A 56710-nucleotide genomic window follows, 5' to 3' on the forward strand; every position below is an offset into this window, starting at 1 on the left:
GAGTCGGCCGCGGCGGCGAGGGCGGTCGGTGACAGGAACGGCGGCGGCTCGGCCGCGGCGGAGGAGGCGGCGCCCTTTGCGCCCTCCGCGCGTTCCAGCATGCCCAGCAGCGCGTCCTCGTCCAAGTACGGCGTGCGGTGCATCTCGTCCGTACGGGGTATGGGGCCCCGCTCCCCCAGGCCCAGAAAGATCAGGTCCGTCTGCTCGGTCACCGTGTCCGCCACCCGGGCGCCGAGCGCCTCCAGCCGGCGTTCCGCCTCACCTTCACCGAGCGCATAGAAGGTTCCGTACAGCACCACAGTGCTTCCCCGTAGTTCCATGGTCCGGAACTCTACTGGGGCGGACTGACACCGCCCCGCGCGCGGTGGGGGCCCAACTGGCCGTACCTGTAGGGCAGTTCGTCGTCGGCTCCGCTTGCGCGGGAACACCCGCGACACCGCCGCCGGCGCCGCAGCGGTACGGATCCGCCACGACCGAACGGACGGCCGCGGGCGACGCGCCCCGGCTATGTCACGGGGTGCGGCTGCTGCTGGTCCCGGCGGTGCTGACGCTGCTCGGCCGGGCCGCCTCGCGGACGCCCCGGTGGCTGGACCGGATCCTGCCGCAGGTGGATCCGGAGGGGGTGCGGCCGAGCCGGTGTGTGCCGCGCGAAGAGAGGTCCCGGGGGGCCTGGCCAGGAGAGGTAGGGCTGCCGGGCGCCCGGGTAACCGCTCCCCCCGGGTCCGGCGTCCCGCCTGGCCTCCCGTCCGGTATCCCCCGATCATCGAGATATGGCCCCGACCGATGAGCGTGGCTTTCCGCCGTATCCCGAGATCCGGCCGATGCTGGCCACCGTCGGCCCGCTGCCCGCCCCGTACGAGGAGGCGATGTGGGCGTTCGAGGCCAAATGGGACGGTGCGCGCTGCGTCGTCAGCACCCCCGGGGACGGTACGGTCCGGCTGACCACCCGGGCGGGCAACGACGCGACGAGCACGTATCCGGAGCTGGCGCCGCTGGGCGAGCAGCTGCGCGGCCGGCCCGCGGTGCTCGACGGCGAGGTCGTGGTGCTGGATGCGCGGGGCCGGCCCGATTTCGGGCTGTTGCAGCGGCGCATGGGCGTGGTCAATCCGCGCCGCACGGCCCGGCTGGCCATGGAGTACCCCGTTCACCTCGTTCTCTTCGACGTCATGTATCTGGGGCAGTCGCTGCTGGGCGCGCCGTATTACGAGCGGCGCGGCATCCTCTCCCAGCTGCGCCTGCGGGGGCCGAACTGGTCGGTGCCCACGTATGTGGAGGGCCAGGGGCAGCAGGCGTGGGAGGCATCGCTGCGGGGCGGCATCGAGGGTGTGGTGGCGAAGAAGCTGACCTCGCCGTATACGCCGGGCGTACGGTCACCCGAGTGGCGCAAGACCAAGCATCTGGTGACGCTCGACGTGATCATCGGCGGCTGGACGGAGGGGCACGGCGGGCTCACCGGGCTCCCCGGCGCCGTCCTGGCGGGCGTCGCGGAGGCGAGCGGGCTGCGGTACGTGGGCTCCGTGGGCTCGGGACTGTCCGACCGGGAGCGGCGGGACCTCGCGCAGTATCTGGGAGTGATCCCGCTCGGCCACTCCCCCTTCACCAACCCGGTGGACGTCACGGGTGCCCACTGGGCAGAGCCCCGGCTCATCGCCGAGATCGCGTTCACCGGCTGGACCTCGGCGGGACGGCTACGGCACCCGATCTGGCACCGACTGCGACCGGATCTGACGCGGCTGGGCTGACGGTACGTCAATAGGGCACGGGGCGGACCGCCGCGAGGCAGGGACGGCTGCCCCTCGGCCACTCTCACCTCACCAGTGTTTCACCGTATTCCGCCGGTATTTCACCATCTTCCGCAGGTACTTCACCGTCTTCCGCAGGTACTTCGCCGTACTGCGCCGGTATTTCACCGACCTCTCACGGACGGCAGAAATCCGCGGCGGCGACCGATCCCCCGTCGTTCTCGTCGTCCGTGCCCACGATCCCTTCGTGCGATCCCGGCAGGCAGGCGAGCGCCTCGACCTTGTGCCCGGAGAATGCGGCGAGCCGGTGCGGCTTGTCGGACACGGACAGCTGCGCGTGGCCGTCATCGCCGACGGAAAGGCGTCCGGCGTCGTAGAGCGCGGAGTCGTAGGGCCCGTCGTCGCCCGGGTCCGAGGCGGACGACACCGTCAGATCGCCGGCGGCCGATACCTTCACATCCGAGACGTGCCGGACGTCCTCGTCCGGATAAGGCGCGCTGAAATGCGCGGAATCGTGCGGGCCGAAGGCGTTGGTGGCCGGATCCCAGGTCGCGGCGCTGAGTTTCGCGGGCCGGTCATCCTGTCCACGGTCCGCCCAGACGGCGACGATTCCCTCCTTCGTGGCGGTCAGCGCGAATCCCTCGTAATTACCGTCCGAGGAAATTCCGGGCAGCGGGAATGCGGCGAGGACGCGCGCGGCGCCCTTTTCCACATGAATGCGGTACGCCGTACCGCTGCTGGCGAGGGCCACATACTCGTGGTCGCGGCCGGGGACGGCGTCGAGCGCCTCCAGGTCGACGGGCAGCTCCCCGCTCCACTGCACCGGCCGCACCCGCGGCGCGGCGTCCGGGCCGTAGCGCACTGCAACCAGACGGTTCTCTCCGGGGTTCTTATTGTCACGGACGGCGAGAGTGTCCACCGCATCACCGTCCCGACCGTCGACCACAATTCCGCTGATCCCGGAGGTGATGCCGTCCCCCACTCGCTGCCAGTCGGCCGCCGGCGCGGCATGAGCGGTGACCGAGGGCGCGATGAACGCGGCGCCGGCTATCGCGACGCCGAATAGTTTCCTGATCATCGGCCGATTCTAGGTGCGGACATCGGGTTACCGGCGAGTGGTCGTTATGCCCTTCGTAAAACCTGGAATCACCGACGGCATCCGAATATCACTCACCATCAAATCCACGCACTGGTAACGCTTTTCCCGGACATGTCTCTTGTGCGGGTTTGCGTCACGGCCCGGCGAACGGGGAAGGCTCGCACAGTACGCACAAAGAACGCACCGGGAGCACACGGGGAGCGCACGGGAATTGCACAGCACCCTACGGATTGCGCACGGACAGCACACGGAGAGGAGCCGGTGATGGCCCGCCCCATCAACGCCGACGGCGACAGCGACAACCACGGCGACAGCGACAACCACGGCAACAGCGACAGCGACCGCAACAAGAGCGACGGCAACGGCAACGCAACCGACAACAACAGCGCCGGCACGGACGGCAACGCCGTATACGGCAAAAAGCCGTTCAAGCGCTCACGAAGCCACTTCGCGGACCGCATCACCGCGGACGGCCGGCACGGCTGGCCCGTGGAGCCCGGCCGCTACCGCCTCGTCGCCAGCCGCGCCTGCCCCTGGGCGAGCCGGGCCCTGATCTCACGACGGCTGCTCGGCCTGGAGGACGCCCTGTCGCTCGCCGTCACCGATCCCCTCCAGGACGACCGCAGCTGGCGCTTCACGCTTGATCCCGACGGCCGCGACCCGGTGCTGGGCATCCGCTACCTCAGCGAGGCCTACGACGCCCGCGAGAAGGACTACCCCGGTGGGGTCAGCGTCCCCGCCATCGTGGACGTCCCCAGCGGGCAGCTGGTCACCAATGACTACCAGCGGATCACTCTGGACCTGGCCACCGAATGGACGGCCCTGCACCGGCCCGGCGCGCCCGACCTCTACCCGGAGCCGTTGCGCGCGGAGATCGACGAGGTGATGCAGAGCGTCTACCGCGACCTCAACAACGGGGTGTACCGCGCCGGCTTCGCCACCGGCCAGAGCGAGTACGACGAGGCGAGCCGCGATGTCTTCCGGCGCCTGGACCTGCTCTCCGAGCGCCTGACAGACCGGCGCTACCTGGTGGGCGACACCATCACCGAGGCCGACATCCGCCTCTTCACCACACTGGTCCGCTTCGACGCCGTCTACCACGGCCACTTCAAATGCAACCGCTTCAAGCTGACCGAGGACCCGGTGCTGTGGTCGTACGCCAAGGACCTGTACCAAACGCCCGGCTTCGGCGACACCGTGGACTTCCACCACATCAAGCAGCACTACTACCGGGTGCACACGGGCATCAACCCGACCGCGATCGTCCCGCTCGGCCCCGACCTGAGCGGCTGGCTGACGCCGCATTACCGGGAGGAGCTGGGCGGCCGGCCGTTCGGGGACGGGACGCCACCGGGGCCGGTGCCGGCGGGCGAGGAGGTGCCGCCGACGGGACGCCCCGGCCGCTGAGGCCGTTGCGACCGGAGCCTGCCGGGTCCGGCTACACGGTGCGGTGGACCGGGAACACCGGCCCCGGCGGTCAGCGGGCCGGTCGTCGCCGCAGCGCGAAGCCGGTGGCGCGCCGCCGCGTCCTCCGGGACCTCCGGGACCTCCGCACCGTCCGTCCGCTCCTTGAACTTCTCGACGACCGAGGCCGGTTGCCCCACCAGGGAGCCAGTGAGCGCATACGCCAGGCCCGCTCCAGCTGATCGAGGCGGGCGAGATCGTCCGGCGTCGGCGTGGCCCGTTCGGCCAGGTCGGCGGGCGGGAGCGTGAGCGGCGTATCGAGGTGGACGCCGATGACATGTCCGGCGTCGGCCATGCCCAGCTGCCGGGTGACCGCATGCCCTCGGTCGCCGCCCTGCCCTCCGTAGCGGCCGCACCCCGGACGCCGTATCGGCTCGGCCCAGGCGGCGGCTCATCCCTCCGCGTTCCCCGGCCGCCCGGCGCGCTCTCGCGCGGCCGGGGCGCCGCCCTCGTCCGGCTCCGGGTCACCGCTGCGGCGCTGCTGTTCGGCCCGCTCTTCGAGCCAGCGGCCGTGCGCCTCCCAGGCGGCCTGCTTGCTCATGCCCAGCGCCGCACCGATCGCCGACCAAGAGGCCCCGGCGGCCCGGGCGGACCGCACCGAAAGCTGCCGCCCGTACGCCGCCTTGCGCGCGATCACCTCGCCGAGCGCCAGCATCTCCAACACCTCATCCCTGGAGAGCGGCTGGACATCCGCATCCGGCGCCAGGGAGTCGCGCAGCCGGAGCGCGTCATAGCGGGCGGTGGCGGAGAGCAGGGTGAAATGCCCCTCAAGGCTTTCGGGCGTCAGCATGCCTTCAGTGTTTCGTCAAGGCCCCTTGACGTCAAGTAGCCATGACAGCTCGGCCGGGCGCTCACCCCTCGCGGCCGACGGTCGGGGTGACTCACCTCGACGCCTTCCGGACGGGCAACCTCCGCAACTCCGCCTCATTCTCCTGACGTTACCCACCCGTAACCTACCGACGGGTTACCACGGGTAAGCCCGGCGCCTTACCCTCCAGTCAAATCGAGCCCCGTACGCCCCACCTGTCCCTGGGTAGCGAGCTTGTCCGCGGACAGCGTGCGCGTGGCTCGCATCGAGATCTGGAGCAGAGAAGATGACGCCCTCCCGCACGACCTCCCGTATCGCCTCGCGCGCCACGATCGCCACCGTCTCCGCGGCGGTGCTCGCCACCACGGTCCTCACCGCCGCGCCGGCCACCGCCCAGGCCGCGCCCGCGGAATCGGCACCGTCGTCCGGCGTGCCCTCGGTGAAGTTCGTCGACATCAAGGGCGACGGCGGCATCACCCTCAAGGCGAATGTCTTCACCCCGGCCGGTGCGGACGGAAGCCGGCGCTACCCCGTCATCGTGCTGCCGACCAGCTGGGCGATGCCGCAGGTCGAATACCTGGTGCAGGCCAAGAAGCTGGCCGATGCGGGCTATGTGGTCGTCGGCTACAACTCCCGTGGCTTCTGGCAGTCGGGCGGGGAGATCGAGACGGCCGGTCCGCAGGACATCGCCGACGCCTCGAAGGTCATCGACTGGGCGCTGGCCCACACGCCCGCCGACCCGCACCGGATCGGCATGGGCGGGGTCTCGTACGGGGCCGGGATCAGCCTGCTGGCCTCGGCATTCGACAAGCGGATCAAGGCAGTTGCGGCGCTCAGCGGCTGGGGCGACCTGATCGGCTCGATCTACAGCGGCCGTACCCAGCACCTCCAGGCGGCGGCGATGCTCGGCGGTGCGGGCGCGCTGACGGGACGCCCCAGCCCCGAACTGAAGAGCGTCCTCAAGGACTTCCTCACGTCCAACCTCGCCAAGGAAAAGGACATGATCGCGTGGGGGAAGAAGCGCTCCCCCGCCACCTACCTCGACAAGATCAATGCCAACGGCGCGGCGATCATGCTCGGCAACGCTTGGGGCGATTCCCTCTTCCCGCCCAACCAATATGCCGACTTCTACGAGAAGTTGAAGGGCCCGAAGCGGCTGGAGTTCCGGCCCGGCGACCATGCCACGGCCGAGGCGACCGGGCTGTTCGGGCTGCCCAATGACACCTGGACGAACACCAAGCGGTGGTTCGACCACTACCTCAAGGGCGCGGACAACGGCATCAACCGCGAGTCGCCGGTGCTGCTCAAGTCCCGTTCCACCGGTGCGTACGAGGGCTACAAGAGCTGGAAGGACGTCCCGTCCGCGCACCGGAAGATCGAGCTGGACGGCAGTCGGCGGATCAACACCAACTGGGACTCCGGCGCCGACGGCGGGCTGATCTTCCTCTCCAGCATGCTGGACCAGTTCTTCCGGCTGCCGCCGATGGCCTCGATGCCGCTGCTGCCGCGTTCGCTGGCCGCCGTATGGCAGTCCGAGCGCTACGAGAGCGGCCAGCGGGTGCGCGGGACGACCCGTCTGCACACCACCCTGACCAGCACCGCCGAGAGCGGCACCGCCATCGCCTACCTCTACGACGTGGGCCCGCTGGGTCTCGGCAAGCTCGTCACGCACGCCCCGTACACCTTCCACGGCAAGACTCCCGGCAAGCCGTTCGGCGTGGACCTCGACCTCTTCGCCACCGCATACGACGTGCCGGCCGGACACCACCTGGCGGTGGTCGTGGACACCGTGGATCCGCTGTACATCGAGCACAATCCGAGCGGCGCCAAGCTGACGTTCTCCTCGCCTGCCGGGGACCCGTCGTATGTGTCGGTGCCGGTGCGCGACTGAGGCACCGTACGCCCGGCGGTCGGGGCGCCGCCCGGCGCTCCGGCCCCGCCGGGGCCGACGGCGGGGCCCGGGCTCACTCCTTCGGCGGCTGATGCGCCCCCGGCAGCAACGTCCCCGGCTCGGGCGCGGCCACCTCGGCCGCCTCCACCTTGGGGTTGCGGCGCTGGCGCTTGGAGACCCAGTTGGCGAGCCAGGACAGCAGCATGCACATGCCGATGTAGATCGGCGAGATGATCATGACTACGGGGATGAACGGCAGGCCGTAGTCGAGGTTGGAGGCGATGAGCTTGCCGGCGTGCAGGAACTCCTCGTAGGTGATGAGGTAGCCGAGCGAGGTGTCCTTCAGGGCGACGACCAGCTGGCTGATGATCGCCGGGAGCATGGCGCGGACCGCCTGCGGTACCAGCACATGGGTCATGACCTGCGTCTTGCGCATGCCGAGCGCATAGGCGGCCTCCCGCTGGCCGCGGTCGACGGAGTGGACGCCGGTGCGGAAGACCTCGGCGAGCACCGAGCCGTTGTAGAGGGTCAGGCCGGCGACGAGGGCGGGCAGGGGGTCCACCTTCAGCGCCACATAGATGAAGAAGATCATCACCAGGACGGGCATCGCACGGAAGAACTCGACCAGCACCGTACTCAGCCAGCGAACGAGCCGGTGCTCGGAGAGCCGGCCGGTCGCCAGCACCGCGCCGAGCGCCAGGGAGAGCACCGCGGCGATGCCGAAGGCCCGCAGGGTGTTGCCGAGGCCGGTGAGCAGCAGCTCCTGAATTCCCTTGTAGGTGAAGGGTGTCCACTTGGCCGCCGTGAACTGGCCGGTGGAGAAGAGCAGGTAGATGATCCAGCCGAGCAGGGCGAGGATCGCCACCGTCGAGGCGAGGCCGTAGAGGCGGTGGCGCTGTCTGGTCCTGGGGCCCGGGATGTCATAGAGGGCGGTGGTGGTCATCGGGGCGGTCATCGGGCGGCTCCGAAGCGCTTCTCCAGCAGGTTGAAGAGCGCGCTGATGGTCAGGGTCACGATCAGATAGCCGACGGCGATCCAGACGAACGTCCAGATGATGTTGTAGCCCAGCTCGTTGAGCGGTTTGTAGACGCCGAGGAGTTCGACGACGCTGAACGCACCGGCGATCGCGGAGTTCTTGGCGAGCGCGATGAGCGTGGAGCCGATGGGCGAGATGACCGAGCGGAAGGCCTGCGGCAGGACGATGTCGCCGAGGGTCTGCGGGAAGGTCATGCCCAGGCTGCGGGCCGCCTCGCCCTGGCCCACCGGCACGGTGTTGATGCCGGAGCGCACCGCCTCGCAGATGAAGGCGGAGGTGTAGCAGCCGAGCGCCAGGATGGCGAACAGCTTGAAGGGCAGGACCAGCCCGAAGCGCGGCAGGCCCAGGACGACGGCGAAGAAGAGCAGCGTCAGCGGGGTGTTGCGCAGCACTGTCACCCAGGCCGTGCCGAACGCCCGCAGCGAGCCCACCGGCGCGACGCGGAAGGCCGCCATGAGGAAGCCGAGGACGAGGGCGAGCAGCGAGGCGTAGACGGTGAGTTCGACGGTGCCCAGCAGGCCGTCCCCGTAGAGGGAGAGGTTGTCGAGGAGAACGTTCACGGGTCGGTCCTAGGGTCCTAGCTCGCCGGATAGCGGTCGATCGGGGGCGGCTTCGGTGCGGGCACGCCGGACAGTCCGAGCGTCGCGTCGTACGCCTTCTTCCAGGTGCCGTTCTTCTCGGCGGCGGCGAGCACATCGTCGATGGCGTACCGCAGCGCGTTGTCGCCCCGCGGGACGCCGATCCCGTACGGCTCGTGGGAGAACGGTTTGCCGACCACCTTGAGTTCGTCGGACACCTTGGCCGCGTAGCCCAGCAGAATCGCGTCATCCGTGGTCACGGCGTCGACCTGATAGGTCAGCAGATTGTCCACACACACCGAGTAGGTGTCGTAGGTGACCAGATCGGCCCTGGGGTACTCGGCCTGGATGCGCTGCGCGGGTGTCGAGCCGGCCGCGGAGCAGACGCGTTTGCCGGCCAGGTCCTGCGGCCCGTGGATGTCGTCCTCGTCGGAACGGACCAGCAGCGACTGGCCGGCCATGTAGTACGGCCCGGCGAAGCCCACCAGTTTCTTGCGCTTGTCGTTGATGGTGTAGGTGCCGACGTAGTAGTCGATCTGGCCGTTCTGCAGGGCCGTCTCGCGGTTGGCCGAGGCGATCGTCTTGAACTGGAGGGTGCCGGGCGGAAAGCCGAGGCCCGCGGACACCATCCTGGCGATCTCGATGTCGAAGCCGCTGTAGCGCCCGGAGGCCGGGTCCTTCTCGCCGAGGTAGGGCTGGTCCTCCTTGACTCCGACGATGAGGTGCCCGCGGCGCTTGGCCCTGACCCAGGTCGGGGAGGCGGGCAGGGTGAAGTTCTTGGCGACGGGGTACGTGGGCAGTTCGCTGCCCTTGGGGCCCTTGACCGGGGGGCTGCCCTCGCGGCCGCAGCCGGCGGCGGCCAGGGCGAGCGCGGCGAGAAGGAGTGCCACCAGGGCGCGGCGCAGGTGCGGGAGGGGAAAGTACGGCATCGCGGCGCCCCCGTTCAGTGCTTGAGGATCTTGGAGAGGAAGTCCTTCGCGCGTTCGCTCCGCGGTGCGGTGAAGAATTCCTCGGGGGTGCGGTCCTCGATGATGCGGCCGTCGGCCATGAAGACGACGCGGTTGGCGGCGGACCGTGCGAAGCCCATCTCGTGCGTGACCACGACCATCGTCATGCCCTCCCGGGCGAGCTGCCGCATCACCTCCAGCACCTCGTTGATCATCTCCGGGTCGAGGGCCGAGGTCGGCTCGTCGAAGAGCAGCGCCTTGGGCTCCATGGCGAGGGCGCGGGCGATGGCGACGCGCTGCTGCTGGCCGCCGGAGAGCTGGGCCGGGTATTTGTCGGCCTGGGAGGCGAGGCCTACCCGGTCGAGGAGTTCGCGGGCCCGCTGCGCCGCCTCCTCCCTCCTCTTCTTACGTACCTTCATCGGCGCCAGCATGATGTTGGCCAGCACGGTCTTATGGGCGAAGAGGTTGAAGGACTGGAAGACCATGCCGACTTCGGCACGCAGCTGGGCCAGCGCCCGGCCCTCTTGCGGCAGCGGTCTGCCGTCCAGCTCGATGCTGCCGGACTCGATGGCTTCCAGGCGGTTGATGGCACGGCACAGGGTGGACTTCCCGCCACCGGAAGGCCCGATGACCACGACCACCTCGCCGCGGCCGACGGTGAGGTCGATGTCCCGGAGGACGTGCAGTTTTCCGTAGTGCTTGTTGACCCCGCGCATTTCAATCAGCGCATCACCGGCCATATGCAGACCTGCCCACTCTCATCCGTACAGCGGAGAGCCCGCAAACTATCGGGACAAAAGGGGTGTTTCCGCGCTGACACGCACGTGGGCCGGGATATGGGCGGCTAAACCACGGTGACGGGGGAACTCGGTGTGGCGGCCGCTTTTCCCCGCGCTGTCGGGCCGGTCAGCTCTCCGCCGCCTCCGCATAAACCTGGGACAGCTCGGGCGCACCGACATCCGCCCATTCATGCCCCGCCTCCACCACATCGACCTCCCGTCCCGAGGCCAGCCTGACCACCGGCTGCCCGTCCGGCCATACATGCCAGACGGCATCGCACACCGTACGCACCAGGACCGTCCCCAGATAGAGGCCCGCGTCATTGCCCAGCCAGGACACCACTTCCGGGTCGTCCCGCCAGACCGGCTGAAGCTGGTCCAGCGCCTCCAACGACGCTACGGAGTCGTCCAGTTCGACCCCTTCGGCGGCCGCCTGCGCCCGGAGCAGCTCGCACTCGGACAGCAGCTCGACGACGCTTTCGGGGTCGGCGCTCACCGACTCCGCCAGCGGCACCGACCGGACGGGGTGCGAGCGCTTGCGCCACTTGTCCAGGAAAGACATGTTCATGGTGTGAGGGTCCCACCCGTACCAGGGCCCCGGCCACAGGCGCGCGGCGCAACGGATCGCGGTTCGTCACCTTGACGCCCCCTGCCGGCCTTCCTACTTTCATGGCGCTCGGATCGGATCCGCCGGCTCCGCCGGAGCCTGCCGCCCCTCGCGGGAACGGCCGGATCGCAGCTCAGCACCTGCCCACTGACCTCGGTCGATGCCGCCGAGGTCGCCGCACGTCGCCCGGAGCCCACCAGAGGGAAGGCACTCATGCGCGTACGACGACGGGCCACCGCCCTGGCACTCCTGCTCACCGCAACCGCACTGCCCGCCGCGACCGCCGCGGCGTCGGCCCGCGCGGGGCAACGCCCCGACCACCCGTTGCCCTTGGCGAGACTCTTCGACAACAAGGCCATCAGTGACAACGCCCGGCCGGATGCCGCCGACTTCGACGGAGCGGGCCATTCGCTCTCCGCGCAGGACCTGGCGGCGGCCGGCTGGCGGCCCGGAAGCACCCTCGGCATCGACGGCACCCGGCTCGGCTGGCCCCGTACGGCGCCCGGCTCGCCCGACAACGTGGTGGCCGACGGGCAGGCGGTGGCGCTGCACGGGCGGGGCGGCGCCCTCACGTTCCTGGTCGCCGGGACGGGTGCCGACGGCGTACCGGCCGCCGGTACCGGCACGGTGCACTACCGCGACGGCTCCCGGTCCGCCTATGAACTGACCGCACCCGACTGGCGTTCGGGGCCGCTGAGCACCAAAGCGGTGGGGCTGCCCCACATCAACGGCGCGGACGGGCACAGCGAGCCGGCGGTGGCGCGGCTGTACGCGGTGTCGGTACCCCTGCGGGCCGGGCGCGAGGTGGCGTCGGTGGCACTGCCGCACGACCCCGGACCGGCGGCCGATCTCCATGTCTTCGCGGCCTCGGTGCGCTCCAACTCACCGACGAGGACGGGTAGTTGGTCGGCCAGCACGGCCGGATACCGGGCGGTCGGCCCCTGGACGGACCGCACGCTGCGACTGGTCGTGCACGCCGGGGCGGGCGGGGCGCGGGCGCGGATACGGCTGGCGAACACCTTCGCGGCGGCGCCGGTGGACATAGGGGCGGCGAGCGTGGCGGTGCAGGACGCGGGCGCCGCGGCGCACTCCGCACCCGTACCGCTGACCTTCGGGCGCGGCCGCACCGGCACCCGTATACCGGCGGGCGCCGAGGCCGTCAGCGACCCGGTCGGCTTCCGGGTCCCGGCCGACACCAACCTGCTGGTCAGCATCCATCTCCCCGGGACGGTGACGGCTGCGCCGGTGCATCAGGAGGCCGCCCAGGTCTCCTATCTGAGCGCGCCGGGCGGCGGCGACCGTACGGGGGACGTGGGCGGCGCGGCCTTTCCGGAGACCATGACCATCTGGCCGTTCCTGACCGGCGTCGATGTGGACGGCGGCCCCGGCTCGGTGGTGGCGCTGGGCGACTCCATCACCGACGGCGTGAAGTCGACGAGCGGCGCCAACCGCCGCTGGCCCGACGTCCTCGCCCGCCGCTTCCAGTCCCAGACCGCCCTCCCCCGCTATGGCGTCCTCAACCACGGCATCTCCGCGAACCGCATCGTCACCGACCGCTACCAGGGCGACGGGGTCAGCACCGACACCGGCGGGGTGAGCGCTCAGCACCGCCTGGAGCGGGATGTGCTGGCGCAGCCCGCCGCCCGTACCGTCGTCGTCTTCGAGGGCATCAACGACGTGCGCTGGGGCACCTCGGCGGACGAGGTCATCGCCGGCCTGCGGGCCATCGCGCGGCGCGCACACGAACGCGGCCTGCGGGCCGTGGCGGCCACCATCGCCCCCTGCGAGGGGTACAAGGACTGCACGCCGGCCGTCGAGGACCGCCGCCAGTCCGTCAACGCCTTCCTCCGGGCCGCCGACGGCACCTTCGACGCGACCCTGGACTTCGACGCCGTGGTCCGCGATCCCCAGCACCCCCGGCGGATGCTGCCCGCCTACGACAGCGGCGACCACCTCCATCCCGGCGACGCGGGGCTGAAGGCACTCGGCGAAGCCGTGGACCTGCGGGCGCTGGTCCCGGGCCGGGGCTGACGGGGCGCCGGCCGGCGATCGCCCGCCTCTGCGATGGCCACGACGCGGGTCAGCGCACCGGGAGGTCGCCGCTGAGCCCGAAGTCGGAGGCGGTGAACCTCCGGCTCACACCTCGAGATCCACGACCACCGGCGCATGGTCCGAGGCGCCCTTGCCCTTGCGCTCCTCCCGGTCGACGTAGGAGTCCGAGACGGCCTTGGCGAACGGCTCGTTGCCGTAGACCAGGTCGATGCGCATGCCCTTGTTCTTGGGGAAGGCGAGCTGGCGGTAGTCCCAGTACGTGTACGGGTGGTCGTACTTGAGGGGGCGGGGCACGACGTCCGTCAGGCCCGCCTCGCGCAGCGCCGTCAGGGCGGCGCGCTCGGCGGGGGTGACATGGGTGGCGCCGACGAAGACGGACGGGTCCCAGACGTCGTCGTCGGTGGGTGCGACGTTGTAGTCGCCGAGGACGGCGAACGGGCGGGAGCCGGCCGCGTCCTCGGCGACCGCCGCCTTCAGGGCCTCGAACCAGCGCAGCTTGTAGGCGTAGTGGGCGTGATCGACCTCGCGGCCGTTGGGGACGTACACCGACCAGACGCGGGCCGGGCCGCAGGTCGCCGAGACGGCGCGGGGCTCCTGCACGCCCTCGTAGTCCGGGCCGCCGGGCAGGCCCTTGACGACGTCGTCCAGGCCCACCTTGGACAGCAGCGCCACGCCGTTCCACCTGCCGTCGGCGTTGACCGCCGCTTCGTAGCCGAGCTGGCGCAGCTCTTCGTACGGGAACTGCTCGGCGGAGCACTTGGTCTCCTGGATGCACAGCACGTCCGTGCCGGTGCTCTCCAGCCAGGCCATCAGCCTCGGGAGACGGGCGGTGATCGAGTTGACGTTCCAGGTCGCGATGCGCATGTACGTAAACCTACAGCGAGGGTCTGACAGCCGGCCGGGGCCGTCAGCCGAGTGTGGTGCTGGTGCCGGGGTTCAGGCGGCCGTGGTCGGCGCCGCCGAGCTTGTCGATCATGGAGTCGTAGACCGGGCGGGCGTGGTCCTGGAGCAGGCTGTCGTGGATGTCGATGGCCCGGCGGGGCGCGACCGCACGGACGTAGTCGATGATCTCGGCGACCTTGTTCCAGGGGGCGTGGACCGGCAGCAGGAGGGTGTCGACCGTACGGCCCTCGGGGACGGTGAGCGCGTCGCCGGGGTGGAAGACCGTGCCGCCGTCGATCAGATAGCCGACGTTGGTGATGCGGGGGATGTCGGGGTGGATGACGGCGTGCAGCTGGCCGTGCACCTCGACGTCGAACCCGGCGGCGGTGAAGGTGTCGCCCTCGCCCACGGTGTGCACCCGCCCGGGGAAGGCGGCCGAGAGCTGGTCGGCGACGCTCGCCAGGGTCCAGATCTCGGCTCCCGGGTTCGCCTCCATGCCCGCGCGCAGCCGCTCCTCGTTGAAGTGGTCCATGTGTTCATGGGTCACCAGGATCGCGTCCGCGCCGATGGCCGCGTCCTGCTCGCTGAAGACTCCGGGATCGATGACGAGCGTCCGCCCGTCCTTCTCGAGCCGGACGCAGGCATGGGTCTTCTTCGTGAGTTCCATGGGGCCATCTTGCCGCGGGGGGCGGCCGCCCACCCCCGGAAGGGGCGAGCGCGCCCGGTATCAGCCCTCAGGCGTCGTCTCTTCCTTTATCACCCGCTGGGCCACCGCGAACGCGGAGTTCGCCGCCGGGACGCCGCAGTAGATCGCCGTGTGCATCAGGACCTCCTTGATCTCGGTGGGGGTGAGACCGTTGCGGAGGGCGGCGCGGGTGTGCAGCGCCAGTTCCTCGTGGTGGCCGCGGGCCACCAGGGCGGTGAGGGTGATGATGCTGCGGGTGCGGCGGTCGAGACCGGGGCGGGTCCAGGTCTCGCCCCAGGCGTAGCGGGTGATGAAGTCCTGGAAGTCGCCGGTGAAGTCGTCGGCGGCGGCCTCTGCGCGGTCGACATGGGCATCGCCCAGGACCTCGCGGCGGACCTTGATCCCCGCCTCGTATGTGCCGCCGCGGGCCGGCTCCTGCTTGGTGAGGCCGGACTCTATGGCGGCGGGGGGCGCCGCCGGGGGCGGCGGGGGCGCGATCTGTGCCTTGGGGGCGGCGGCGCCGAGGGCGGGCTGGCCGGCCGGGCCCGGGTTGTCGTGCCAGTTGGTGGTGAAGTGCCGGATGAGGAGTTCGGTGACGGCCGAGGGCTGCTCGACGGGCGCGAGATGAGAGGTTCCGGGCACCAGCGCGAGGCTGGCATCGGGTATGCCGGCGACCAGGGAGCGGGCGTCGGTGGTCGGGGTGACCTGGTCCTCGGAGCCGACGACGACGAGGGTGGGCACGCCGACGCGGCTGAGGGAGGACCGTACGTCGTAGGAGGCGAGCGCCTCGCAGGAGGCGATGTAGCAGCCGGGGTCGGTGGTCCGCACCATCTGGACGGCCCATTCGACGATGGCGGGCTGGGCGCCCGCGAAGCCGGTGGTGAACCAGTGCTCGGGGGCGGTGCGCGCGATCGGGTCGAGTCCGTTGGTACGGATCACCACGCCGCGCTGGCGCCAGGCGTCCGCGGTGCCGTAGCGCGGTGAGGAGGACACCAGGGCGAGGGAGGTGACCCGGTGCGGGCGGGTGAGGGCCAGCTGGAGGCCGATGGCACCGCCGATGTTGCATCCCGCATAGCCGAACCGCTCGACGCCCAGGAGGTCGAGGGTGGCGACCAGCCGGTCGGCCAGTTCGGCGATGGAGGGTGCGGCGTGCGCGGGCGAACCGCCGTGACCTGGCAGATCGAAACGGATGACCCGCCAGTGGCGGGTCAGCTCGGGGATCTGCCGGTCCCACATGTGCCAGGTGGTACCGAGTGATGCACCCAGTACGAGTACGGGGGCGTCGTCGGGACCGTCGATCCGGTGCTGCAGGGTCTTCTCACTCACCCGTCCACGCTACCGAACTATCTGACGCGATCCTGACACCTGGGTAAGGAAGAGCCGTCGGCGCTCGGCCTCCAACCGCACCCAAAGCAGGGTACGCGCAGGTCAGAGCCTCACCATGAAGACGACGACGGCGTCCAGGTGACCCGGCTCCTCGTAACTCACCATGATCCGCGGTACGGGTGCGGCGCCTTGCTCCCGATCAGGACCCACACGTTTCCGGCCCGTCCAAGCGGCGTTGCCCGGGTGCGCGTCGACATCTCATCCACGCCCTGCCAGGCAGGAACACCGGGACACCGCCCCTGGCGCACAACGTCCCGTACGGAGTCATGGAGTTACAGCGGCGACGGTGTCTCCAGGAGGCGGCCGTAAGCGACGGCCACCTCCTGGATCAGCACCGGTGGCTCAGTAGCCGATGGTGAATCGGCGTTGGACGAACCGGGGCAGCTCGGCTTCGTCGACGAGTGCGACGGCGGCGTCCTCGACCGAGATCCGGCTGAGGCCGTCGGCATCGAGGACGGGCTGGTCACCGCCGATGCGGAAGCGGCCGGTGCGCTCGCCGGGGGTGATCTGCTCTGCGGGGCTGAAGTAGGTCCACAGCCGGTTCGAGGTGCGCAGGAAGTTCAGCGCGTCGCGGTGGCCACGTACCGCGGCGGCGTACTCGCGGGGGAGCCCGAGTGCGTCGAGTGCCTCGTGGAGGAGTTCGTCGTGGTCGGCGCGGGTGACGCCCGGTTCGATCTCCAGGCTGCCGGCGCCGCCGATGACGATGAGGCGTGTGCCGGGTTGGCTGTCCAGGGCCTTGAGCAGTGCTCGGGCGGCGCGCACGTAGACGGTCGGGTCCGCGACGGAGCGCTGGATGGTGTCGGTGATGTCCTTGGCTGCGTTTCCCGGCTGGAATCCGCTGATGAGGATGTCCAGGCCGGGTAGGGCGGCGGCGATGCTCGCGGCATCGAGGACGTCGACGCTCGCCCAGCTGAGGTTCTCGCGCGGGTCGTCGATCGCGGAGACGTCGCGGCTGAACGCCGTGACGCGGTGCCCGCGCCGGAGGGCCTCGGTGACGACCCGGCTGCCGATGGTGCCGGTAGCTCCGATGACGCCGATGTGCATGGTTCTCCCCTTGTTCATGCCGGATGGACGGCGCGGGCCGACAAGTCCCCTCACGCCACGCAGAAACTATACGCCGTGAAGTTTCCATACGAGGCTCACTGACGTGACACTGTAGAGTGGGCGGATGGCAGGCACCCGGAGCACCGGACGACGTGAGCGGCTGAGGGCCGAGACGATCGCCGAAATCAAGAGCACCGCACTGGAGTTGATGCGTTCGGGCGGCCCCGACGCGATCACTCTGCGGGCGATCGCTCGTGAGATGGGCATGACCCCCAACGCCATCTACGGCTACTTCGCCACCCGCGACGACCTGGTCACCACGCTCATCGCAGACGTCTACACCGCGCTCGCGGACGCCGTGGACGCCGCCTGGGCCGCCTCGTCGCAGGACAGCCCGGCGGCCCGCATCCCGGCATGGGCACACGCCTTCCGCAACTGGGCGCTGGCCAACCCGGAGGGCTTTCGGCTCATCTACGGCGACCCCGTATCCGGCTACCAGGCCCCCGAGGGCGGCGCCGCGCCGGACGCCGCCCGGCGCGTGTGCGTCGGCATCGCCGCCCTCGCGGACGCCGCTTGGGGGAACACCGAATCGCCGCCCAGGGAGGGCGGCTTCACCTGGGACGACTTCGATCCCGGCCTGCTCGGCAAGATCCGCCCGGCCTTCCCCGACCTGCCTCCGGCCGGCGTGGCCCTCGCCCTGCGGATCTGGGGACACCTGCACGGCCTGGTCGCGCTGGAGGTCTACGGCCACCTGCGCGCCCAGACACTCTCCCCCGACAAGCTCTTCCGCGCCGAACTGGCCCAATTGATCCGGTCTTTGGGCTTCGAAAACGACTGAAGCCGTCCGGCCCGTCATGTGGCCGTCACGTGACCCATGGCCCGCTCCGGCCTGCTGCGGAAAATCGCCTGCCCGCACCTGTCGGTCGTGGAACAGGGGTTGGTCCCGCACGCCGCCCGGGGCCGCCACAACGCCCGTCTCGCGGCCGCGACCGGCCTGCACGTGGATACCGTGCGTCCGCGGCGGGGCCGCTTCGCCGACGGCGGCATCGCCGGGCCCCTCAATCGCGGGCCCGGCGAACGCCGGCTCACCGGGCCCCCCTTTGTGCCGGTGCTCACTCTCCTACTTGTTGGTCACGGCGTCAGGTCGAGGAATTCCCAGTGCGCTTGGGGCTGTGCGTCGCTGAGCCATTTGCCGCAGTTCTGCAGGACCGTGGGGCTTGAGGTGATGTGCTGGGTGCCTGTGCCGAGGTCACGCAGGAACCGTTCGATCGGCCCGCGCCGGATCGCCGTCGTCCCAGCCCATCGGTGCACCGTCTGTCCCACGTCCTGCACGGTCCACGTCGCGTGGTTGAGCGCCAGTCTGAGCAGCGTGTCCTGTTCGGTACTCAGCGCCTCGCCTGCATTCAGGGTGGCTTCGATGCCTTGCCATACCTCCATTGCCCACGCCCGCGCCGAACGAAGCCTGGCTTCGGCGGTCGCGTACTCCGCGTGGAAGTGCGCGGTGTCGACGGCGGCGTTACGTGTGCCGGATTTGGCCGCGGCGACCAGCTTCAGTTCATCGAGCAGGCGCCGACCGACACCGAGCGCCCAGCCGGTGTGCCCGATCGCGGACATGTTGACCAGGCCGATGCCGTAGATCGCGCCACCGTTGGCCGGGGTCGTGGTGGTGGCGAGATACGTGTGCGTCGCGGGGACGTGCACATCGGCGCAGTGATAGTCAATGCTGTGCGTCGCACGCAGCCCGAGCACATCCCAGTTGTCGACGAGTTCCACCTGCGGCTTCGGCATCGCCAGCACCCGCAGCTCACCGGTGCCCTCGACCTGGATCGCACTGTGGATATGGGTGGCGTGCGCCATACCGGAGGCGAACTGCCAACTGCCGCTGACCAGATAGCCACCCTCCACCGGGACGGCCCGGCCGGGCCGGGTGCCGTGCCCCGCCAACAACGCGTGGTCCCCGCCCGCGACATCCGGGAACAAGTCGGCCGCCGCAACGGCATCGAGATAGGCCGCAGTGGTACCGGTCATCAACTGCAGCGCCATCATCGTCCAACCGGCCGCGGCATCGTGGTGGCTGACCCGCTCGACCGTCTCTATCAGTTGGCGTGGGGAGAACTCGTAGCCGCCGAGGCTGTGCGGCAGTGCGGCCCTCACGACCCCGGCGTCCAGCAACGCCCGTGCGGTGCCCTCGGCGAGTTGGCCGAGTTCCTCGGCCGTGTCCGCGTCCGCCTCGAGCGCCTGGCCGAGTGCGTCGATTCGCTCGAGCATCGCGGGAAATTCCGGGCTGACATGCAATCCGGCCGAGACCGCCATGGATGGTCACTCCTCGCTATTCGTACTGAGTCAGCGTCACCTTAAATGAGGAGCCCCAGCGTTCCGCGGCACACAGCCAGGAACTCCGTTGGTGAGAAGAGGAGTTGGAGATCGGCTTGCGTCGTGAGCCACCATTCGAGCTATGGCGGTGATCTCGACCGGGGTGCGGGTACCGAAGCCCGCGTAGCAGGCGGGACGCACGCAGCCGGCCCGCACTCGGTGACGTCCGGATGGACCTGTACAGGGAACGGGATATCCCTGTCCTTGGCGTCGCAGCAGCCGCCCCGGCCGGCCGGCACCCACCGGCGAGTGCCCGGATATCGGGCGGCGCCTGCCATTTTCCGACAAACACCACTCCGCGTGGGTACTTCCGTTGACGCCGCGCCTGTCTGGATGTGATGGTACGGCCGCCCGGTCATGGACATGTCGTCCTCGGTCATCTGTATGTCGTCCGCCTGCCGTGCCAAGCCCCACCTCGTCGGAGACAGCAGGACGACGACAGGACGCTGCCCCGACCCGGCGTTCCACCAGAACCTCCGTCGGCGAAATCGCTACCCCCCTCAAGGAGCCATGGTGTTACGAAGACTCGCGGTGGCCGGTATATCGCTCGCCATCACCCTCGGAACGGCGGTGCTGACCGCAGCACCCACGGCAGCGGCCGCACCGCAGGCGCAACCGGCCACCACCCCACCCGTCGTCAGCGGGGCCGCGGTCGGCGACGCCCCGGACGTCGACGTGGCCAAGGTCCAGGCACATCTCACCGAGCTGAACGCCATCGCGACCCGCAACGGCGGCACCCGCAAATCCAGCGGCCAGGGCTACCGGGACTCCGTCTCCTACGTCAAGAACAAGCTCCAGGCGGTTGGCTACACGGTCACCGAGCAGCCCTGCACCTCCGGCTGTTCCACCGGCGCCGGACCCAACCTGATCGCCGAATGGCCCCAGGGTGACGCCGGCACGGTGTACATGTTCGGCTCCCACCTCGACAGCGTCGGCGCCGGGCCCGGCATCAACGACAACGGCTCCGGCTCGGCCGCACTGCTGGAGACCGCGCTCACCCTCGCGGAGCAGAACCCCGCCATGGCCTCCCGGGTCCGCTTCGGCTGGTGGACGGACGAGGAGCAGGGCCTCAACGGCTCCGACTTCTACGTCAGATCGCTGTCCGCCACCGAGCGCTCAAAGATCAAGACGTACTACAACTTCGACATGATCGCCTCGACCAACGGCGGCTACTTCATCAACCACGTCAGCTCCGCCGCAGCCCAGCCGATGAAGGAATACTGGGACTCCCTCAACCTCCAGCCGGAGGAGAACACCGAGGGCGCCGGCCGCTCCGACGACTACTCCTTCGAGCAGGCGGGCATCGCGACCTCCGGGTACGCGATGGGAGCCAGTGCGAGGAAGACCTCCGCGCAGGCGGCCAAATGGGGCGGCACGGCCAATCGCGCCTACGACTCCTGTTACCACCAGTCCTGCGACACCACCAGCAACATCAACAGCACCGGACTGAACCGCAGCGTGGACGGCATCGCCTACACCCTCTGGAAGCAGGCCGTCGCCAACTCCACCCCCGCGAACGACTTCTCCCTGGCCGTCGCCCCCGGCACGGCCAGCGTCGACCCGGGCGGCACGGCCACCGGCACGGTCTCGACGGCGACCACCAAAGGCTCCGCCCAGACCGTGAAGCTGTCGGCAACCGGCGCCCCGGCGGGCGTCACCGTCTCCTTCAGCCCCGCATCGGTGACCTCCGGCGGCAGCTCCACCATGACCGTCGGCACGGCGCCGAGCACCGCCCCCGGCACCTACCCCCTCACCCTCACCGGCACCGGATCCGTCGCCCACAGCACGACCTTCACCCTGACGGTCAAGGGGACCGGAACCTGCACCGGCCAACAGCTCCTCACCAACGGAGGGTTCGAGAACGGCACCGCACCCTGGACGGGTGACACCGGCACCATCGGCGCCCACTCGGGCCGGTCCGCGCACACCGGCAGCCGGTTCGCCTGGCTCGGCGGCTACGGCTCCTCCGCCACCGACTCCCTCAGCCAGTCGGTGACCCTGCCCTCCGGGTGCGCCAAAGCCACCTTGACGTACTGGCTGCACATCGACACCGACGAGACCGACCGCGTCGCCTACGACACCTTCAGGGTCAAGGTGGGCAACACCACCCTGAAGACCCTCTCCAACACCGACGCCGCGACCGGTTACACCCAGCGCACCCTGGACCTGACCCCCTACATCGGACAGCAGATCACTCTGACCTTCACCGCCACCGAAGACGCCAGCCTCCAGACCAGCTTCGTACTCGACGACGCAGCCCTGCAGACCGGCTGACCCCCGACTACCCGGAGGGGCGCGGCACCCGCACACCGGCGCCGGCCCCTCCGGCGCACACCGGCCGCCCGGCGAGCGCGGGCGGCGGGCAACGCTCCACCGCGTTGCGCCCTTGCGGATCCCGCGGTGGCAATGGGCATACGGCAAAAACGGTCACGCAGGTGGGTCCGTCAGTCCGGCCGACGGCTATTTCATGCCCGCGTCACGGACCAGCAGTGCCATCTGTACCCGGTTGGACAGATGCAGTTTGGCGAGCGCGCGGCTGACATGCGCCTTCACCGTGCCCTCGCTCATGGCCAGTTCGCGTCCGATCTCGGCATTCGACAGTCCTCTCGCCACGGCCCGGACCACATCGCCCTCCCGGCCGGTCAGCTCCGACAGCCGCTGCCGCGCCTCTGAGACGCCTTCCGACGTCAGTCCGGCGAAGGCGTCGATCAGCCGTTTGGTGACCTTCGGCGTCAGCATGGCGCTGCCCTCGGCGACCGTACGGACGGCTTTGGCCAGGTCACGCGGGGAGGTGTCCTTGAGAAGGAAGCCAGCGGCGCCGTTGCGCAGGGCGGTGTGGACATAGTCATCGAGATCGAAGGTGGTCAGCATGATCACCTTGAGGTCTTCGAACGAGCGCCGTAGCTCCCTGAGCGCGGTCAGGCCGTCCATGCCCGCCATCCTGACGTCCATGAGAACGACGTCGGGACGGTGTTTGGCGGCCACGGTGATCGCTTCGCTGCCGTCGCTCGCCTCGGCGACCACTTCAATGTCCTCGGGGGGTTCCAGGATCATGCGCAGACCGGCCCGCACCAAAGCTTCGTCGTCAACTAACAGGACACGGATCACGCACGTTCCTCCAGGGGATGAGGGGCGAGGGGGAACCGGGCCGATACGGTGAATCCGCCCCCCTGGCACGTCTTGGCGATGAATTCGCCGTCGAGCAGCTCGACCCGCTCGCGCAGGCCAACGAGTCCCATGCCGCTGCCCGGTAGCGACTCGACGGAGCCGCTCGGTGCCGTGTTGGACACGGTGATTTCCAGGCCTGCCGCGAGGTAGCGCACGGCGACATCGGTGTGGGCTGAACCGGCGTGCTTGTGGACATTGGTGAGGGCCTCCTGCACGACGAGGTATGCAGCGTGTTCCAGCAGGGTCGGCAGCCGTTGCGGCGTTCCCTCGTCATGCCGGTCCACGGAGATTCCCGCGGCCCGCGACTGCTCGAGCAGCCGGTCGAGATCCACCAGGGTGGGCTGCGGTCCGAGGCTGGGTACGCCGTCGTCGCCCGCGCTCTTGAGGACGCCGATGACATCCCTGAGCTGCGTGAGCGCTTCCCTGCCCGTGATGCGGATGAGTTCCGCGGCGGTGGCCGTCTCCTCGTCCTTTGCGTTGACCTCCAGCGCTCCCGCGTGCAGCACCATGAGGGACACCCGGTGAGCGACGACATCGTGCATGTCCCGGGCGATGCGGGCCCGCTCCTGCGTACGCGCCTGCTCGGCACGGGCGGTCTGCTCCCGCTCAAGGTGTGCGGCGCGCTCCTCCAGCCCCTCGATCACCTCGCGGCGGGCCTTGCTCCACAGGCCCAGCGTCGCGGGGAGCCAGACGAACAGCACGGCGCCGCCGAGCGAAGAAAGTATGTCCTCCCGGGTCAGGCCCTGCGTCCCCAGGGCCACGCCCGTGGTCGTCGGCAGGATGGCGACCGTGCTCGCACCCACGATGTACCAGACCAGATACGGCTGTCTGCGCACGCTGCGGGCCGCGACGTACGACCCGACGCCCAACGTCACCCAGACCGACAGCAGCATCCAGGCCGCCAGTCCGACGGTGATGAGCGGCCACCGCATGCGCGACAGCAGCAGGACAGCGGTGGCGGACCCCACCGCCATCACCACTGTCAGGACGCGTCCGAGAATCGGGCCGGCGACCAACTCGGCCTGCACATACGGGATCTGGTGCCCATCGAGCGGTATGAAAGCGCCCACGGCGACAACAGTCGCCAGCATCTTCGGTCCCCAGCGGTCCCCTATGCGTTGCAGACGCTGACGGAGCGCTTTCTCCATGCGTTGTGCCACGTGTCAAGCCTAGTTGGCCGTGGTCGGCCCGACTTCTGCCGTCCGTCTGTTCTTGGCCCCACGAAAGTCCGGAGTGGCCTCAACTTAAGTAGGGGATATTCATGGCCCTTTTGGCGACGTGCCGGCGTGGTCCGCGCTCGCACGCTTCTTTGCATGACAGAGACAACAGCTGCCGTCCGAGCCACCGGTCTCGCCAAGCGCTATGGATCGGGCGACTCCCAAGTGGTCGCGCTCGCAGGAGTCGATGTGGATTTCCGGCACGGTGAGTTCACCGCGATCATGGGGCCGTCCGGCTCCGGTAAATCGACGCTGATGCACTGCGCCGCGGGCCTCGATCTGGCCGACGAGGGCAAGGTGTGGATTGGGGACACCGAGATCACCGGTCTGCGCGATGACGCACTCACCCATCTGCGTCGTGACCGCGTGGGTTTCGTCTTCCAGGCTTTCAACCTTCTCCCCACGCTCACCGCGCTGGAAAACATCACGCTCCCCTTCGATCTGGCCGGCCGCAAGCTCGACCAGGCGACATTGAGCAAGGTCATCGGAGCGCTGAATCTGCAGAACCGGCTGCACCACCGGCCCAGCCAGCTCTCCGGCGGCCAGCAGCAGCGCGTGGCATGCGCCCGGGCGCTGGTCACCCGGCCCGACGTGGTATTCGCCGACGAGCCGACCGGCGCACTGGATTCCGCCGCCTCCGCGGAACTGCTCGGGTTCTTGCGCCGCAGTGTCGACGATCTCGGCCAGACAGTGGCGATGGTGACCCATGAGCCGAGTGCCGCCGCCTACGCGGACCGGGTGCTCTTCCTCAAGGACGGCCACATCGTCGACGAGATCCACGCACCGACCGCCGCCGGCGTGTTGGAGCGTATGAAGTCCTTTGAGAAGGCAGCCGCCTGATGCTGAAAACGATGCTCCGTGACCTGCTCGCGCACAAAGGGCGGGTGGTGATGACGCTCATCGCCATCGCTCTGGGCGTGACCGCGACGGTCGGAAGCTGGGTGGTGAGCGACTCGATCGCCACCACCCTCGCGGGCCAGGAGACCCGCAAAGATGTAGGGGTGTCGGTGCAGAGCCCTGGGAAAGAGGCGCTGCTCACCTCCGCGGACCGCGACCGGCTGGCCAAGACGCCCGGCGTCGGGCGCGTAGACGGTGTGATCGTCGGCCGCGCGGGGCTGGTCGGCCGTGGCAACAAGTTCGTCAAGACCACCACGATCCTGGACCGGGCCGGCACGAACTGGAGCAACGACAGGCGCTTCACCGTGGAGGCGGGCAAGGCGCCTGCCGGTCCGGGCCAGGTCGCTCTCAACAAGACCGATGCCGACTCCGCCGGCATCGAGGTGGGCGACACCACGCAGGTGCTGCTGTCCGGCGGACGCTCGGACAACGCCAAGGTGACCGTGCTGTTCACATACAACCGTCTGGGCCCCAGGACCACCACGGACTCCAACGAGGCGTCCGACGCCGTGCCGGTGGTGGCCTACGACACCGCGACCGCCGAGAAGCTGCTCGGCACGCGCTTTCACCGCATCGAGCTGACCGCTGCGGCAGGCGCGAACGCCGGCGCGATCAAGGCCGCCGTGCAGAAGACCGTCCCCGACGATTACCACGTCGAGACGGGCAGTGCCCTGACCGACGCCGCCGTTCGGCAGTCGGACTCCGAGGCACAGGACCTGCGGATGACGATGCTGCCCTTCGCGGCAGTCGCGCTACTGGTCGGCATGTTCGTCATCGCCAACACCTTCACCATGCTGGTGAGCCAGCGGACCCGGCAGTTCGCGCTGCTGAGGGCCGTCGGTGCCCGCAAGGGTCAGGTCCGGACCGGCATCATCGCCGAGGCCGGTGTGCTCGGACTGGCCGGCGGCACCATCGGCACGCTGGCGGGTGTGGCGCTGGGTCCCTCGATGATTTCGGTGATGCGCCCGGGTGACGACGTCGACTTCACCGTCAGCCCGGTGGCCGTCCTGCTCGGATACGGGGTCGCGCTGCTGGTGACCGTACTGGCCGCGTACAACTCCGCGCGGCGAGCCGCGGCCGTGCCGCCGGTCGCCGCGCTGCGTACCGATGCGACCGTTCCGCGCGAGACAAAGCGGACACGCAACATCATCGGGCTTGGCTGTGTCGTCATCGCCATCGTGATGGTCGCTGTTACCGCGGACCCCAGTTCGTCCAACCTCGCTCGCATCATCGGTCTGGTGGGGGCGGTTCTCGGCGTGATCGGCATGATCATGCTCGCGGCCTTCTTCGCCGAGGCGCTTCTCCGGCCGCTCACGCGCCTTCTCGGGGCCCGGTCATGGCCTGCTGTCCGACTCGGGCTGCGCAGCGCCGCGGGCGACCCGCGGCGCACCTCCGGTACGGCTACCGCCATCACCGTCGGTCTGGCTCTGGTCTGTACGTTCGCCACGCTCAGCTCTTCGTTCTCCGCGCTGATCGCCTCGACGACCCGGGCGAACGTGCCGACCACAACCACGGTCCTGCAGTCGGCGGCCGGGGGCGAGTCCGCGCTCACCCCCGCCGAGGCCGACAAGGTCAAGAGGCTGCCGGGGGTCTCTCAAGTGGCCGGGAGTCGCGATGTGCTGGTGGGACTGACCTACAAGGGCGGCAAGACCGAGCGTCGGATCTCCGCGATAGAACCCGCCGGTCTGAAGGGTGTGCTCACCCCTGACGTCACGGCGGGAAGTCCCGATCTGAAGCGCGGCGTGGTCATCTCACAGAACCAGGCCGACATGATGGACCTGGGCATGAACGACAAGATCACACTGCATCTGGACGCCACGCACTCGGTCACCCAGACCGTGGTGGGGATCTATGACGCCACCGAACTCCAAGCCAGCATCTTCCTGGATGTCGCCAAAGCGCCCAAGTCGCTGCAGAAGCAGATCACCACGCTGTACGCCTCGGGGCCCGACCCGGACAAAGCTCGGGACAGCATCCGAGTAGCCTTCCGGGACCGCCCAGACGTGTCCATCGGCGACCGGGAGACCTTGGTCAAGCAGGGCGTCGACCAGCAGTCGCTGGCTTTCACGCTGATGTACGCAATGTTCGGCGTCGCGATCCTGATCGCTGTGTTCGGTGTCGTCAACACGCTGGTGCTCTCCGTCATGGAGCGGACCCGGGAGATCGGAGTGATCCGGGCGGTGGGTGCCACCCGCCTCCTGATCCGCAGGACCATCAGAGTGGAGAGCATCGTGATCTCGCTCTTCGGCGCCCTGCTCGGTGTGGTGGTGGGTGTCCCCTCGGGCGCCGTCATGCAACACGCCATGTTCGGGCAGCGGTTGTGGGACTTCTCGCTCCCCGCCGGGATCATCGGCCTTTCACTGGTGGGTATAGCCATCGCCGCGGTACTGGCCGCGATGTGGCCGGCTCGTAAGGCGGCCCAAATGAATATGCTGGCGGCGATCGCCAGCGAGTAGCGCGCGTGCAGGCAGCCCACGCGCTGATCGCCGACTACGCTGCCGAGCTCGTCGGCCCCGCCGGAGCACTCCGGCGGGGCTTCGTCGTCTCACGCGCTCTCACTCGGGCCTCACCGACTGCGCGGACTCACCCTGACCAGGAGGCTCTGGGCTGGTGTCAAGCGTCTGCCGTGGATCTGCCGGACGCTCCTGAGCGGCCGCTACAACCTGCGCCAGGTGGTACCGAGCGAGGCACCCGGTACGAGTACGGGGGCGTCGTCGGGACCGTCGATCCGGTGCTGCGGGGTCCCCTCACTCACCCGGCCAAGCCACCGAACCCTGTGGCCCGGTCAGGAAGAAGCCGGATGACGTCAGAACTTGATGGTCGAGACGGTGTAGACGACGGGATGACCGGGTTCGTCGTAGCTGACCATGATCCGCTGGGTGGGCTGCGGCGCCTTCTTCGGGTTGACGGTGCCCGCCCAGGGCCAGTCGATGCTGAAGTCCCAGCCCACCTTCGCCGCCTGGCCGCGCGGGATCGTCCGTGCGCCCTTCTTCAGGGCGGCGGTGCTGGTGCCCACGGCCTTGAGGTAGTGCTCCAGGCCCCAGTCGTTGGTACGGAACTGCACGAAGAGCGAGCTGGTCTGCCATGAGTTGGTCTCGTAGTAGTAGACCGGGGTGGAGCCGACGGGCACCGGGACGTCGTAGGTCCGCTGCTGGACCTTGGAGGGGAAGGCGTTGGTCAGCCCGGTGGCCGCGGCCTCCGCGTCCTTGCTGACGCCGCTGTCGCGGCTCTGCTCGGCGGAGATGACGATGTAGCCGGCCGGGATCGCGATCAGCAGGAAGATGATCAGCCCCATCAGGACGGGGCGGCGGCTCTTGCCGCTGGGCGGCGGGGTGGGGTGTGAGTCGTCGTTCATGGGATTCAGGTCGGTGTCGGTCATCGGCGGCCGGACCGTTCATAGCGCTCGTAGCGCTCGACGCGGCGGCGGTTGGCACGGCGGAAGCGGCGGGCAACCAGGCGGGCGAGGTCGGCGGCGCCGACCATCCCGGCGTCGGGGCCCAGCTGCGCCTTGGTGATGGTGGCTTCGGGGCGGTAGCCGCGGCCGGTGAGGGTGCGCCGGAAGGCGTCCCGGGCCGGGCCGATCAGCAGGTCGTCGGCGGCGCTGACGCCCCCGCCGATGACGAAGCAGGACGGGTCGAGGGCCGCGGCGAGGTTGGCGATGCCGACGCCGAGCCACTGGCCGATGTCCTGGAGCAGCTCGACGCACATGGCGTCGCCCTCGCGGGCGAGCTCGGTGATGAGGGGGCCGGTGATGTCACCGACGCGCCCGCCGACCCGCTCGATGATGTTGTACGCGACCGGGGAGTCGGCGGCGGCCAGCTCCCGCGCCTCGCGGACCAGCGCATTGCCGGAGCTGTACTGCTCCCAGCAGCCGCGGTTGCCGCAGGGGCAGCGGTGGCCGCCGGGCACGACCTGCATATGGCCGAACTCGCCGGCCACGCCGTACTTGCCGCGCTTGACCGCGCCGTCCTCGAGGATCGCCCCGCCGATGCCCGTACCGAGCGTGATCATGACGAGGTGGTCCTCGCCGCGCCCGGCGCCGAAGCGCCACTCCGCCCAGGCGGCGGTGTTGGCGTCGTTGTCGACCATGACGGGGACCGCGAGGCGGCCGGCGAGACGGTCGCGCAGCGGTTCGTTGCGCCAGTTCAGATGGGGGGCGAAGAGGACCCTGCTGCGGTCCGCGTCGACCCAGCCGGCCGCACCGATGCCCACCGCGTGGACGTCGTGCCGGTCGGAGAGGTCGAGGACGAGCTCGGTGATGGTGTCCTCGACGACCTTGGGGCTCTTGGACTTGTCCGGCGTCTCGGTGCGGATCTTCTCCAAGATGGTGCCGTCGGCGTCGACCACGCCCGCCATGACCTTGGTGCCGCCGATGTCGATGCCGACGGTGGGCACCCGGGGGGCGGTCAGATGCGAGCGGCGCTCGCGGGCGCCGACCGTACGCAGGGCGGTGGCCCTGGCGGATCCTCGGTGTACCCGGTCCCGGTACATGCTCATCGGCCCGCCCCTCTCCCGTGACGTTCTCCGTGACGGATGCCGTGGCTCCCCCACTGTCCGAAGGACGTGGGTGGTGCCCCCGTGCGGCGGCTGCGTGCTCGCAAGAGTCGTCTCGTCCCTGCGGGTCTCAGGAGGCCGGGCCTCGGCGTACATGGTTCGTACGGTTCGTGTCACTTGCTTGATTCGTATGGTCCGGTGCGATTGTGCATCACCCGCGGCGTCCGGCGCACCGCGACGTGGAGCGCTGCGCCCCGCGCGGCCCGGGGGCCGGCGCGGGGCGCGAGACAAGATCACTCCGGTCGGTGACCTCCGGGGAATTTCGGGGTCACCGTGCGGGCGAGCTCATGGCTCAGCTGTTCCAGCTCGCTGCCGCCCGCCATCTGGCGGATCAGCTCCTCCAGCGCAATCTCCGATTTGGCGTGGCTGCCGGCCATGGTGCCGCGCTTGAGGAGCACGAAACGATCGCCGACCAGATAGGCGTGATGCGGGTTATGGGTGATCAACACCACGCCGAGCCCGGCGTCCCGCGCGGCCGCGACGTACTTGAGCACGACGCCGGACTGCTTGACGCCGAGCGCCGCCGTGGGCTCGTCCAGGACCAGGACCTTGGCGCCGAAGTAGACGGCGCGGGCGATGGCCACACACTGCCGCTCGCCGCCGGAGAGGGTGCCGATGGGCTGGTCGACATCGCGCAGGTCGATGCCCATCCGCAGCAGCTCGCTGCGGGTGGTCTCGCGCATCGTGGCGACGTCGAGCCGCTTGAAGGGGCCCACCCCGGTGGTCGGCTCGGAGCCGAGGAAGAAGTTTCGCCATACGGGCATGAGGGGGACGACGGCCAGGTCCTGGTAGACGGTGGCGATACCGCGGTCCAGGGCCTCGCGCGGGGAGGCGAGTTTCGTCTCCTCGCCCTCGATGGTGAAGCTGCCGGCGTCGTGCTGGTGCAGCCCCGCGATGATCTTGATGAGGGTGGACTTGCCGGCGCCGTTGTCGCCGAGGACGCAGGTGATCTCCCCGGCGTGCACCTCCAGGGACACGCCCTCCAGTGCCTTGATGTTGCCGTAGAACTTGCTGACCTTGTCGAGCTCGACGAGCGCCGTCATGACTTGTCCTCCGCCCGCTTGCGGACCCATGCGTTCAGGAGTGTGGCGAGCAGCAGCATCGCGCCGAGGAAGAACTTGTACCAGTCCGGGTTCCACTGCGCGTAGACGATGCCCTTGCTGGTCATGCCGAAGATGAAGGCGCCGACCGCGGCCCCGATCGCCGAGCCGAAGCCGCCGGTCATCAGACAGCCGCCGACCGCCGCGGCGATGATGTAGAGGAATTCGTTGCCGACGCCGTCGCCGGACTGGATCGCGTCGTACGAGAACAGCAGATGCTGGCCGGAGACCCAGGCGGCGAAGGCGACGCCCATGTACAGGCCGATCTTGGTCTTGGTGACCGGCACGCCGACCGCCCGCGCGGCGTCCGCGTTACCGCCCACCGCGAAGATCCAGTTACCGACCTTGGTGCGCAGCAGGATCCAGGTGGCGACGGCGACCAGCACGATCCACCACAGGATGGTGATCTGGATGTCCACGCTGCCGATGGTCAGGTGGGAGGCGAAGAGCGCCTGGGCCGACGCGAAGCCCTCCATGTCGGCGATGGACTTCGTGGAGACGGTGCCGCTGATCAGCTTGGTGAAGCCGAGGTTGAGGCCCGTCAGCATGAAGAACGTGCCGAGCGTGATGATGAAGCTGGGGAGTTTCGTACGGGTCAGCAGCATCCCGTTGAAGACGCCGATGGCCAGCGTGACCAGCAAGGACACCCCGACGCCGACCCAGGTGTTGGCCGTCATCTGGTAGCTGAACATCGACGAGATCAGGGCCGAGCTGACGACCATGACGCCGGCCGACAGATCGAATTCGCCGCCGATCATCAGCAGCGCCACCGGCACGGCCATGATGCCGATCGTCGACGAGGCGTAGAGGACGGTGGAGAGGCTGGAGGCCCGCAGGAACGGTTCGGCGGTGACGGCGAAGAAAAGGAAGACGGCGATGGCGCCGACGACCGAGCCGAGCTCGGGGCGTCCCATCAGGCGGCGCACCAGGGAACGGTGCAGCAGTCGTTCGTCCCGTACCGATGTCTTGACGACGGTGCTCATCGGGTCCCCCGCTGGGTCAATTCCTGCAGTGCGGCGGCGTCCTTCTTGGTGATCACCTGGGGTCCGGTGAGCACCGGCCTGCCGCCGCCGAGGACGTCGGAGTTGTACCTGTACAGCCAGAGGAGGTCGACGGCCTCGTAGCCCTGGAGGTAGGGCTGCTGGTCGACGGCGAAGCCGAGCGAGCCGTCCTTGAGGCCGCCGGCGACCTGGGCGTTGAGGTCGAAGGTGTCGATCTCGGCCTTGCTGCCGGCCTGCTCCCTGGCCTTGACGGCCGTGGCGGCGAAGGGGGCGCCGAGCGTGACGACCGCGTCGATGCCGGGGTCCGCCTGGAGCTTGGACTCGATGGACGACTGCACATCCGGCATGTTCGTCCCCTCGACATAGAGCTTCTGGAGATCGCCCTTGAAGGTCTTCTTCGCGCCGTCGCAGCGCTGCTCATGCCCGACGTTGCCCTGCTCGTGCAGCACGCACAGGGCCTTCTTCCTGCCGCGCTTGTTCAGTTCGTCGCCGACGGCCTCGCCGGCCACCGTCTCGTCCTGCCCGATGTGGGTGAGCGCCCCGAACGCCTTGGACTCCGCGGCCCCGGAATTCACCGTGATCACCGGAATACCGGCCTTCTCGGCCTTGGCGACGACGTCCTTCATGGCATTGGGCTTGGCGAGCGAGACGATCAGCCCGTCGACCTTCTGGTCGATGTAGGACTGCACCAGCTGGCTCTGCCGCTGGGCCTCCTCGTCGTGCCCGTAGAGGAACTTGATGTTGTCCTTGTCGGCGGCCTGCTGCGCGCCCTTCTGCACGATGTCCCAGAAGGTGTCGCCGTCTCCCGAGTGGGTGACCATGGCGAAGGTCCACCTGGGGGTGTTCACGGCGGCCTTGCCGCCGCCGGCCTGGGCGGCGCGCGCGTCCTCGGCCCGCTTCCCGCCGGTACTGCTGCATCCCGCCAGGGAGGCGACGAGCAGCGCCGCCAGCGCCGCGCTCGCGATGCGTCCCCTTCTTCGAAGCCTTGCCACGAGGACTTGCCCTTCCCGCCGATCCCGCTGTGCCGTCCGTATTGCTGGTATTGGCCCAACCGGCCAAGTATCCGTTACCGGTGTTCTGTACCGGTTCGTGGGGTCGGGTCGACCCATGGGTGCCCGCCTTCCGTACGGGTTCATCGGGTGCCCCTTCCCGTGTATTCCTCCAGCTTCGGTACGTCCTTGCCCGTGACCAGCTCCGGGCCGGTGAGCACCGGCTTGCCGCCGCCCAGGACGTTGGCGTTGGTCTTGTGCAGGGCGAGCAGGTCCACCGCCTCGTACCCCTGGAGGTAGGGCTGCTGGTCGACGGCGAAGACGACGTCCTTGGCCTTGAGGAGCTTGACCACGGCGACGTTCAGATCGAAGGTCGCGATGTCCGCCTTGCTGCCGGCCTCCTCCTTCGCCTTGACGGAGATCGCCGCCATCGGCGCACCGAGCGTGACGATCGCGTCGAGGGACTTGTCCGACTGGAGCTTGGCCTCGATCGAGGACTGCGAGGCCGGCGCGTTGGTGCCGTCGACATTGAGGTTCTCGACCGCCCCGTCGAAGCCCTTGCGGACGCCCGCGCAGCGATCCTCCAGCGAGACGTTGCCCTGCTCGTGGATGACGCACAGGACCTTCTTCTTGCCTCGCCCGGTCAGCTCCTCACCGACCGCCCGGCCCGCCACCGACTCGTCCTGGCCGATGTGCGTCAGCGCCCCGTACGCCTTCGAGAACTGGCCGCCGGAGTTGATCGTGATGACGGGGATGCCGTGTGCTACGGCCTTGTGGACGACCGCCTTGAGGGCCTCCGGCTTGGCGAGGGTGACGATCAGCCCGTCGACCTTCTGGTCGATGTAGGACTGCACCAGCTCGGCCTGTTTCGAGCCCTCTTTGTCGTTGGCGTAGAGGAACTTCACCCGGTCGTTGGCGGCGGCCCGCTCCGCGCCGTTCTGGACGATGTCCCAGAAGGTGTCGCCCTCGCCGGAGTGGCTGACCATCCCGATGGTCATCCGGGGGGTACGGGGATCCTCACCGGCGTTGCCGCCGGTGCTGCACCCGGCGACCAGCGCGAGGACCGCCGCCAGGGCGGCGGCTCCGCGGACGGTGACGGGTCTGGCCGTACGCACTTCTCGCGCGCTTCGCACGCCGCTCATCGTGGAACCGCCTTTGCTCCAGGCCGCCGGAATGCGGCTGCAGGAGTTCTAACGGCGGGCGCGGAGCCGCGTCAATACTTTGTCCGAACATTCTGATGACTGAGCTATCCCGACCGGAAGCGGCCGGGGACCTCAGGGACGGACCAGCAGCTGGAATTCGAAGGCGTACCGGGACGCGCGGTAGACATGTGAGCCGAACTCGACCGCTCGACCGGTGTCATCGAAGGTGGTGCGCTGCATGGTCAGCAAGGGCGCACCCTCGGGCTCGTCGAGCCGCTCGCCCTCCTCCGCCGTCGCGGCCCGCGCGCCGACGGCCTGGCGGGCGCTGTGCAGCGTGATCCCGGCGCCCCGCATCAGGCGGTACAGACCGGTCGCCTCCAGCTCGGCCGTCTCCAGCCTGAGCAGCCCGGCGGGCAGGTGGTTGCGCAGATGCGCGACGGGCTCGCCGTGGGTGAGCCGCAGCCGCTCGACGAGCGCGACCTCCGCGCCCTCGGCGATCCCCAGCGCCGCGGCGACCTCGGCATCGGCCTCGGTGGTGGTGTTGAGCAGCACCCGGGTGGCGGGCTTCTGCCCGGCCGCCTCCAGGTCGTCGTAGAGGCTGCTCAGCTCCAGCGGGCGCTTGACCTGGCTGTGCACGACCTGCGTGCCGATGCCTCGGCGGCGCACCAGCAGGCCCTTGTCGACCAGCGACTGGATCGCCTGGCGCACCGTCGGCCGGGACAGTCCCAGCCGCCCGGCCAGCTCGATCTCGTTGCCGAGCAGGCTGCCGGGCGCCAGCCTGCCGTTCTCGATCGCGGCCTCCAGCTGCTGGGAGAGCTGGAAATACAGCGGGACCGGGCTGCTCCGGTCCACGCTGAACTGAACTGGACTCTCGGCGCCCGCGGCGTCTGTATCGCGTTTCCCCACGCTCGCGAGCGTATCCGTCCGCGCAGATGACGGGAAGTCCGGAGGTCACATTGTCCGGACAAGTGACCGAGCGCCGCCCCGGACCTGCGGCCGAGCTCCCCCGCACTCCTTGTGCGGCGCCGTGCGCGGCCGGGGCCGCCACCGGGGCACACCGACTTCCGCGGGCATTTTCCGATCGGATCCGCCCGCCCCGGCGCCCGTCAGGGGATCATCGGAGACCCCCAGGACCCCCACCCGAGGAGTCACCGATGTCCGTACGCCGCGTCGTCCCCGATATCCAGTCCGACTCCCTGGCGGAGAGCCGGGAGTTCTACGGCCTGCTGGGCCTCGAGCAGGTCATGGACCTGGGATGGGTGATCACGCTCGCCTCGCCGGCCAATCCCACCGCCCAGCTCATCTTCATGACGGAGGACAAGACCGCACCGGTCAACCCCGACCTGAGTATCGAGGTGGATGATGTGGACGCGGTGTACGAGGCCGTGCTGGCCGCCGGCGGGGACATCATCCGGCCGCTGCGGAAAGAGGAGTGGGGCGTCCGCCGCTTTTTCGTCAGGGACCCCAACGGCCAGGTGGTGAATGTGCTCGGGCACGCGGGCCCGGAGGAATGACGGGGCAGGGGCGAGGGACCGCCCCTGCATGGACGAGCGCCCCATCCGTCACTTCATCCAGGCGTCCTCATACGTGCGGTAGGTCCCGTCGTGCGTGGCGAGATGCACCCACTGGTCCACGTACTCCTTGAACTCGTCGTCGCCGCGCGGCAGTGCGTAGGCCTTCTCGGAGAAGGAGAAGGGCTTGTCGGGGTGGACCGAGCACAGTTCGGGGTGGATCTTGGCCTGGTAGCGGGTCTCGCTGGCGTCCGTCATCATCACGTCCGCGCGGCCGGCGATGATCTCGTCGAAGATCGTGGTGTTGTCCGGGTGGACCGTGAGGGTGGCCCGCTTGATGTGCGCGCGGGCGAACTGCTCGTTGGTGCCACCGGGGTTGACGACGACCTTCGTCCCGGGGCGGTCGATCTGATCCAGTGTCCGGTACTTGTCCTGGTCGGCGCAGCGCACGATGGGCGTCTTGCCGTCCGTGCGGGTGGGCTCGCTGAAGTACGCGGCGCGGGCGCGCGGGAGGGTGATGGAGACGCCGCCCATGCCGATGTCGCAGCGTCCGGCCGCGAGGTCGCCGACGAGCTTCGCCCAGGTCGTGGCGACGTAACGCGGCTTGGCGTCCAGGCTCTTGGCGAGGTCCTGCGCCATCTGGATGTCGATGCCGGTGTAGGTGCCGGTCTTGCCGTCGAGGTAGCTGAAGGGGCGGTAGTCGCCGGTGGTGCAGACACGCAGCACCCCGCGCCGCGGGACGGCATCCAGGAGCGTGGCCGCCGGGTGCCGGCCGCGCTGGGCGGTCGGTGTGGGGGCGGAACCCGGTGTGGGCGCGGGGGTGTTCGCCGGCGCGGGCGCCGCGGCGGTGAGGGTGAGCAGAGCGGCGAGGGCGGACAGCGTGGCGGCGCGCTTCATGGTGACTCCTGCGGCATGGGCATGATCACGTGATGAAGCCTCAGAGTGGCAGAGGCCGCGGCCGAGGTGAACCCCATGACCGGTCGGTGGGATCGCCTCGGACCGCGGCGGCGCCGCCACACGGGACTCAGTCGTCGTACGGCTCGACCGGGCCGGGCGGCAACTGGTCCGAGGCGGCGTCGGCGAGACGGCTGAGGAGGTCGGCCGCGCGCTTGGCGACGGTGTCGCGGTCGCCCTCGGAGAGGGCGGAGCCCATGCCGACGGCGACCGCGCCCGCGGCGATCCAGTCCGGGGCGTTCTCGGCCGTCACTCCGCCCGTCGGCAGCAGCGGCGCCTGGGGCAGCGCGGCGCGTACGTCCCGTATCCAGGAGGGGTGGTGCGCTGAGGCGGGGAACAGCTTGAGGGCGTCCGCGCCGAGCTCGAGACCGCGGGCTATTTCGGTCGGCGTCGACACCCCGGGGAAGACCGGGATGCCGTAACGGTGGCCCGTACGGATGACCTCGGCGTCCAGGCTCGGCGAGACCAGGAAGCGGGCGCCGGCGTCCACGGCCATCCGGGCCGACGCCGCGTCAAGAACCGTGCCCGCGCCGATGACCGCGTCCTCGCCCAGCTCGCGGGTGAGGGTGGTGACCGCCTCCAGCGCGAAGGGCGTGGTCAGGGATATCTCCAGGCTCGTGATGCCGGCCGAGAGCAGGGTGTCGGCGGTGGCGCTCGCCTCGTCATAGGTCTTGCAGCGGACGATGGCGAAAACCCGCTGAGCCAGGGCGGCCCGGGTGATCTCCCAGCGATACACGGCAGTTCGCCGTCCTTCCTTGTCTTCAACGCTCCATGGCGCCGCCTGCCGTGACCACGGCGAAGACGCCACTTCCCGGGGCACGCCGCGACGACTGACCACTACATGGCCTCTTTGCCGTCGATGCCCGCCCACTCCTCGTTTCTGCCGAAACGCTACCGGCAACCACTGACAATCCTCCCTCGGGGGTGCGCCCTGCGCCCCCCTTCCGCCAAGAATGGGCGGAAGGGGGGCCCGGACATGGACACAGCACGGCGGCGGGGGGGGGGGGCGGGGGGCCCCCCCCCCCCCCCGCCCCCCCCCCCCCCACCCCCCCCCCCCCCCCCCCCCCCCCCCCCCCCCCCCCCCCCCCCCCCCCCCCCCGTAGGGGGGGGGGCCGCCCCCCCCCCCCCCGCCCCCCTTGGGGGGGGGGGGGGGGGCCCGCGCCCCCCCCCCCCGGGGGGGGGGGGGGGGGGGCCCCCCCCCCCCCCCCCGCCGCGGTTCCCCTCCAGAGCGTTCCGGTCCGCCGCCGAAGCGGTTCCGGTCCGCCGTCGTTCGCGTCCGCCGCGTCAGCAGCCGCGGTCGACGAGGTCGAACGTCTTGTAGTGGTCGGCGGTGTAGTAGTCCTCGTCCTTCTTCTCACCGGCCACGATGCGCCGGGCACCGCGGTCGGGAGAGCCGGGAGTGATGACGGTGTACTCGTGGTAGTAGCCGGTTCCCTGGGCCGGGAGGATGCCCTCGCGGTTGTCGAAGACGGTGCCGTCCTTCGGGTACGGGAAGGGCCCGCCCTTCTCGATCAGGCCCAGGGTGTCGTGGGCCTGGGAGGGCAGCTTGGAGTAGCAGATGTCGCCGACCGCGTTGACCTGCACGGTCTTTGCGTGCGCCGTCGCGGCGTACGCGGTGACCTGGTGCGGGGTGGCGGCGGCGGGCGTGGCGGCAACCGCGGTGCCGCCTATGAGCAGGGCCGATGCGAGGGCGCCTGCGGCGCCGATCCGGGTGATCCGTGGGGGGATTCTCATGCCTCCCAGGATGACGCGCGTAGACATGCCCCTGTCAATCCCAACGCCCTTAAGTTTCCCAGGAGTTCACAGGATCCCCACCCCGGTTGCCCGCTCGTTCCGGGCGGGTTGCGGCGACGGTGCCTGCCGTACGGGCGAACGAGCCGTTTTGCCTCGTAGGCAAAATCTTTGCCCGCCAGGCGAGGCCCCGTTATACCGGGGATATGACGGATACGCGTAAGGACCCGCCTCCGGAGCCTCGGACGGCTTCGGGCCCTGCCGGGCTCCCCGACGAGCCCCCGGCCGCCCCGGCCCCGCCCGAGGAGCTGCACACCGTCGCGCCCCGGCTGCGCGACCTGCGACGACGCAGCGGGCTGACCCTGGAGACCGCGGCCCGGCGGGTCGGCCTGTCGCCCGCGCATCTGTCCCGGCTGGAGACCGGTCAGCGCCAGCCCTCGCTGCCGATGCTGCTCGCGCTGGCCCGTACCTACGGAACCACGGTATCCGACCTGCTCGGGGAGATCGCGCCCGAGCGGGACCCGATCATGCGGGCCGGCCGCACCGAGCCCTCGGAGGCCGGCGGCTGGACGTACTGGACCGTGGGCGGCGCCGGGCGGGCGATGCAGGCGCTGCGGGTGCATGTGCCACAGCGGGCGCAGGGCGAGCTGGTGCGGGTGCATCCGGGCGAGGAGTGGCTGTACGTCCTCAAGGGGCGGCTGCGGCTGACGCTCGGCGAGGCCGTCCATGTGCTGGATCCCGGGGACGCGGCGCACTTCGACTCGCTGACGCCGCACCGCATCGCGGCCGCATCGGGAGGCGGAACGGATCTGCTGTTCGTCCACACCCTGCTGCAGAGCGGAGCCGCGGAACTGTGCCTGGGAGACCAGCCCCCGCGCCGCGGCCTCTGACCCGGCGGACCCCGCCACCGAACCCTACGGAAGGAGAACACACCGTGCCCGGACAGATGCCCCAGGACGGCCCCGCCCGGAAGTACGTCGAGACCAAGCCGCCGCGCGGCGTCTACGTCCGCGTCTTCATCTACGTCGTCGCCACGCATGTGCTGCTGGCGTTCATGAGCCTGCTGGTGTTCGCCGCCAAGAACCCCTGAACGGGACGCGCCCGGAACGCCCCGCCGAAGCCGGCGGGGAGGCCGCCGCCCCGGGCCGGTCGGGCCCGTATCGGGAACGTCCATCCGTACGGCGGGAAAGTCCATTGCCTCCTCCCACCCGCGGGGTGAAGCCTTCAGGCGCACCCCGCTCCGCGCGCCCGCCGCACCGAGGAGGACCGAAGGATGCTGCCCCGTTCGCGTACCCGCACCGCCGCGGCCACCGCGTTCGCCCTGGCCCTCGCCGCCGTCCCCCTGACGGGCATGGCCGGGCCACCGGGCACTGCGGCGGACACCGGCCGCGCCCCGGCCGGACCCGCGGCGCACGCCTCCGTCTCCCCCACCCCGCAGTCCGTCCACGCCCGGCGGGACCGGGTCACCATCACCCGGTCCGTGACCGTCGTCGCAGGTCCCAGGGCCGACGCCGCCGCGCTGGCGCTCGTGGAGAAGTCCCTCGACGCCGCCGGCGCCGACCGGGTCGTCCGCGCCCGGCAGGCCCCGGCCGACAGACAGCTGACCGTGTACGTGGACGGCACGGGCGCGGCGCGGACGCTGGGGGACCTGGGCGCGCAGGGCCCCGTCGGGCTGCCCGCGCAGGGGTACGTCCTGGCCCTCGGCGACGGCCGGATCGCGCTGTCCGGCAAGGACGCCACCGGCACGTACTACGCCGCCCAGTCGCTCGCCCAGCTGCTGCCGCACCGCTCCCGGCCCGGCGCCCGCGTCCAGGGCACCGTCCTACGGGACTGGCCGGCCACCCCGCTGCGCGGCGTCATCGAGGGCTTCTACGGCACCCCCTGGTCGCATGCCGCCCGCCTCGACCAGCTCGACTTCGCCGCCGCGCACAAGATGAACATCTACGTCTACTCGCCGAAGGACGACGCCTATCTGCGCGAGAAGTGGCGCGATCCCTACCCTCCCGACCGGCTCGCAGGGATCAAGGAGCTGGTGGACCGGGCGCGGCAGCGGCATGTGGAGTTCACCTACGCGCTCTCGCCCGGACTGTCCGTCTGCTACAGCTCGGACGCGGACCTCAAGGCGCTGACCGGCAAGTTCCAGACGCTGTGGGACATCGGCGTACGGACCTTCGCGGTGCCGCTGGACGACATCAGCTACACGGACTGGAACTGCGCGGCCGACAAGGAGAAGTTCGGCACGGGCGGCGGCGCGGCCGGTGCGGCGCAGGCGTATCTGCTCAACCGCGTCAACCGGGACTTCATCGCGGGGCATCCGGGCGCCCGGCCGCTGCAGATGGTGCCGACCGAGTACTACGACGTGAAGCCGTCGCCGTACAAGAAGGCGCTGGCCTCGCAGCTGGACAAGGACGTGCTGGTGGAGTGGACGGGAGTGGGCGTGATCGCGCCGACGATGAGCGTCGCGCAGGCCCGGCAGGCCCGGGAGGTGTTCGGGCATCCGATCCTGACCTGGGACAACTATCCCGTCAACGACTATGTGACCGGCCGGCTGCTGCTCGGGCCGTTCAACGGGCGGGAGCGCGGGCTGCCGGCGCAGTTGGCGGGGATCACGGCCAACCCGATGATCCAGCCGTCCGCGTCCAAGCTCGCGCTGCACACGGTGGCCGATTACGCGTGGAACGACACGGCGTACGACCCCCGTGCCTCCTGGGGCGCGGCGATCGAGGAGCTCGCCGGTGGCGACGCCCGTACGGCGCGGGCGCTGCGGGCCTTCGCGGACGCCAGTTACGCCTCGTCGCTCAATCCGCAGCAGGCGCCCGAACTGGCCGCCGCCATCGCGGAGTTCGACAGGGACGGCGACGCGCGCCGGCTGGACGCGGCGCTGCGTGCCGTCCAGGAGGCGCCTGCGGTGCTGCGCGACCGGCTCGCCGACCGGGGCTTCATCGAGGACAGCGAGCCCTGGCTGGATGCGACCCGTGCGTGGGGCGTGGCGGCCCGTACGGCGCTCCGGCTGGTCGAGGCGGCCAGGGCGGGCGACGATGCGGCGGCTTGGCGTCTGCGGCAGCGGATCCCGGGGCTGGTGAAGACGGCCAGGTCGTTCGTCTATGTCGACATGAAGGGCAAGAAGGTCCCGGTGGTGGTCGGGGACGGTGTGCTGGACGCCTTCGTCGAGGACGCGGTCGCCGCGCACGACGAAGCGCTGGGCGTCATCGGCCGGCCCAAGGCGTCCTCGGATCTGGCCGCCTATCAGGACAACGCCGTCTCCCGGATGACCGACGGCGACGACACGACCTTCTACTGGAGCGCGGCGGGGCCCGGGGTGAACTCCGTCATCGGGCTGGACCTGCATGCCGAACGCCCGCTGGGGACCGTCACCCTGGCGATGGGCAAGAGCGGCAGCCCGGACGACTATCTGCACCACGGGGTCCTGGAGTATTCCTCGGACCGCGAGCACTGGCACCCGCTGGCCGCCTTCGACGGCAAGGCGGAGGTGACGGCGGAGCCTCCGGCGGGCGCGCGGGCCCGGTACGTGCGTACCCGCACCACCCAGGCGCAGGCTAACTGGCTGGTGGTGAGGGAGTTCGCGGTCGCCGGGGGCGATCGGGTGGCGGTCGCCGGGGGCCCGCCCGCGGCGGAGGGCGGGGCGTTGCCGGCGGCGGCGGACGGCGATCCGGCGACCGCCTATCGCGCGGCGCGGGCGGCGCGGAACGGCGAAGCGCTGGAGTTCACGCCGCAGGCGCCCCGTGCGGCGCGGTCCGTGGTGGTGCTGCGGCCACAGGGCGCACCGGCAAAGGCGGCGACGGTCCAGGTCCGCTCGGGCGGAGCCTGGCGCACGCTCGGCGCGCTCGGCGGTGCGTACACCCGGCTGGCGACGGGTGACGGCCCGGTCGAGGGCGTACGGCTGGCGTGGCGGGACGGAGCGGGCGACGGCGGCCGGGCCATTGAGGTGAATGAGGTGAATGAGGTGATTCTGCGCTGAAGGAGGGCGGCCCGCGGCCCTAACCTGAGGCCCTGGCGCCACCGGCGCGCGGCCCCGCATCCGAGGAGACCCGCCATGGTCCGACCCGCCGCCCCCGCCCCCCGTCAGACCGCCGCGGCCGTCCTCGACGACGCGGTCGGCGCGCTCGCCCCGCACGCCGGCGCCAACGGGCTCGTCCAGCGGATCGCGGCCGGGCAGGAACCACGGTCCGTATTCGCCACCTTCGCCCTGGAACAGCGTCAGGTGATCGCCTCCGACCGGCTCAGCTTCCAGCACCTGGCGCGCCGGGCGGACGGCGATCCGCCGGTGGCCGACTTCTTCGATCTGCTCGCCCGGGGCGAGACACGGGCGCTGGAGCTGCTGGCCGGGCTGCTGGACGCGTGCGAACTGACGGAGCGTGAGATCGCCGGGTACCAGCCGCGGCCCGGCTGCCAGGCGTATCCCTCCTACGCGGCGCGGCTCGCACTGAGCGCCGAGCCGACCGATGTGGTGATCGCGCTGGCCGCCAACTTCGCCGCCTGGGGCGGCTATTGCGCTGCGATGGACGGTGCGATGCGCGAGCACTACGGCTTTCCCGATGCGGCCCGGGGCTTCTTCACGCTCTTCGCGCAGCCGGCGCCGGAGCTCGCCGAGGGGGCGCGGGCGGCGGTGCAACACGGCCTCGACACGGGCCAGACCCGGCCGGCCGCGGCGCACGGTTACGGGCGGCTGCTCCAGGCGTACGAGCTCATGTTCTGGAACACCTTGGGCGCGGATTCCGGAACTCCGCCGCCGGCCGGTCCGTTCCTCTGAGCGACGAAGATAACGGAGCGTAACGAAGGAGGGCGACGATGCCCTACGGCTACCACGCGACCATGAACGCCCGCCCCGGCCAGCGCCACGAGGTGATCGCGATTCCGCTGCGCGGCGTCGAGGAGCTGAAGGCCGCCGGGTGCCTGCAGAACGCGGTCGGCGATTCCGGCGCCACCGACCCGGACCGGATCCGGGGGAGCGGGCCGGACGGCCCGCCCGTCGGTGCGGGCGGGCCGTCGGCGGCGAGGGCTAGCCCCCCAACTCCTTGTGGCGGGCGGCCAGTCGGCGCGCGCCTTCCTCGGTGAGCGAGCCGTGCAGCCGCAGCCGGGCGATGCCGCCGTCCGGGAAGATGTCGATCCGGACGTGGGTGGCGGCGGGCGCGTCGTGCAGCAGGAAGCGGTGGACGGTGTCGGGCTGCAGCCGGGTGCGCGGCAGCAGTTCGGTCCATCCGCCGTCCTCACCGTCCCGTCCGAACAGGGCGGCCCAGCCCGCCGAGTTGCCCTTGAGATAGCCGGTGTCGATCTCGACGGCGCGGATGACGGACTGCTCGGTGAGGCGGTAGCGCACCCAGTCGTTGCCGCTGCCGCGGCGGCGCCGGGTCTCCCAGCCGTCGTCCATCTTGCGGGAGCGGCCCGGCTGGATGGTGTTGGTGGGCGAGGAGTAGAAGCGGTCCGAGGCGTCCTCGACCTGACCGCCGTTCTCCAGCGCGGCGAGGTCGAAGGTACCCAGCGCGGCGAGCCAGTTGGGGGCCGGGACGACCTCGCCGTGGACGCGGAGGCGGGCGACGCCGCCGTCGGGGTGCTGGTTGAGCCGCAGGTGGGTGAAGCGCCGTTCGGTGTCGATGGCGAAGCCGTTGGCGGCGTGTCCCCCGATGGCGGTGCGCGGTACGAGCGTCGTCCATGCGACGCCCTCGGAGAGCAGCTCCTCGGGCGACGGGGAGCCCACGACGCAGGCGCCCTCGACGCTGACGGACTGCGGGTAGTTGCCGCGGAAGTGGGCGGTGTCGACGACGATGCCGCGGATCACTCCGGGCGCGCCGAGCCGGACCAGCGCCCAGTCATGGTCCTCGTCCGTCGGGAAGGGGTGCTCGCCGTCGGTGCCGCGGCGGCGCCTGGTCTCCCAGCCGTCCATGATCTTGCCCTTGTGGCCGAAGGCCTCGGGGTCGAAGTGGGCGGCCTCGGGCTTGAGGAGGTTCTCGCGCTCGGCGAAGAACTCGTCATTGGCGGCGATCACGCCCGCACCGAGCCGCCGGTCGGCGAGGTCGGGCAGGTGGGTGAAGGCGAAGCCGCCTGGGCCCGGGGTGCGGTAGTCGGCGTACGGGTCGCCGCCTCCGTAGGGGCTGGCGTCCCCGGTGTAGCGGGGAAGCTCGGCGGTCGTCATACGCGGTCCGCCCTTTCGAGAAGCTCGCCGGTGGGCTCGGCGAGGGTGGCGCCGTCGTTGATCTGCCGGCCGCGCAGCCAGGTGGACCGTACGACGCCGTACAGCGTCTTCCCGGCGTACGCGGTGATCTTGTTACGGTGCTGGAGCGCCTGCGGGTCCACGGTGAAGGTCTCGTCCGGTGCGAGGACCGCGAAGTCGGCGTCGCGGCCGGGCTCGATGGCGCCCTTCTGGCCCAGGCCGACCAGTGCCGCGGGGGCGGTGGCCATCCAGCGCACGACGTCGTCCAGGGTGTGGCCGCGCTCGCGGGCCGCCGTCCAGATGGCGGGCAGGCCGAGCTGGAGGGAGGAGATACCGCCCCAGGCCGCGCCGAAGTCGGCGGTCTTGAGGTCGGCGGTGGACGGCGAGTGGTCGGAGACGATGCAGTCGATGGTGCCGTCGGCCAGGCCCTGCCAGAGGGCGTCCTGGTTGGACGCCTCGCGGATCGGCGGGCAGCACTTGAACTCCGTTGCGCCGTCCGGGACTTCCTCGGCGGTCAGGGTCAGGAAGTGCGGGCAGGACTCCACAGTGATCTTGACGCCCTCGCCCTTGGCGGCGGCGATCAGTGGCAGCGCGTCGCTGGAGGACAGATGCAGGACGTGCACCCGGGCGTCCAGGAGCTTGGCCAGTGCGATCAGCCCGGCGATGGCGTCGTTCTCGGAGACACGGGGGCGGGAGGCGAGGAAGTCGGCGTACTTGGGGCCGTGCGCCTCGGGGGCGGCGTCCAGGTGGCCCGGGTCCTCGGCGTGCACGATCAGCAGGCCGTCGAAGCCGGCGATCTCCCCGAGGGCGGCGGCCAGCTGCTCCTGGTCGAGCTGGGGGAACTCGTCCACGCCGGACGGCGACAGGAAGCACTTGAAGCCGAAGACGCCGGCGTCGTACAGCGGGCGCAGGTCCTTGACGTTGCCGGGGATGGCGCCGCCCCAGAAACCGACGTCGATGTGCGCCTTGCTGCGGGCGACCTCGCGCTTGGTGTCGAGGTTGCCGGTGGTGGTGGTGGGCGGAAGGCTGTTGAGTGGCATGTCCACGAGCGTGGTGATACCGCCGGCCGCGGCCGCGCGGGTGGCCGTCCAGAAGCCCTCCCACTCGGTGCGGCCGGGGTCGTTGACATGCACGTGGGTGTCGACGAGGCCGGGCAGCAGGACGTCGTCACCGAAGTCCTCGACCCGCGCCCCGGCCGGCGCCTCGGCGTCGTGCGGCAGCACCGCCGCGATCTTCCCGTCCTTGACGGTGACGGACGCAGCGCGCGTCCCCTCCGGGGTGACGACGCGCGTGGAACGCAGCACCAGCTCTATTTCGGACACCCAGTCCCCTCCTCGTATCGTGTCTTCATCGTTGCGTGACGGCGCTCGGTACGCACGGCCACCAGGCTCACTCCGCCCGGAGCCGGGCGTTCACCCCGCGCCGACATGCAGAATTCAACAGTCTGTTGAATGAGTCTTCACTCCGGATCCCGGCCCGTCAAGACCCCTTCGCCGGGACCGGCGCGACGACCACTCCAGCTCCCTCGGGAGCCACGGCCTCCACCGCCCCACCGCCCCTGACCTGCGACGGGATGATCTCGTCCGGAATCGGCCCGGCGTCCGCCGCGATCCGCCCGCGGCGCGAGACCGCGGCGTAGAGGGCACCGGAGATGCCCATCCCGAAGATCCAGGAGAACGGCGCCACCGCGTCGAAGGCCGGTATCAGGGCGAGCGAGGCGGAGACCGCCGCGGCCGGCAGGAAGGCGATCACGGCCTTCGGGTTGTAGCCGCGGCGATAGAAATACTCACCTTCCGCATCGGCCGAGAACAGCGCATCGACATCGATCCGGCCGCGCCGTATCAGGTAGTAGTCGACGAGCAGAATGGCCACCAGCGGGCCGAGGAACGCCCCCAGCGCTCCCAGGAAGTACTGGATCACCAGCGCCGAGGAGTACAGCTTCCAGGGCATGACGAGGACCGCCAGCACCGCCGTGATCATGCCGCCGCGCTTGAAGTTCAGATGCTTCGGCGCGAGGTTGGCGAAGTCATAGGCGGGCGAGACGAAGTTGGCGACGACGTTGATGCCGATGGTGGCGACGATGAAGGCCAGGGCGCCGATGACCGTCACCACGGGGTTGTCGATCTTCTGGATGACCTTCACCGGGTCGTAGATCGCCTCGCCGAAGACGGAGATGGTGCCCGCGGTGACCAGAACGGCGACCACGGCGAAGGCCGTGAAGTTCACCGGCAGACCGATCAGATTGCCGCGCCGGTACGAACCGTGATCGGGTGTGAACCGCGCGAAATCGGCGTAATTGAGGACCAGCGTCAAGAACGTGGCCACCGTCAGGCTGACCGCGATCAGGCTCTGCTCGACCTGCGAGGAACCGCTGAGGCCGGTGAGGCTGCGGGTCAGCGAGATGTCGCCGCCGGCCTTGACGACCAGATAGATCGCGAGCGCCAGGACCACCAGCCAGACCACCGGGCCGGTCGCGAAGTCCTGCACCTTGCGGATGAACTCCATCCCGCGGGTCAGCAGGACCGCCTGCAGGCCCCACATCACCATGAAGGCGATCCAGCCCAGGGTGGACAGGCCGAGCACCGAGTTGTGGTTGTACGCGGCCAGGCCGGGCGCGATCTGCAAGGTCAGCAGGACCACCGCCGTCGAGGCGAGCCAGGTCTGGATGCCGTACCAGGCCACCGCCATGATCGCGCGCAGCAGCGCGGGGATATTGGCGCCGTAGACGCCCCAGCTGGCGCGCGCGAGCACCGGATAGGGAACGCCGGTCCGGTGGCCCGCATGCCCCATCCGGTTCATCAGCCAGTAGACGATCGTGATGCCGACGAGCAGGGCCAGGAACACCTCCCAGGCCGGCAGCCCCAGCACGAAGAGGCTGGCGGCGAAGGCGTAGTTGCTGATCGCGTGGGTGTCGGACATCCACAGCGCGAAGATGCTGTACGTGCCCCATTTGCGCTCGGGGGCGGGCGCGAGGTCCTCATTGAAGAGGCGGGGGTCGGGTGGTGCGGGGAGCTGCTTGTTCTGCGGGGACGTTGGCATGTGTCCTCCCGGGCAGGTGGGTGGAGCTCAGGGACCGGTTGTCAGGTGTCGGATCCATGGGATCGGGCGGATCGGGCGGTGTCGTCGGATCGGGCGGTGTCGTCGTCGGTCGCGGCGGCCGGGACGGCACCGGATTGCGGTTGTTCAGATGCCAGATGTCAGATGCCTGACGTCTGTGCCGAAAATTCAGCGTCGCTCGGGAAAGCCCGAACACGCCCCTGGGCCGGCCACAGATGTGCGCTGAGCGGCCAGGAACCGATGACCTTCGGGCGGGGCGGCGCGAAGCTGCGTCCCGTACTGGTGGACAGCCCGAGGCCGACGACCGCCTCCGCGAACTTCACCGCGGCCGCGACCCCGTCCACCACCGGCACCCCGAGCGCCGCCGCAACCCTCTCCTGGAGCCCGGCCATCCCGCCGCATCCCAGGCAGATCACCTCGGCGCCGGCCCGCACGACTTCGCGCGCGGTCTCGATGATGACCTCGATGGTGCGTTCCCGGTCCTCCTCCAGCTCCAGGACGCCGAGGCCGGTGCCGCGGACGGCGGCGCAGCGCTGCAGCAGCCCGGCGGTCAGCAGCCGGTCCTGGATCTGCGGTACGGAGCGGTCGAGGGTGGTGACGATCCCGTAGGCGTGCCCCAGCATCATGGCCATTTGGGCGGCGCTCTCGGTGATGTCCAGTACAGGGACGTCCAGCAGCTCCTGGGCACCCTCCCGGCCCGGTTCGCCGAAGCCGGCCATGACCAGCGCGTCGAAGGGCGTCTCGAAGGTGGCGAGCCGGTCCAGGACGGCCGCGGCGCTGAGGTAGCCCTCGAAGTGCCCCTCGATCGACTCGGGGCCCCAGAGGGGTTCGGTGGCGATGATCCGCGTCCCGGGGGCGGCGACGGCGGAGGCGGTGGCGCGGATCGCGGCGGTCATGGAAGCCGTGGTGTTCGGGTTCATGACGAGAATGCGCATGACGCTCCAACAATTTGGAGGATTCCACAGAATGGACAGTAGGTTTCGCGCAGCAGAACGTAGCTACGGCCACTGGCACCGTCAAGAGATGGCGACTAGGCGCCGGTGCCTTCTCACGCCTTGGGACGATCTACCCCCTGACCGGCGGGAACGAGTGTGCGAGAGGCCGTGTGTTAACGGAAGGGGACCGGTAGGCTGCTCCGGTCGGGCCCGGCGCCCGAAAGCCTCCGGGCACGAACCTGCCGAGACCGATCTGACCCGCCCCGAAAGGAACGCGACGTGCCGCCGTCCAGCGCCAGCACCTCCGCCGCCGAAGCCAAGCCCACAGGCGCCAGCGGCGGCGTCCAGTCCCTTGAGCGCGCCTTCGACCTGCTCGAGCGGATGGCCGACGCCGGTGGCGAGGTCGGCCTCAGCGAACTCTCCGGCAGCAGCGGACTTCCGCTCCCCACCATCCACCGCCTGATGCGCACGCTCGTGGCCTGCGGCTACGTCCGACAGCAGCCCAACCGCCGGTACGCGCTCGGTCCCCGCCTGATCCGGCTCGGCGAGAGCGCGTCGCGGCTGCTGGGCACCTGGGCACGGCCGTATCTGGCCCGCCTGGTGGAGGAGACCGGCGAGACCGCCAATATGGCGCTGCTCGACGGCGACGAGATCGTCTATGTCGCGCAGGTCCCCTCCCGGCACGCGGTCCGCATGTTCACCGAGGTCGGCCGGCGCGTCCTGCCGCACTCCACCGGCGTCGGCAAGGCCCTGCTGGCCAACCACCCGCCGGAGGAGGTCCGCGCGCTGCTCGGCCGCACGGGCATGCCCGCCGCGACCGAGAAGACGATCACCGACCCGGACACCTTCCTCGAGGCGCTGGCCGATGTGCGGCGGCTCGGCTTTGCGGTGGACGACAACGAGCAGGAGATCGGCGTCCGCTGCTTCGCGGTGCCGGTGCCCAACTCCCCCACGTCGGCGGCGATCTCCATCTCGGGCCCGACGGGACGGGTGACGGAGGCGTCGACGGAGAAGATCGTGCCGGTGCTGCAGGAGATCGCGGCGCAGCTTTCGGTGGCGCTGGCGAATCAGTCCCCGGCATAGGGGCGCCGCAACCTAGCGGCTCAGAGGTCAGCGGGCAGGGCCGGGACCGGGGCGCGTTCGCTCCGGTCCGCGCCGCGCCGAGCTTCCATGCACCCGTTCACCGGCCGCGGGGCAGCTCGCCGAAGCTGTCGATTCCCTCGCGCACCTCGGTCAGCGCGGGCGACAGCGCGCTCACCGAGCCGACCGCCCCCGCGATCAGCAGTAACGAACGGCGCAGCCGGGGCACTTCGGGTATGCCATGGCTCACCATCGCGTCCAGCGCCGCCAGCTCGTCATCGGCGGCAGCGCGATCGGGTAACTCCCCTGGAAGTACAGCCAGTTGGCGCCGCAGTCGGGCCACCGCGCCGCGCAGCTCCCGGACCCGTACGTCGTCCGCTCCCCCGGTCATCCGCCCGGCCGCTCGCCCGCGCGTCTCCACCTGCACCTGTGCCTGCGTCTGGACCTGTTCCACAACGACAGCGGCCTCCATGGTCGTTGACCGTTTCACAATGCGGGACAGTTAACGCCACTCTGTGGTGATCGCGCCATACGGAGAGCGAAAAATTCCGATCACCGGGAAGAACGGCGAGGGCGGTCCTGGCGGTCCTGGTGGGCGGGCAACCCCGGCGGGTCTGGTTGCGGCACCGCCTTGATGCCAGGGCGGCAGACGGCGGCAGGAGTCGCGGCCACCGAGGCCCTCCGTGGCCGCGAGACGGGCCCGCGTGGGCAGGAGACGACAGCGGGGCGGCGGGCGGGGCGCCGCGCCCGTTCAGAGCCCCTGGAGCGCCCCTGAGGGGCCGCCTCAGCGCCGCCTCAGGGGCCCGTCAACCCGTCGAACGGGACCGGCTACTGGTCCTCCTGCGGCTCCATCGCGTGGCGCCACACCCGTACATCGAGGGTGATGTAGCGGCTCGGGGACGTCTCCGGCGCGGAGCGCTTGTACGTGATCAGCGCGACCGTGCCGTAGTTGGTGGTCAGGCAGATCTGCGAACCCTTGTTGAGCTGCTTGGAGCTGATGCTCGTGGTGAACCGGGTCTCGTTGCGGCAGGTGTCGAGCGAGCCCTGCTCGCCGGAGTCGAGCAGTACCAGCTTGCCGGTCTGGGTGGAGATCGTGTCGTCCGAGAACTCGTTGTCCTCGTACTGGAGGTCGACGTCCGAGGTATCCGAGGTCTTCGCCTTCAGCGGATCGTCGTTCATGTACAGGTGATAGTCGTCGGCCAGGTCGAAGTCCTTGGTGTCGATCGGCTTCGGGTCCTTCACCGGTGCGTCCGAGCCGTTGTCGCCCTGGGAGCCGGGGCTCTCCGTCGAGCCGCCTGTGCCGGCCCCGGGCGCGTCGGCGTTCCCTGCCTTCTTGGCGTCCTTGCCGCGCTTGCTGCCCTTGTTGTCGGCCTGGTTGTTCGTCTTCTTGCCGTCGTCCTTCATCACGTAGTAGACCGCGGTGCCGCCCGCTCCGGCGAAGACCAGCATGCAGACCAGCGCCAGTGCCGTGACCAGCCCCTTGCGCTTCTTCTTCGGAGGCTGCGGGGCCGGCACGGCGGCGGTCGGGCCGGTGGCGGCCGGGCCCGACACCTGGGTCAGGGGCGCGGTGGCGTTGGCGGTCGGCGCATAGGCCGCCGGGCCGAAACCGGGCGGGGGGGTCTGCGGGTGGTGCGGTGCGGTCGGCACCGGCTGGGCCGGCTGGACGGGCGGGTGCGCCGGCGCCTGCGGGGTGGCCGGCTGCGTGGTCGGCGCCTCCACCGGGGGCGGCGGGGCCTGGGCGGGCGCGGGGGCCGCCGTACGCGTGGTGATGTCGGCGGCGACCGCGGTGGGCAGCCAGTCCTCGGGGCGGCGCAGCTGCGTCTGGCCGGAGGCCGCGCCGCACAGTGCGATCACCTCGGCGACGGACGGGCGCTCCGCGGCCTCCTTGGCGAGGCAGCGGGTGACCAACTCGCGCAGCTCGTCGGGGAGTCCGGTCAGATCCGGCTCCTCGTGGACGATGCGGTAGAGCACCCCGTGGGAGGTGCCCTCGCCGAACGCCGGCGTGCCGATGGCCGCGTACGCCGCCACCTGGCCGAGCGCGAAGATGTCGGTGGCGGGGGTGATGGTGCTGCCGGCGGCCTGTTCGGGCGCCATGAAGGTGGGGGTGCCGACCGTGACGCCGCTGCTGGTCAGGGAGGTGGCGTCGGCGGCGCGGGCGATACCGAAGTCGATGACGCGCGGGCCGTCGGCGGCGAGCAGGACGTTGGAGGGCTTCAGGTCCCGGTGGACGATGCCCGCGCCATGGATGACCTGGAGTGCCTCGGCGATCCCGGCGACCAGCAGGAGCACCGTGGAGACGGGCAGTTTGCCGTGCTCGGCGACGGCCGCGGAGAGCGAGGGACCGGGCACATACGCGGTCGCGAGCCAGGGGCTGGAGCCCTCGGGGTCGCTGTCGATGACCGGGGCGGTGAACAGCCCCTGGACGCGCTGCGCGGACTGCACCTCCTGCTTGAAGCGGCGGCGGAATTCGGCGTCCTCGCTGAACTCGGGCCGGATCACCTTGATGGCGACCGGGCGGCCACCGGGCGTGTACGAGAGATAGACCTTGCCCATGCCGCCGGCGCCGAGCTTCGCCGCGAGTCGGTAGCCCGCGATCGACCGCGGGTCATCACCTTCCAGCGGCTGGAAGATCCCGGACGAGCCCACACTGTTCACCATTGGTCCCCCGACTCAGAAAACTGGGCCCGCCGTATCGGCACGGCAGCCACGATGTCCGCAACGGGGCAGAACTTTATCCGGCCAAGCGCCGTCCCGTGACATCCGTCCCGCTCGGGTAGGCGCCATGTCCGAAGCGCCGGATTCGTGGCCGGATTTCGGCCTGCCGGCTGCGCGATGCCCAGCTTTGCCCCGATCATGCATCAGGTGTTTGTTCGCACCGTCACCCGTTGGCATGGGCGTAGGGAATCCGATGCGTATGGCGCGGCCTGATGGAGCACTCTCACGTTCAGGGAAATTTCCGGCATATCACTGGATCGGAGACTGTCTTGGAGCCCAACACCGGCCCCGAATCCGGCCCGAACCCGCACCCCGTCAGCGTCGTACAGCTGATCTGCCGGGCATACGGCCTCACCGACGCGTCCGAGATCACCGTCGAGCACATACACCGCTACGTGACCGAGCACCGCCTCGCGGACAACCGGACGCACCAACTCCGGGACCGGCTACGGCCGAGGATCCCGCGCCAGCGGGCGTCCGGCGACGCGGCGTGAGACGGAGCGCAGGACCGCAGAGCGCGCACCGGAGCTCATCCCGGAGCGCACAACGAGGCCCACAACAGGGCGCCGCACACCATGGCGCACCACCGTGAGCCGCCATGCGGTAAGCACTCCCCATGGCATCCACCTCATCAACCCCATCAACCCCACCAACCGCGCAAGCGTCAGCAGCATCCCGGCCGCCGCAGCCGCCACAGGCTCCACGAGTACGGGTGGCCGGCCTGCTGCTCGCCGCGGGCGGCGGGCGGCGACTCGGCGGCCGCCCCAAGGCGCTGCTCGGTCACCGGGGGCGACCCCTGGTCGAGCACGCCGCCCGGGTACTGCGGGACGGCGGCTGCGACCCGGTGCACATCGTGTTGGGCGCGGCCGCCGACGCCGTACGCGAACGGGCCGACCTCGCCGCTTACGGCACGTCGGACAATCCCAACTGGGCCCAGGGGATGGGCTCTTCGCTGCGCGTCGGACTCGCGGCGCTGGCCGGCTCCGGGGCGGATGCGGTCGTGGTGTCCCTGGTGGACCAGCCGGGCATCGGTGCCGCGGCCGTGGCGCGGGTGGTGGCCGCGTACGAGGGTCACGCGTCGCTGGCATCCGCGGCGTACGGAGGCCGGCGCGGGCATCCGGTCCTGTTCGGCGCCGACCGCTGGGCGGACATCTCGGCGGGCGCGGAGGGCGACCAAGGGGCGCGCGACTACCTCCGGCAACACGCCGGTGTGATCAAGCTCATCGAATGCTCGGATGTGGCTGAGCCGTACGACATCGACACACCGGAGGATCTGCGGCGGCTGGAGTGACCGATCAGGGGCGCGACCTGGGGCGCGACCGGGAGTCGCAGCCCGGGAGGCGGGGGAGTTCGCGGTGGCCATGGAGAGTGACGGCGATGGCACCCAGAGCCATTTGATCTTCACTTCTGTCGACCCAGAGAATCTCGACATCAACAAACCATTGAAGTTCCGCGATAAGGAAACTACTCTCCACTGGTCAGAAGCGCCCTGAATCCAGACGGCGCCCGCGACCGTATCTCGGAGCCTGCGGCACCCCGTGCCGCAATGGCGCCCCGGCGGCCGCCAGGCACCGCCGCTGAATGGAGTGACAGCTCATGTCCGCACCAGCGCCGTCCCCGCTGGCCATCGTCGAAGTCGGCCCCGAACACACCCCTGCACGGCAGGGCGAGGTCCTCACCGACGCCGCACTCGCCTTCGTCGCCGAGCTTCACCGGCGATTCACCCCGCGTCGCGACGAACTCCTCGCCCGGCGTGGCGAGCGCCGGGCCGAAATCGCCCGCACCAGCACCCTGGACTTCCTCCCGGAGACCGCGCACATCCGGGCGGACGACAGCTGGAAGGTGGCCGAGGCGCCCGCCGCGCTCAACGACCGCCGCGTGGAGATCACCGGTCCCACGGACCGGAAGATGACCATCAACGCGCTCAACTCCGGCGCCAAGGTCTGGCTCGCCGACTTCGAGGACGCCTCCGCTCCCACCTGGGAGAACGTCATCGGCGGCCAGCTCAACCTCATCGACGCCTACGAGCGCCGGATCGACTTCACGGACCCGAAGTCCGGCAAGTCCTACGCCCTCAAGCCCGCCGAGGAGCTCGCGACCGTCGTGATGCGCCCGCGCGGCTGGCACCTGGAGGAGCGCCACCTGCGCTTCGAGGGCACGCCCGTCCCCGGTGCCCTGGTGGACTTCGGCCTGTACTTCTTCCACAACGCCCAGCGCCTCCTGGACCTGGGCAAGGGCCCGTACTTCTACCTCCCGAAGACCGAGTCGCACCTGGAGGCCCGCCTCTGGAACGACATCTTCGTCTTCGCGCAGGACTACGTCGGCGTCCCCCAGGGCACCATCCGCGCCACCGTCCTCATCGAGACGATCACGGCCGCGTACGAGATGGAAGAGATCCTCTACGAGCTGCGCGACCACGCCTCGGGCCTGAACGCCGGCCGCTGGGACTACCTCTTCTCCATCGTCAAGAACTTCCGCGACGGCGGCGCCAAGTTCGTCCTGCCCGACCGCAACGCGGTCACGATGACGGCCCCGTTCATGCGCGCCTACACCGAACTCCTCGTGCGCACCTGCCACAAGCGCGGCGCGCACGCCATCGGCGGCATGGCGGCCTTCATTCCCAACCGTCGCGACCCCGAGGCCAACGAGAAGGCCCTGGCCAAGGTCAAGAACGACAAGGACCGCGAGGCCGGCGACGGCTTCGACGGCTCCTGGGTCGCCCACCCCGACCTGGTCAGCGTGGCCCGCGCCTCCTTCGACGCGGTCCTCGGCGACAAGCCCAACCAGAAGGAGCGCCTGCGCGAGGACGTCTCGGTCGCGGCCGCCGACCTCATCGCCATCGACTCCCTCGACGCCAAGCCCACCTACCAGGGGCTGATCGACGCCGTCCAGGTCGGCACCCGCTACATCGAGGCCTGGCTGCGCGGCCTCGGCGCCGTCGCCATCTTCGGCCTCATGGAGGACGCGGCCACCGCCGAGATCTCGCGCTCGCAGATCTGGCAGTGGGTCGACGCGGGCGTCGTCTTCGAGAACGGCGAGAAGGCAACGGCCGACCTGGTCCGCCAGGTCGCCACGGAGCAGCTGGCCGCCATCCGCGCCGAGATCGGCGAGGACGCCTTCACCTCCGGCAAGTGGCAGCAGGCCCACGACCTGCTGCTCCAGGTCTCCCTGGACGCCAACTTCGCCGACTTCCTCACCCTCCCGGCATACGAACTGCTGGGCTGATCCCAGGCCCGAAGGGCCCGTACGCGCCGCCGCACTGCGTCGCGTACGGGCCCTTCGTCATGCCCGGCGCGGGCGACGCAGGGGCGTTGTCAGTGGCGGGTCGTACGGTGTGTGCATGAAGAATTACGACGCGTTACGTGTGCATCAACTGCTGGTCGGGGCGCCCGGATTGCGCCCCGTTGCGCTGGGCGAAGGGCGGCGGTTCGCGCGGTGGGAGCTGGGGGCGCTGGCGGAGCCGGCGCTGGGGGAAGCCGTCGAGCCGGAGGGGCTGACGGCCGCATCGGAGCGGGGGCTGAGGCAGCGGCTGGGGTCGGCCGGCCGGGAGTATCAGCACTGCGACGAGCGGTCGCGGCGGTATTGGCTGACGGATCGCTCGGAGATCGTCGGGACCATCGCGGTGGACTCCTGGCCCAGAGGGTGGCAGCGCCTCGGGGTCTCGTCGCTGTACGTCCATCCCCGGGCGCGGCGGGCCGGGCGGGCACTGCGGGCGCTGACGACGGTGTACGAAGCGGCAAGCGCGGCCGGATTCAACGGCATCCGGCTCGACACCCACTGGAGTTGGCAGGAGGCGGTCCGTTTCTACCTGGCACGCGGGATGTGGGTGGGCAACTGGAAACACGCGCTGACATTGGAGTGGGGCCCCGACCGGCCGCGGTACGAAGTGCGGCGGCGGGAGGAGGAGTTCGCGTTCCGTCTGGAGTACGGCGGGGTGTGCGCGCCGGTCTTCGTCGCCCGGCGGGACGGCGGCCGGCTGGTCCTGCGACGGACGCGGTGGCATCGGCGGATCGAGAGGGAGCAGGGGCGGCCGGGCGAGGTCCTGCTGTTCCATGGGCTGGCGACGTTCGCGCTGCATCTCGCCGTGGCGGGGTGGCCGCTGGTCCGCGGGGCGGAGGAATGGGAGCGGGCTCCCGAGTCCTGTGACATCGGCGCACCGGAGGGGCTGGCGTACAAGATCCGGCGGTTCGAGCGGGTGGCCCGGGCGGAGGGGTGGCGGGTGGAGACGCCGTCACCGGTGGTGGATGCGGGGCTGCCGACGCCGTCGTGGATAGGCGATGGCTAGGCCTTACGGTCCCTCGATGCGCCCGTCGCGGTCGGTTACGGGGCCGGGTCCACGTTCCATGTCACCGGCAGTTCGGCGCCGCAGAAGACGCAGACGAAGTCGTCCTCGCGCACGATGTTGTGCTCCTGGCATTGTTCGCAGCGCCGGAAGACCACGTGGTGCGTAAAGCCGTCGGGGTGAGCGAGGCCGACGCGTTCCAGGGCCTCGGTGATGGCGGCCCACGAGGTGAGGTCCGGGCAGTATCCGGTCGATTGGTTGGTCACTTCGCTGACCGTCCAGCGGCCCGCTGCGCGGCCGAATCCCATCTCGCCCGCGCTCAGGACAGGTTCGCCGCCGGCGCATGTCACATGCTCGCTACGCCGCGGCGCCAGTCGCAGAAAGCCGCTCAAATCGATGACGAAGGTGAAGGGCTCGGCCAGTTCCGCTGCCGCACACGAGGAGATCCAGTCGTCGAAGTCGGCCGCCGAGCGGATCGGCGGGCCCGTGTCGCCGGGCCCGACCGCGGCCATCAGCTCCGGGGGGCCGATGTACCGGTAGCTCCTTCCGTATGTGCGCACGCGGGTCAACCTAGTAGGCCCCGGTGCTGTCGCGTGGGTCAGCGTCGGGTCCGGATGAGGATGCCGGCGAGGTGAGGTGCGTGCGGCCTGGTGGGCGATGGCGAGTTCGTCGGTTCGCGTGGCCAAGACGCGCCACTGTTGGGGCGGTGATGCAGGGTTCGACGGTGTTGCGCTTTCTTGTAGGCCTCGGCATCGAGGCCGGGCGGACGGCGTGTCATGCGAAGGGGCGAGGGCCGACGGCCTGGCGGGCCTCTCCGCAGGCGAACGCCACGTCG

General features: G+C 70.3%; 52 protein-coding genes and 1 pseudogene (2 of these 53 running past the window's edge). 19 read left to right on the forward strand and 34 right to left on the reverse strand.

Annotation, left to right across the window (positions count from 1 at the left end; translation table 11 throughout):
• A protein-coding gene (locus ACIRPT_RS36500; RefSeq protein ID WP_403835379.1) for a hypothetical protein crosses the window boundary here: on the reverse strand, positions 1–320 show its start. 2713 nt of this gene lie to the left of the window's left edge; the window shows 320 of its 3033 coding nt (coding positions 1–320); its start codon is at positions 318–320; its stop codon lies beyond the left edge, outside the window.
• Between the two features lie 450 nt (positions 321–770).
• On the opposite strand from ACIRPT_RS36500, the gene ligD reads away from it, so the two are divergent.
• Complete coding sequence (gene ligD, locus ACIRPT_RS36505; protein WP_403835381.1) at positions 771–1742, forward strand: non-homologous end-joining DNA ligase; 972 nt, start codon at positions 771–773, stop codon at positions 1740–1742.
• A gap of 175 nt (positions 1743–1917) precedes the next feature.
• Here the strand turns inward: ligD and ACIRPT_RS36510 are convergent, their stop codons facing one another.
• Positions 1918–2820: a hypothetical protein gene (locus ACIRPT_RS36510; protein ID WP_403835383.1), complete on the reverse strand. Its 903-nt coding sequence runs from the start codon at positions 2818–2820 to the stop codon at positions 1918–1920.
• A gap of 285 nt (positions 2821–3105) precedes the next feature.
• Here ACIRPT_RS36510 and ACIRPT_RS36515 point away from each other — a divergent pair, with 285 nt between their 5' ends.
• Entirely contained in the window at positions 3106–4248 is a 1143-nt protein-coding gene (locus ACIRPT_RS36515; RefSeq protein ID WP_403835385.1) for a glutathione S-transferase family protein, read from the forward strand.
• A 448-nt stretch (positions 4249–4696) separates the two neighbouring features.
• Here the strand turns inward: ACIRPT_RS36515 and ACIRPT_RS36520 are convergent, their stop codons facing one another.
• On the reverse strand, positions 4697–5095 hold the full coding sequence (locus tag ACIRPT_RS36520; RefSeq protein WP_403835387.1) for a hypothetical protein: 399 nt from the start codon (positions 5093–5095) through the stop codon (positions 4697–4699).
• A 304-nt stretch (positions 5096–5399) separates the two neighbouring features.
• Here ACIRPT_RS36520 and ACIRPT_RS36525 point away from each other — a divergent pair, with 304 nt between their 5' ends.
• Positions 5400–7004, forward strand: a complete 1605-nt coding sequence (locus ACIRPT_RS36525; protein WP_403835389.1) for an alpha/beta fold hydrolase — start codon at positions 5400–5402, stop codon at positions 7002–7004.
• Between the two features lie 73 nt (positions 7005–7077).
• On the opposite strand, the gene ACIRPT_RS36530 is transcribed toward ACIRPT_RS36525, so the two are convergent.
• The 5 genes from ACIRPT_RS36530 to ACIRPT_RS36550 all read right to left on the reverse strand — a co-directional run bounded on the left by ACIRPT_RS36530 (position 7078) and on the right by ACIRPT_RS36550 (position 10912).
• Complete coding sequence (locus ACIRPT_RS36530; protein ID WP_403835392.1) at positions 7078–7959, reverse strand: amino acid ABC transporter permease; 882 nt, start codon at positions 7957–7959, stop codon at positions 7078–7080.
• Entirely contained in the window at positions 7956–8600 is a 645-nt protein-coding gene (locus ACIRPT_RS36535) for an amino acid ABC transporter permease (RefSeq protein WP_403835394.1), read from the reverse strand. Before ACIRPT_RS36535 ends, ACIRPT_RS36530 begins: the two co-directional genes overlap by 4 nt.
• Positions 8601–8617: 17 nt before the next feature.
• A complete protein-coding gene (locus ACIRPT_RS36540) occupies positions 8618–9547 on the reverse strand; it encodes a glutamate ABC transporter substrate-binding protein (protein WP_403835396.1) in 930 nt (309 codons plus the stop codon).
• A gap of 14 nt (positions 9548–9561) precedes the next feature.
• On the reverse strand, positions 9562–10305 hold the full coding sequence (locus ACIRPT_RS36545) for an amino acid ABC transporter ATP-binding protein (protein WP_403835398.1): 744 nt from the start codon (positions 10303–10305) through the stop codon (positions 9562–9564).
• A 166-nt stretch (positions 10306–10471) separates the two neighbouring features.
• A complete protein-coding gene (locus ACIRPT_RS36550) occupies positions 10472–10912 on the reverse strand; it encodes a DUF6278 family protein (protein WP_403835400.1) in 441 nt (146 codons plus the stop codon).
• A 252-nt stretch (positions 10913–11164) separates the two neighbouring features.
• On the opposite strand from ACIRPT_RS36550, the gene ACIRPT_RS36555 reads away from it, so the two are divergent.
• Positions 11165–12982, forward strand: coding sequence for an SGNH/GDSL hydrolase family protein (locus ACIRPT_RS36555; RefSeq protein ID WP_403835402.1), 1818 nt, complete (start codon positions 11165–11167; stop codon positions 12980–12982).
• Between the two features lie 105 nt (positions 12983–13087).
• On the opposite strand, the gene ACIRPT_RS36560 is transcribed toward ACIRPT_RS36555, so the two are convergent.
• The 4 genes from ACIRPT_RS36560 to ACIRPT_RS36575 form a co-directional block, all read right to left on the reverse strand.
• Positions 13088–13867, reverse strand: coding sequence for an exodeoxyribonuclease III (locus ACIRPT_RS36560; protein WP_403835405.1), 780 nt, complete (start codon positions 13865–13867; stop codon positions 13088–13090).
• A 43-nt stretch (positions 13868–13910) separates the two neighbouring features.
• Positions 13911–14552 (reverse strand): MBL fold metallo-hydrolase, encoded by a 642-nt coding sequence (locus tag ACIRPT_RS36565; protein ID WP_403497188.1) that lies wholly within the window; start codon positions 14550–14552, stop codon positions 13911–13913.
• Positions 14553–14612: 60 nt separating this feature from the next.
• Positions 14613–15896 (reverse strand): 4-carboxymuconolactone decarboxylase, encoded by a 1284-nt coding sequence (pcaC, locus tag ACIRPT_RS36570; protein ID WP_403497186.1) that lies wholly within the window; start codon positions 15894–15896, stop codon positions 14613–14615.
• A 402-nt stretch (positions 15897–16298) separates the two neighbouring features.
• A complete protein-coding gene (locus ACIRPT_RS36575; protein WP_403835409.1) occupies positions 16299–17000 on the reverse strand; it encodes an NAD(P)-dependent oxidoreductase in 702 nt (233 codons plus the stop codon).
• A 124-nt stretch (positions 17001–17124) separates the two neighbouring features.
• Between ACIRPT_RS36575 and ACIRPT_RS36580 the strand changes: the two genes are divergently transcribed.
• Entirely contained in the window at positions 17125–17838 is a 714-nt protein-coding gene (locus ACIRPT_RS36580; protein ID WP_403835411.1) for a TetR/AcrR family transcriptional regulator, read from the forward strand.
• Between the two features lie 293 nt (positions 17839–18131).
• Here ACIRPT_RS36580 and ACIRPT_RS36585 read toward each other — a convergent pair whose 3' ends face one another.
• On the reverse strand, positions 18132–19313 hold the full coding sequence (locus ACIRPT_RS36585) for an acyl-CoA dehydrogenase (RefSeq protein WP_403835413.1): 1182 nt from the start codon (positions 19311–19313) through the stop codon (positions 18132–18134).
• Between the two features lie 573 nt (positions 19314–19886).
• On the opposite strand from ACIRPT_RS36585, the gene ACIRPT_RS36590 reads away from it, so the two are divergent.
• Positions 19887–21647 (forward strand): M28 family peptidase, encoded by a 1761-nt coding sequence (locus tag ACIRPT_RS36590; protein ID WP_403835513.1) that lies wholly within the window; start codon positions 19887–19889, stop codon positions 21645–21647.
• 186 nt (positions 21648–21833) lie between these two features.
• Here the strand turns inward: ACIRPT_RS36590 and ACIRPT_RS36595 are convergent, their stop codons facing one another.
• Complete coding sequence (locus ACIRPT_RS36595; protein ID WP_403835415.1) at positions 21834–22481, reverse strand: response regulator; 648 nt, start codon at positions 22479–22481, stop codon at positions 21834–21836.
• Positions 22478–23701, reverse strand: a complete 1224-nt coding sequence (locus ACIRPT_RS36600; protein ID WP_403835417.1) for a sensor histidine kinase — start codon at positions 23699–23701, stop codon at positions 22478–22480. Before ACIRPT_RS36600 ends, ACIRPT_RS36595 begins: the two co-directional genes overlap by 4 nt.
• 153 nt (positions 23702–23854) lie before the next feature.
• On the opposite strand from ACIRPT_RS36600, the gene ACIRPT_RS36605 reads away from it, so the two are divergent.
• Positions 23855–24598, forward strand: a complete 744-nt coding sequence (locus ACIRPT_RS36605) for an ABC transporter ATP-binding protein (protein ID WP_403835420.1) — start codon at positions 23855–23857, stop codon at positions 24596–24598.
• Positions 24598–27111, forward strand: coding sequence for an ABC transporter permease (locus ACIRPT_RS36610; protein WP_403835422.1), 2514 nt, complete (start codon positions 24598–24600; stop codon positions 27109–27111). The genes ACIRPT_RS36605 and ACIRPT_RS36610 overlap by 1 nt, the downstream gene beginning before the upstream one ends.
• Before the next feature lie 212 nt (positions 27112–27323).
• Here ACIRPT_RS36610 and ACIRPT_RS36615 read toward each other — a convergent pair.
• From ACIRPT_RS36615 to ACIRPT_RS36650, 8 genes and pseudogenes are all read right to left on the reverse strand, one after another.
• Positions 27324–27410: pseudogene (locus tag ACIRPT_RS36615) on the reverse strand (3-oxoadipate enol-lactone hydrolase); the annotation flags it as partial.
• A 51-nt stretch (positions 27411–27461) separates the two neighbouring features.
• A complete protein-coding gene (locus tag ACIRPT_RS36620; RefSeq protein ID WP_403835425.1) occupies positions 27462–28034 on the reverse strand; it encodes a hypothetical protein in 573 nt (190 codons plus the stop codon).
• Positions 28031–29152, reverse strand: a complete 1122-nt coding sequence (locus tag ACIRPT_RS36625) for an ROK family glucokinase (RefSeq protein ID WP_403497169.1) — start codon at positions 29150–29152, stop codon at positions 28031–28033. Before ACIRPT_RS36625 ends, ACIRPT_RS36620 begins: the two co-directional genes overlap by 4 nt.
• Before the next feature lie 290 nt (positions 29153–29442).
• Positions 29443–30252 (reverse strand): ATP-binding cassette domain-containing protein, encoded by an 810-nt coding sequence (locus ACIRPT_RS36630; RefSeq protein ID WP_403497167.1) that lies wholly within the window; start codon positions 30250–30252, stop codon positions 29443–29445.
• On the reverse strand, positions 30249–31292 hold the full coding sequence (locus ACIRPT_RS36635; RefSeq protein ID WP_403497165.1) for an ABC transporter permease: 1044 nt from the start codon (positions 31290–31292) through the stop codon (positions 30249–30251). Before ACIRPT_RS36635 ends, ACIRPT_RS36630 begins: the two co-directional genes overlap by 4 nt.
• Entirely contained in the window at positions 31289–32302 is a 1014-nt protein-coding gene (locus ACIRPT_RS36640) for a sugar ABC transporter substrate-binding protein (protein WP_403497163.1), read from the reverse strand. Before ACIRPT_RS36640 ends, ACIRPT_RS36635 begins: the two co-directional genes overlap by 4 nt.
• A gap of 140 nt (positions 32303–32442) precedes the next feature.
• Positions 32443–33441, reverse strand: coding sequence for a sugar ABC transporter substrate-binding protein (locus tag ACIRPT_RS36645; protein WP_403835430.1), 999 nt, complete (start codon positions 33439–33441; stop codon positions 32443–32445).
• Between the two features lie 132 nt (positions 33442–33573).
• Positions 33574–34293, reverse strand: coding sequence for a GntR family transcriptional regulator (locus tag ACIRPT_RS36650; protein ID WP_403498620.1), 720 nt, complete (start codon positions 34291–34293; stop codon positions 33574–33576).
• A 302-nt stretch (positions 34294–34595) separates the two neighbouring features.
• Between ACIRPT_RS36650 and ACIRPT_RS36655 the strand changes: the two genes are divergently transcribed.
• Complete coding sequence (locus tag ACIRPT_RS36655; RefSeq protein WP_403835432.1) at positions 34596–34955, forward strand: VOC family protein; 360 nt, start codon at positions 34596–34598, stop codon at positions 34953–34955.
• A 48-nt stretch (positions 34956–35003) separates the two neighbouring features.
• Here the strand turns inward: ACIRPT_RS36655 and ACIRPT_RS36660 are convergent, their stop codons facing one another.
• From ACIRPT_RS36660 to ACIRPT_RS36670, 3 genes are all read right to left on the reverse strand, one after another.
• Entirely contained in the window at positions 35004–35849 is an 846-nt protein-coding gene (locus ACIRPT_RS36660; RefSeq protein ID WP_403835435.1) for a transporter substrate-binding domain-containing protein, read from the reverse strand.
• Positions 35850–35976: 127 nt separating this feature from the next.
• Positions 35977–36642, reverse strand: a complete 666-nt coding sequence (locus ACIRPT_RS36665) for a bifunctional 4-hydroxy-2-oxoglutarate aldolase/2-dehydro-3-deoxy-phosphogluconate aldolase (protein ID WP_403497156.1) — start codon at positions 36640–36642, stop codon at positions 35977–35979.
• A 548-nt stretch (positions 36643–37190) separates the two neighbouring features.
• Entirely contained in the window at positions 37191–37640 is a 450-nt protein-coding gene (locus tag ACIRPT_RS36670; RefSeq protein ID WP_403835438.1) for a ribonuclease domain-containing protein, read from the reverse strand.
• A 203-nt stretch (positions 37641–37843) separates the two neighbouring features.
• Between ACIRPT_RS36670 and ACIRPT_RS36675 the strand changes: the two genes are divergently transcribed.
• From ACIRPT_RS36675 to ACIRPT_RS36690, 4 genes are all read left to right on the forward strand, one after another.
• Positions 37844–38527, forward strand: coding sequence for a helix-turn-helix domain-containing protein (locus tag ACIRPT_RS36675; RefSeq protein ID WP_403835441.1), 684 nt, complete (start codon positions 37844–37846; stop codon positions 38525–38527).
• A 44-nt stretch (positions 38528–38571) separates the two neighbouring features.
• Positions 38572–38727 (forward strand): DUF6126 family protein, encoded by a 156-nt coding sequence (locus tag ACIRPT_RS36680; protein WP_403497150.1) that lies wholly within the window; start codon positions 38572–38574, stop codon positions 38725–38727.
• Between the two features lie 183 nt (positions 38728–38910).
• On the forward strand, positions 38911–41616 hold the full coding sequence (locus ACIRPT_RS36685) for a beta-N-acetylglucosaminidase domain-containing protein (protein WP_403835445.1): 2706 nt from the start codon (positions 38911–38913) through the stop codon (positions 41614–41616).
• 75 nt (positions 41617–41691) lie between these two features.
• A complete protein-coding gene (locus ACIRPT_RS36690; RefSeq protein ID WP_403835449.1) occupies positions 41692–42408 on the forward strand; it encodes a transcriptional regulator in 717 nt (238 codons plus the stop codon).
• Between the two features lie 249 nt (positions 42409–42657).
• Here the strand turns inward: ACIRPT_RS36690 and alc are convergent, their stop codons facing one another.
• The 4 genes from alc to ACIRPT_RS36710 form a co-directional block, all read right to left on the reverse strand.
• On the reverse strand, positions 42658–43788 hold the full coding sequence (alc, locus tag ACIRPT_RS36695; protein WP_403835452.1) for an allantoicase: 1131 nt from the start codon (positions 43786–43788) through the stop codon (positions 42658–42660).
• Entirely contained in the window at positions 43785–45128 is a 1344-nt protein-coding gene (gene allB / locus ACIRPT_RS36700; protein ID WP_403835455.1) for an allantoinase AllB, read from the reverse strand. Before allB ends, alc begins: the two co-directional genes overlap by 4 nt.
• Before the next feature lie 157 nt (positions 45129–45285).
• The gene (locus ACIRPT_RS36705) at positions 45286–46845 is read right to left on the reverse strand and encodes an NCS1 family nucleobase:cation symporter-1 (protein WP_403835458.1); all 1560 of its coding nucleotides are present in this window, start codon (positions 46843–46845) and stop codon (positions 45286–45288) included.
• A 158-nt stretch (positions 46846–47003) separates the two neighbouring features.
• Positions 47004–47798, reverse strand: coding sequence for an aspartate/glutamate racemase family protein (locus ACIRPT_RS36710; protein ID WP_403835461.1), 795 nt, complete (start codon positions 47796–47798; stop codon positions 47004–47006).
• Between the two features lie 279 nt (positions 47799–48077).
• Here ACIRPT_RS36710 and ACIRPT_RS36715 point away from each other — a divergent pair, with 279 nt between their 5' ends.
• Positions 48078–48881 carry an IclR family transcriptional regulator gene (locus tag ACIRPT_RS36715; RefSeq protein WP_403497137.1) on the forward strand — a complete coding sequence of 268 codons (804 nt, stop codon included), beginning with the start codon at positions 48078–48080 and terminating at the stop codon, positions 48879–48881.
• Between the two features lie 97 nt (positions 48882–48978).
• Here ACIRPT_RS36715 and ACIRPT_RS36720 read toward each other — a convergent pair whose 3' ends face one another.
• Together ACIRPT_RS36720 and ACIRPT_RS36725 are read right to left on the reverse strand one after the other, a co-directional pair.
• Positions 48979–49269 (reverse strand): DUF5955 family protein, encoded by a 291-nt coding sequence (locus ACIRPT_RS36720; RefSeq protein WP_403835516.1) that lies wholly within the window; start codon positions 49267–49269, stop codon positions 48979–48981.
• A 437-nt stretch (positions 49270–49706) separates the two neighbouring features.
• Complete coding sequence (locus ACIRPT_RS36725; protein WP_403835464.1) at positions 49707–51536, reverse strand: serine/threonine protein kinase; 1830 nt, start codon at positions 51534–51536, stop codon at positions 49707–49709.
• A gap of 326 nt (positions 51537–51862) precedes the next feature.
• Between ACIRPT_RS36725 and ACIRPT_RS36730 the strand changes: the two genes are divergently transcribed.
• The 5 genes from ACIRPT_RS36730 (at position 51863) to ACIRPT_RS36750 (ending at position 55878) form a co-directional block, all read left to right on the forward strand.
• A complete protein-coding gene (locus ACIRPT_RS36730) occupies positions 51863–52087 on the forward strand; it encodes a hypothetical protein (RefSeq protein ID WP_403497133.1) in 225 nt (74 codons plus the stop codon).
• Positions 52088–52305: 218 nt separating this feature from the next.
• Positions 52306–52884: an NTP transferase domain-containing protein gene (locus ACIRPT_RS36735; protein ID WP_403835468.1), complete on the forward strand. Its 579-nt coding sequence runs from the start codon at positions 52306–52308 to the stop codon at positions 52882–52884.
• Positions 52885–52948: 64 nt separating this feature from the next.
• Entirely contained in the window at positions 52949–53086 is a 138-nt protein-coding gene (locus ACIRPT_RS36740) for a hypothetical protein (protein WP_403835471.1), read from the forward strand.
• A gap of 103 nt (positions 53087–53189) precedes the next feature.
• Positions 53190–54818 carry a malate synthase A gene (gene aceB, locus ACIRPT_RS36745; RefSeq protein ID WP_403835474.1) on the forward strand — a complete coding sequence of 543 codons (1629 nt, stop codon included), beginning with the start codon at positions 53190–53192 and terminating at the stop codon, positions 54816–54818.
• A gap of 115 nt (positions 54819–54933) precedes the next feature.
• Positions 54934–55878, forward strand: coding sequence for a GNAT family N-acetyltransferase (locus ACIRPT_RS36750; protein WP_403835477.1), 945 nt, complete (start codon positions 54934–54936; stop codon positions 55876–55878).
• 35 nt (positions 55879–55913) lie between these two features.
• Here ACIRPT_RS36750 and ACIRPT_RS36755 read toward each other — a convergent pair whose 3' ends face one another.
• Both ACIRPT_RS36755 and ACIRPT_RS36760 read right to left on the reverse strand, forming a co-directional pair.
• Positions 55914–56387: a hypothetical protein gene (locus ACIRPT_RS36755; RefSeq protein ID WP_403835519.1), complete on the reverse strand. Its 474-nt coding sequence runs from the start codon at positions 56385–56387 to the stop codon at positions 55914–55916.
• A 262-nt stretch (positions 56388–56649) separates the two neighbouring features.
• Positions 56650–56710, reverse strand: partial view of a polysaccharide deacetylase family protein gene (locus tag ACIRPT_RS36760; protein WP_403835480.1) — the final stretch only. 620 nt of this gene lie beyond the right edge of the window; 61 of the gene's 681 nt are visible here — the last part of the coding sequence; the start codon falls outside the window, past its right edge; its stop codon occupies positions 56650–56652.

The organism is Streptomyces sp. NPDC101227, assembly GCF_044767545.1.
In the GTDB taxonomy this organism is placed as follows: domain Bacteria; phylum Actinomycetota; class Actinomycetes; order Streptomycetales; family Streptomycetaceae; genus Streptomyces.

Coding starts and splice junctions, on each gene's coding strand:
- ACIRPT_RS36585 (WP_403835413.1), bottom strand. CDS start 19,313: ATGGCGGTCTCGGCCGGATTGCATGTCAGCCCGGAATTTCCCGCGATG.
- ACIRPT_RS36690 (WP_403835449.1), top strand. CDS start 41,692: ATGGTCCGACCCGCCGCCCCCGCCCCCCGTCAGACCGCCGCGGCCGTC.
- ACIRPT_RS36540 (WP_403835396.1), bottom strand. CDS start 9,547: ATGCCGTACTTTCCCCTCCCGCACCTGCGCCGCGCCCTGGTGGCACTC.
- ACIRPT_RS36750 (WP_403835477.1), top strand. CDS start 54,934: ATGAAGAATTACGACGCGTTACGTGTGCATCAACTGCTGGTCGGGGCG.
- ACIRPT_RS36545 (WP_403835398.1), bottom strand. CDS start 10,305: ATGGCCGGTGATGCGCTGATTGAAATGCGCGGGGTCAACAAGCACTAC.
- ACIRPT_RS36565 (WP_403497188.1), bottom strand. CDS start 14,552: ATGGAACTCACGAAGAAGACCCATGCCTGCGTCCGGCTCGAGAAGGAC.
- ACIRPT_RS36720 (WP_403835516.1), bottom strand. CDS start 49,269: ATGACCGGGGGAGCGGACGACGTACGGGTCCGGGAGCTGCGCGGCGCG.
- ACIRPT_RS36635 (WP_403497165.1), bottom strand. CDS start 31,292: ATGAGCACCGTCGTCAAGACATCGGTACGGGACGAACGACTGCTGCAC.
- aceB (WP_403835474.1), top strand. CDS start 53,190: ATGTCCGCACCAGCGCCGTCCCCGCTGGCCATCGTCGAAGTCGGCCCC.
- ACIRPT_RS36675 (WP_403835441.1), top strand. CDS start 37,844: ATGACGGATACGCGTAAGGACCCGCCTCCGGAGCCTCGGACGGCTTCG.
- ligD (WP_403835381.1), top strand. CDS start 771: ATGGCCCCGACCGATGAGCGTGGCTTTCCGCCGTATCCCGAGATCCGG.
- ACIRPT_RS36685 (WP_403835445.1), top strand. CDS start 38,911: ATGCTGCCCCGTTCGCGTACCCGCACCGCCGCGGCCACCGCGTTCGCC.
- ACIRPT_RS36575 (WP_403835409.1), bottom strand. CDS start 17,000: ATGCACATCGGCGTCATCGGAGCTACCGGCACCATCGGCAGCCGGGTC.
- ACIRPT_RS36625 (WP_403497169.1), bottom strand. CDS start 29,152: ATGAGCATGTACCGGGACCGGGTACACCGAGGATCCGCCAGGGCCACC.
- ACIRPT_RS36725 (WP_403835464.1), bottom strand. CDS start 51,536: ATGGTGAACAGTGTGGGCTCGTCCGGGATCTTCCAGCCGCTGGAAGGT.
- ACIRPT_RS36655 (WP_403835432.1), top strand. CDS start 34,596: ATGTCCGTACGCCGCGTCGTCCCCGATATCCAGTCCGACTCCCTGGCG.
- ACIRPT_RS36670 (WP_403835438.1), bottom strand. CDS start 37,640: ATGAGAATCCCCCCACGGATCACCCGGATCGGCGCCGCAGGCGCCCTC.
- ACIRPT_RS36530 (WP_403835392.1), bottom strand. CDS start 7,959: ATGACCGCCCCGATGACCACCACCGCCCTCTATGACATCCCGGGCCCC.
- ACIRPT_RS36610 (WP_403835422.1), top strand. CDS start 24,598: ATGCTGAAAACGATGCTCCGTGACCTGCTCGCGCACAAAGGGCGGGTG.
- ACIRPT_RS36710 (WP_403835461.1), bottom strand. CDS start 47,798: ATGCGCATTCTCGTCATGAACCCGAACACCACGGCTTCCATGACCGCC.
- ACIRPT_RS36605 (WP_403835420.1), top strand. CDS start 23,855: ATGACAGAGACAACAGCTGCCGTCCGAGCCACCGGTCTCGCCAAGCGC.
- ACIRPT_RS36620 (WP_403835425.1), bottom strand. CDS start 28,034: ATGACCGACACCGACCTGAATCCCATGAACGACGACTCACACCCCACC.
- ACIRPT_RS36515 (WP_403835385.1), top strand. CDS start 3,106: ATGGCCCGCCCCATCAACGCCGACGGCGACAGCGACAACCACGGCGAC.
- ACIRPT_RS36580 (WP_403835411.1), top strand. CDS start 17,125: ATGGCAGGCACCCGGAGCACCGGACGACGTGAGCGGCTGAGGGCCGAG.
- ACIRPT_RS36705 (WP_403835458.1), bottom strand. CDS start 46,845: ATGCCAACGTCCCCGCAGAACAAGCAGCTCCCCGCACCACCCGACCCC.
- ACIRPT_RS36645 (WP_403835430.1), bottom strand. CDS start 33,441: ATGAGCGGCGTGCGAAGCGCGCGAGAAGTGCGTACGGCCAGACCCGTC.
- ACIRPT_RS36660 (WP_403835435.1), bottom strand. CDS start 35,849: ATGAAGCGCGCCGCCACGCTGTCCGCCCTCGCCGCTCTGCTCACCCTC.
- ACIRPT_RS36520 (WP_403835387.1), bottom strand. CDS start 5,095: ATGCTGACGCCCGAAAGCCTTGAGGGGCATTTCACCCTGCTCTCCGCC.
- ACIRPT_RS36525 (WP_403835389.1), top strand. CDS start 5,400: ATGACGCCCTCCCGCACGACCTCCCGTATCGCCTCGCGCGCCACGATC.
- alc (WP_403835452.1), bottom strand. CDS start 43,788: ATGACGACCGCCGAGCTTCCCCGCTACACCGGGGACGCCAGCCCCTAC.
- ACIRPT_RS36560 (WP_403835405.1), bottom strand. CDS start 13,867: ATGCGCATCGCGACCTGGAACGTCAACTCGATCACCGCCCGTCTCCCG.
- ACIRPT_RS36755 (WP_403835519.1), bottom strand. CDS start 56,387: ATGGCCGCGGTCGGGCCCGGCGACACGGGCCCGCCGATCCGCTCGGCG.
- ACIRPT_RS36510 (WP_403835383.1), bottom strand. CDS start 2,820: ATGATCAGGAAACTATTCGGCGTCGCGATAGCCGGCGCCGCGTTCATC.
- ACIRPT_RS36550 (WP_403835400.1), bottom strand. CDS start 10,912: ATGAACATGTCTTTCCTGGACAAGTGGCGCAAGCGCTCGCACCCCGTC.
- ACIRPT_RS36630 (WP_403497167.1), bottom strand. CDS start 30,252: ATGACGGCGCTCGTCGAGCTCGACAAGGTCAGCAAGTTCTACGGCAAC.
- ACIRPT_RS36555 (WP_403835402.1), top strand. CDS start 11,165: ATGCGCGTACGACGACGGGCCACCGCCCTGGCACTCCTGCTCACCGCA.